The organism is Vibrio sp. Vb1755, from assembly GCF_033338635.1.
Taxonomy (GTDB): domain Bacteria; phylum Pseudomonadota; class Gammaproteobacteria; order Enterobacterales; family Vibrionaceae; genus Vibrio; species Vibrio alginolyticus.
The window spans coordinates 1-54,873 of sequence record NZ_JAWOTA010000030.1 but is presented as its reverse complement, the minus strand read 5'-3'; the positions used below and the strand labels follow the sequence as shown (position 1 = coordinate 54,873).

The 54,873-nt window shown below is 46.2% G+C and carries 52 protein-coding genes; 36 read left to right on the top strand and 16 right to left on the bottom strand.

Features of this window, described 5'->3' with window-relative positions:
* Nucleotides 1–696: 696 nt before the first annotated feature.
* Complete coding sequence (gene queG / locus R7E00_RS19615; protein WP_065274931.1) at nt 697–1,824, bottom strand: tRNA epoxyqueuosine(34) reductase QueG; 1,128 nt, start codon at nt 1,822–1,824, stop codon at nt 697–699.
* 276 nt (nt 1,825–2,100) lie between these two features.
* On the opposite strand from queG, the gene tsaE reads away from it, so the two are divergent.
* The 8 genes from tsaE to hflC all read left to right on the top strand — a co-directional run bounded on the left by tsaE (nt 2,101) and on the right by hflC (nt 11,248).
* On the top strand, nt 2,101–2,565 hold the full coding sequence (gene tsaE / locus R7E00_RS19610; protein ID WP_005381372.1) for a tRNA (adenosine(37)-N6)-threonylcarbamoyltransferase complex ATPase subunit type 1 TsaE: 465 nt from the start codon (nt 2,101–2,103) through the stop codon (nt 2,563–2,565).
* On the top strand, nt 2,559–4,268 hold the full coding sequence (locus tag R7E00_RS19605) for an N-acetylmuramoyl-L-alanine amidase (RefSeq protein WP_005381374.1): 1,710 nt from the start codon (nt 2,559–2,561) through the stop codon (nt 4,266–4,268). The genes tsaE and R7E00_RS19605 overlap by 7 nt, the downstream gene beginning before the upstream one ends.
* 18 nt (nt 4,269–4,286) lie before the next feature.
* Entirely contained in the window at nt 4,287–6,299 is a 2,013-nt protein-coding gene (mutL, locus tag R7E00_RS19600; RefSeq protein WP_132937298.1) for a DNA mismatch repair endonuclease MutL, read from the top strand.
* Entirely contained in the window at nt 6,296–7,228 is a 933-nt protein-coding gene (gene miaA / locus R7E00_RS19595; protein WP_005381378.1) for a tRNA (adenosine(37)-N6)-dimethylallyltransferase MiaA, read from the top strand. Before mutL ends, miaA begins: the two co-directional genes overlap by 4 nt.
* Before the next feature lie 194 nt (nt 7,229–7,422).
* Nucleotides 7,423–7,686, top strand: coding sequence for an RNA chaperone Hfq (hfq, locus tag R7E00_RS19590; RefSeq protein ID WP_005381379.1), 264 nt, complete (start codon nt 7,423–7,425; stop codon nt 7,684–7,686).
* Nucleotides 7,687–7,724: 38 nt separating this feature from the next.
* Nucleotides 7,725–9,014 (top strand): ribosome rescue GTPase HflX, encoded by a 1,290-nt coding sequence (hflX, locus tag R7E00_RS19585; protein WP_005381380.1) that lies wholly within the window; start codon nt 7,725–7,727, stop codon nt 9,012–9,014.
* A 45-nt stretch (nt 9,015–9,059) separates the two neighbouring features.
* Nucleotides 9,060–10,265: an FtsH protease activity modulator HflK gene (hflK, locus tag R7E00_RS19580; RefSeq protein WP_017633728.1), complete on the top strand. Its 1,206-nt coding sequence runs from the start codon at nt 9,060–9,062 to the stop codon at nt 10,263–10,265.
* Nucleotides 10,266–10,267: 2 nt separating this feature from the next.
* Nucleotides 10,268–11,248, top strand: a complete 981-nt coding sequence (hflC, locus tag R7E00_RS19575; protein WP_005381382.1) for a protease modulator HflC — start codon at nt 10,268–10,270, stop codon at nt 11,246–11,248.
* A gap of 63 nt (nt 11,249–11,311) precedes the next feature.
* Here the strand turns inward: hflC and R7E00_RS19570 are convergent, their stop codons facing one another.
* A complete protein-coding gene (locus R7E00_RS19570) occupies nt 11,312–11,497 on the bottom strand; it encodes a DUF2065 domain-containing protein (RefSeq protein ID WP_005381383.1) in 186 nt (61 codons plus the stop codon).
* Nucleotides 11,498–11,669: 172 nt separating this feature from the next.
* On the opposite strand from R7E00_RS19570, the gene R7E00_RS19565 reads away from it, so the two are divergent.
* Entirely contained in the window at nt 11,670–12,986 is a 1,317-nt protein-coding gene (locus R7E00_RS19565) for an adenylosuccinate synthase (RefSeq protein ID WP_005381385.1), read from the top strand.
* 216 nt (nt 12,987–13,202) lie between these two features.
* Nucleotides 13,203–13,838 (top strand): flagellar protein MotX, encoded by a 636-nt coding sequence (gene motX / locus R7E00_RS19560; RefSeq protein ID WP_005381388.1) that lies wholly within the window; start codon nt 13,203–13,205, stop codon nt 13,836–13,838.
* A gap of 80 nt (nt 13,839–13,918) precedes the next feature.
* Here motX and hmpA read toward each other — a convergent pair whose 3' ends face one another.
* On the bottom strand, nt 13,919–15,103 hold the full coding sequence (gene hmpA / locus R7E00_RS19555; protein WP_047103962.1) for an NO-inducible flavohemoprotein: 1,185 nt from the start codon (nt 15,101–15,103) through the stop codon (nt 13,919–13,921).
* 157 nt (nt 15,104–15,260) lie between these two features.
* Here hmpA and nsrR point away from each other — a divergent pair, with 157 nt between their 5' ends.
* The 5 genes from nsrR to trpS all read left to right on the top strand — a co-directional run bounded on the left by nsrR (nt 15,261) and on the right by trpS (nt 21,065).
* Complete coding sequence (gene nsrR, locus R7E00_RS19550; RefSeq protein WP_017633731.1) at nt 15,261–15,686, top strand: nitric oxide-sensing transcriptional repressor NsrR; 426 nt, start codon at nt 15,261–15,263, stop codon at nt 15,684–15,686.
* Nucleotides 15,687–15,801: 115 nt separating this feature from the next.
* Nucleotides 15,802–18,309 (top strand): ribonuclease R, encoded by a 2,508-nt coding sequence (rnr, locus tag R7E00_RS19545; protein ID WP_017821742.1) that lies wholly within the window; start codon nt 15,802–15,804, stop codon nt 18,307–18,309.
* Between the two features lie 70 nt (nt 18,310–18,379).
* Nucleotides 18,380–19,123: a 23S rRNA (guanosine(2251)-2'-O)-methyltransferase RlmB gene (rlmB, locus tag R7E00_RS19540; RefSeq protein WP_005381395.1), complete on the top strand. Its 744-nt coding sequence runs from the start codon at nt 18,380–18,382 to the stop codon at nt 19,121–19,123.
* 122 nt (nt 19,124–19,245) lie between these two features.
* The gene (locus R7E00_RS19535) at nt 19,246–19,932 is read left to right on the top strand and encodes a phosphoglycolate phosphatase (RefSeq protein ID WP_017633734.1); all 687 of its coding nucleotides are present in this window, start codon (nt 19,246–19,248) and stop codon (nt 19,930–19,932) included.
* A 116-nt stretch (nt 19,933–20,048) separates the two neighbouring features.
* Nucleotides 20,049–21,065 carry a tryptophan--tRNA ligase gene (trpS, locus tag R7E00_RS19530; protein ID WP_005381398.1) on the top strand — a complete coding sequence of 339 codons (1,017 nt, stop codon included), beginning with the start codon at nt 20,049–20,051 and terminating at the stop codon, nt 21,063–21,065.
* Nucleotides 21,066–21,122: 57 nt separating this feature from the next.
* On the opposite strand, the gene R7E00_RS19525 is transcribed toward trpS, so the two are convergent.
* Nucleotides 21,123–21,497, bottom strand: a complete 375-nt coding sequence (locus tag R7E00_RS19525) for a hypothetical protein (RefSeq protein WP_005381401.1) — start codon at nt 21,495–21,497, stop codon at nt 21,123–21,125.
* 543 nt (nt 21,498–22,040) lie between these two features.
* Here R7E00_RS19525 and R7E00_RS19520 point away from each other — a divergent pair.
* Both R7E00_RS19520 and R7E00_RS19515 read left to right on the top strand, forming a co-directional pair.
* Nucleotides 22,041–24,995 carry an ExeM/NucH family extracellular endonuclease gene (locus R7E00_RS19520; protein ID WP_262606408.1) on the top strand — a complete coding sequence of 985 codons (2,955 nt, stop codon included), beginning with the start codon at nt 22,041–22,043 and terminating at the stop codon, nt 24,993–24,995.
* Nucleotides 24,996–25,162: 167 nt separating this feature from the next.
* Complete coding sequence (locus R7E00_RS19515; RefSeq protein ID WP_033907171.1) at nt 25,163–26,077, top strand: LysR family transcriptional regulator; 915 nt, start codon at nt 25,163–25,165, stop codon at nt 26,075–26,077.
* Between the two features lie 6 nt (nt 26,078–26,083).
* Here the strand turns inward: R7E00_RS19515 and R7E00_RS19510 are convergent, their stop codons facing one another.
* From R7E00_RS19510 to R7E00_RS19495, 4 genes are all read right to left on the bottom strand, one after another.
* The gene (locus tag R7E00_RS19510; RefSeq protein ID WP_033907170.1) at nt 26,084–27,595 is read right to left on the bottom strand and encodes an AbgT family transporter; all 1,512 of its coding nucleotides are present in this window, start codon (nt 27,593–27,595) and stop codon (nt 26,084–26,086) included.
* Between the two features lie 52 nt (nt 27,596–27,647).
* Entirely contained in the window at nt 27,648–28,820 is a 1,173-nt protein-coding gene (locus R7E00_RS19505; RefSeq protein WP_065274925.1) for a M20 aminoacylase family protein, read from the bottom strand.
* A gap of 147 nt (nt 28,821–28,967) precedes the next feature.
* A complete protein-coding gene (locus R7E00_RS19500; RefSeq protein WP_053350711.1) occupies nt 28,968–29,561 on the bottom strand; it encodes an NADPH-dependent FMN reductase in 594 nt (197 codons plus the stop codon).
* A 39-nt stretch (nt 29,562–29,600) separates the two neighbouring features.
* Complete coding sequence (locus tag R7E00_RS19495; protein WP_005381415.1) at nt 29,601–30,473, bottom strand: EamA family transporter; 873 nt, start codon at nt 30,471–30,473, stop codon at nt 29,601–29,603.
* A 122-nt stretch (nt 30,474–30,595) separates the two neighbouring features.
* Here R7E00_RS19495 and R7E00_RS19490 point away from each other — a divergent pair, with 122 nt between their 5' ends.
* From R7E00_RS19490 to R7E00_RS19465, 6 genes are all read left to right on the top strand, one after another.
* Nucleotides 30,596–31,075: a MarR family winged helix-turn-helix transcriptional regulator gene (locus tag R7E00_RS19490; protein ID WP_005381417.1), complete on the top strand. Its 480-nt coding sequence runs from the start codon at nt 30,596–30,598 to the stop codon at nt 31,073–31,075.
* A gap of 69 nt (nt 31,076–31,144) precedes the next feature.
* The gene (locus R7E00_RS19485; RefSeq protein ID WP_065274924.1) at nt 31,145–31,732 is read left to right on the top strand and encodes an aminodeoxychorismate/anthranilate synthase component II; all 588 of its coding nucleotides are present in this window, start codon (nt 31,145–31,147) and stop codon (nt 31,730–31,732) included.
* Nucleotides 31,733–32,093: 361 nt separating this feature from the next.
* Nucleotides 32,094–33,305, top strand: a complete 1,212-nt coding sequence (locus R7E00_RS19480; RefSeq protein ID WP_005381420.1) for an aspartate aminotransferase family protein — start codon at nt 32,094–32,096, stop codon at nt 33,303–33,305.
* 109 nt (nt 33,306–33,414) lie between these two features.
* Nucleotides 33,415–34,434: an arginine N-succinyltransferase gene (astA, locus tag R7E00_RS19475; RefSeq protein WP_258481814.1), complete on the top strand. Its 1,020-nt coding sequence runs from the start codon at nt 33,415–33,417 to the stop codon at nt 34,432–34,434.
* 28 nt (nt 34,435–34,462) lie between these two features.
* The gene (gene astD / locus R7E00_RS19470) at nt 34,463–35,920 is read left to right on the top strand and encodes a succinylglutamate-semialdehyde dehydrogenase (protein ID WP_005381424.1); all 1,458 of its coding nucleotides are present in this window, start codon (nt 34,463–34,465) and stop codon (nt 35,918–35,920) included.
* A gap of 248 nt (nt 35,921–36,168) precedes the next feature.
* Nucleotides 36,169–36,960: a DUF1338 domain-containing protein gene (locus R7E00_RS19465; RefSeq protein ID WP_053307382.1), complete on the top strand. Its 792-nt coding sequence runs from the start codon at nt 36,169–36,171 to the stop codon at nt 36,958–36,960.
* Between the two features lie 136 nt (nt 36,961–37,096).
* Here the strand turns inward: R7E00_RS19465 and crp are convergent, their stop codons facing one another.
* The 6 genes from crp to R7E00_RS19435 form a co-directional block, all read right to left on the bottom strand.
* The gene (gene crp, locus R7E00_RS19460; RefSeq protein WP_005381432.1) at nt 37,097–37,729 is read right to left on the bottom strand and encodes a cAMP-activated global transcriptional regulator CRP; all 633 of its coding nucleotides are present in this window, start codon (nt 37,727–37,729) and stop codon (nt 37,097–37,099) included.
* A gap of 240 nt (nt 37,730–37,969) precedes the next feature.
* Nucleotides 37,970–38,839 (bottom strand): phosphoribulokinase, encoded by an 870-nt coding sequence (locus R7E00_RS19455; RefSeq protein ID WP_005381434.1) that lies wholly within the window; start codon nt 38,837–38,839, stop codon nt 37,970–37,972.
* A gap of 125 nt (nt 38,840–38,964) precedes the next feature.
* Nucleotides 38,965–39,177 (bottom strand): YheU family protein, encoded by a 213-nt coding sequence (locus tag R7E00_RS19450; RefSeq protein ID WP_005382815.1) that lies wholly within the window; start codon nt 39,175–39,177, stop codon nt 38,965–38,967.
* 33 nt (nt 39,178–39,210) lie between these two features.
* Complete coding sequence (locus R7E00_RS19445; protein ID WP_064377067.1) at nt 39,211–40,218, bottom strand: hydrolase; 1,008 nt, start codon at nt 40,216–40,218, stop codon at nt 39,211–39,213.
* Nucleotides 40,219–40,305: 87 nt separating this feature from the next.
* Nucleotides 40,306–40,794 carry a TIGR02444 family protein gene (locus R7E00_RS19440; RefSeq protein WP_033907158.1) on the bottom strand — a complete coding sequence of 163 codons (489 nt, stop codon included), beginning with the start codon at nt 40,792–40,794 and terminating at the stop codon, nt 40,306–40,308.
* Nucleotides 40,791–42,710: an ABC transporter ATP-binding protein gene (locus R7E00_RS19435; protein WP_053307381.1), complete on the bottom strand. Its 1,920-nt coding sequence runs from the start codon at nt 42,708–42,710 to the stop codon at nt 40,791–40,793. Before R7E00_RS19435 ends, R7E00_RS19440 begins: the two co-directional genes overlap by 4 nt.
* A gap of 209 nt (nt 42,711–42,919) precedes the next feature.
* Between R7E00_RS19435 and kefG the strand changes: the two genes are divergently transcribed.
* The 5 genes from kefG to R7E00_RS19410 all read left to right on the top strand — a co-directional run bounded on the left by kefG (nt 42,920) and on the right by R7E00_RS19410 (nt 47,244).
* On the top strand, nt 42,920–43,513 hold the full coding sequence (gene kefG / locus R7E00_RS19430; protein WP_005381444.1) for a glutathione-regulated potassium-efflux system ancillary protein KefG: 594 nt from the start codon (nt 42,920–42,922) through the stop codon (nt 43,511–43,513).
* Entirely contained in the window at nt 43,497–45,293 is a 1,797-nt protein-coding gene (gene kefB / locus R7E00_RS19425; RefSeq protein WP_182017040.1) for a glutathione-regulated potassium-efflux system protein KefB, read from the top strand. The genes kefG and kefB overlap by 17 nt, the downstream gene beginning before the upstream one ends.
* A 33-nt stretch (nt 45,294–45,326) precedes the next feature.
* Nucleotides 45,327–45,527, top strand: a complete 201-nt coding sequence (locus tag R7E00_RS19420; protein WP_005381449.1) for a YheV family putative zinc ribbon protein — start codon at nt 45,327–45,329, stop codon at nt 45,525–45,527.
* Between the two features lie 92 nt (nt 45,528–45,619).
* Nucleotides 45,620–46,171, top strand: a complete 552-nt coding sequence (gene slyD / locus R7E00_RS19415; protein ID WP_005381451.1) for a peptidylprolyl isomerase — start codon at nt 45,620–45,622, stop codon at nt 46,169–46,171.
* Nucleotides 46,172–46,302: 131 nt separating this feature from the next.
* A complete protein-coding gene (locus R7E00_RS19410; RefSeq protein ID WP_206960044.1) occupies nt 46,303–47,244 on the top strand; it encodes an isoaspartyl peptidase/L-asparaginase family protein in 942 nt (313 codons plus the stop codon).
* A gap of 83 nt (nt 47,245–47,327) precedes the next feature.
* On the opposite strand, the gene R7E00_RS19405 is transcribed toward R7E00_RS19410, so the two are convergent.
* Nucleotides 47,328–47,555, bottom strand: a complete 228-nt coding sequence (locus tag R7E00_RS19405; RefSeq protein WP_005381455.1) for a SlyX family protein — start codon at nt 47,553–47,555, stop codon at nt 47,328–47,330.
* A complete protein-coding gene (locus R7E00_RS19400; RefSeq protein ID WP_085570110.1) occupies nt 47,552–48,538 on the bottom strand; it encodes a WD40 repeat domain-containing protein in 987 nt (328 codons plus the stop codon). Before R7E00_RS19400 ends, R7E00_RS19405 begins: the two co-directional genes overlap by 4 nt.
* Before the next feature lie 128 nt (nt 48,539–48,666).
* Between R7E00_RS19400 and fkpA the strand changes: the two genes are divergently transcribed.
* The 8 genes from fkpA (at nt 48,667) to fusA (ending at nt 54,642) form a co-directional block, all read left to right on the top strand.
* On the top strand, nt 48,667–49,449 hold the full coding sequence (fkpA, locus tag R7E00_RS19395) for an FKBP-type peptidyl-prolyl cis-trans isomerase (RefSeq protein WP_206960042.1): 783 nt from the start codon (nt 48,667–48,669) through the stop codon (nt 49,447–49,449).
* A 143-nt stretch (nt 49,450–49,592) separates the two neighbouring features.
* Nucleotides 49,593–50,315: a transcriptional regulator gene (locus R7E00_RS19390; protein ID WP_005382804.1), complete on the top strand. Its 723-nt coding sequence runs from the start codon at nt 49,593–49,595 to the stop codon at nt 50,313–50,315.
* A complete protein-coding gene (gene tusD / locus R7E00_RS19385) occupies nt 50,312–50,707 on the top strand; it encodes a sulfurtransferase complex subunit TusD (RefSeq protein WP_005382803.1) in 396 nt (131 codons plus the stop codon). Before R7E00_RS19390 ends, tusD begins: the two co-directional genes overlap by 4 nt.
* On the top strand, nt 50,704–51,060 hold the full coding sequence (tusC, locus tag R7E00_RS19380) for a sulfurtransferase complex subunit TusC (RefSeq protein WP_005382801.1): 357 nt from the start codon (nt 50,704–50,706) through the stop codon (nt 51,058–51,060). Before tusD ends, tusC begins: the two co-directional genes overlap by 4 nt.
* A gap of 7 nt (nt 51,061–51,067) precedes the next feature.
* Nucleotides 51,068–51,343 (top strand): sulfurtransferase complex subunit TusB, encoded by a 276-nt coding sequence (tusB, locus tag R7E00_RS19375; protein ID WP_054575286.1) that lies wholly within the window; start codon nt 51,068–51,070, stop codon nt 51,341–51,343.
* Between the two features lie 177 nt (nt 51,344–51,520).
* Nucleotides 51,521–51,895 (top strand): 30S ribosomal protein S12, encoded by a 375-nt coding sequence (gene rpsL, locus R7E00_RS19370; protein ID WP_004399892.1) that lies wholly within the window; start codon nt 51,521–51,523, stop codon nt 51,893–51,895.
* Nucleotides 51,896–51,996: 101 nt separating this feature from the next.
* Nucleotides 51,997–52,467: a 30S ribosomal protein S7 gene (rpsG, locus tag R7E00_RS19365; protein WP_005382796.1), complete on the top strand. Its 471-nt coding sequence runs from the start codon at nt 51,997–51,999 to the stop codon at nt 52,465–52,467.
* 75 nt (nt 52,468–52,542) lie between these two features.
* Nucleotides 52,543–54,642 (top strand): elongation factor G, encoded by a 2,100-nt coding sequence (fusA, locus tag R7E00_RS19360; RefSeq protein ID WP_005382794.1) that lies wholly within the window; start codon nt 52,543–52,545, stop codon nt 54,640–54,642.
* Nucleotides 54,643–54,873 lie beyond the last annotated feature (231 nt).

The following is a 54,873-nucleotide window of genomic DNA, read 5'->3' as shown; positions in this document are numbered from 1 at the left end:
GCGGGGTGGAGCAGCTTGGTAGCTCGTCGGGCTCATAACCCGAAGGTCGTCGGTTCAAATCCGGCCCCCGCAACCAAATACAAGACGATAGATTGAGTACTTATTTAGTATACAATTGTTAAGTCGTCTACGGATGCGCCGCTTGATTCAACGCCTGCTTCTCGCAACCAATCACATCGCTCTTTTCATAATGCTGCGAAGCATGAATCCCCAAAAGCTAAACTTTTATCCGCATCATATGATGTCGGACGATTTCGTTTGTGTTTAAAACACGATATGAATCGGCTGACGTACAAGTATGATGAGGCTTCGCGTGTTTTATCTACTTTAATTAACAGAGTTATCCACATACGTCGTTCTGTGGATAAGTTGGTTGATAAAGTGTTTTTAGCTCGACTTTTTATGATGGGGAAGAAAGATCTTTTCTCTAAAGTGAAGTTGAAATAACAAAGAAATATCAATTAAATCTTTGTTATATAAAGAAAAAATAAGTTTTTTGTCGGATCGAGTACGTTAAAATACGATCATTAACTGGTATTTTTTTGATCCTAGTCATTTCTCCGAGCTGTGTTTAACTTTTTTCTGCTAGCTTGTTTTTCTTGAATCTCAAATTTTTTTCCACATTACAAAATTGAGAACAAGGTCATGAATTGAACATGCAAAAGTACTTTCAATCTCTTGCATATAGACTACGCTCTATGCGTCTCTCGGCAGTCCCTTCTCGACTATCCTTATTAAGCGTTGCTTTTTCGTCTCTATAGATGAATTACTCTCAGTGGGGAGTTGATTCAGTTGCTCTGTCAAAGCCCATTTAATGTGCTCATCAAGTAATTTATTTTCACCTTGCCGACTTTCCAGCGCATCTATGATTCGCTGACTATATTCTGCATTACCAAGTGCGACAGCGATGTTACGTAGCCACTGTATATGACCAATACGACGGATAGCGGAGCCTTCCATATTTTTTAGAAAAGTCGCTTCATCCCAGTTAAACATGTCGACGAGGTCAGGGTTTTTGAAACTGTCACGACGGTGGAAATCATCTTGCTCCGTTATGTCGGCGTAGCGGTTCCATGGGCAAACCAATTGACAGTCGTCACAACCATAAATGCGGTTACCCATTGGCTTTCGAAACTCTTCAGGAATCACGCCACCGAACTCGATGGTGAGATAAGAGATACAACGCCTGGCATCGACAACTTTGTCTTCAACGATGGCTTGTGTTGGGCATGATGTAATGCATGCTTTGCATTTACCGCACTGATCAACGCTTGGCTCATCAACGGGTAGTGGTAAGTCGATAAGTAGTTCACCTAAAAAGAACCACGATCCACAGTCTTGATCTAAAATCAGGGAATGTTTCCCGGTCCAACCTAAGCCCGCTTTTTGGGCGAGAGGTCGCTCTAATATTGGTGCGGAATCAACGAAAGGTCGGTAACCATATTGACCAACCTCTTGTTCAATAAGTTTGCCGAGCTTATTTAGCTGCTTTCTGACGAGCTTGTGATAATCGCGCCCTAGTGCGTAGCGGCTAATATAGGCATGACTTTTATTCGCGAGGTTCGAAGCGAATTGAGCCTCTGGTGGCAGATAGTCCATCCGGACGCTGATAACACGAACGGTTCCCGGGAGTAGCTCATGGGGTCTAGCACGCATCATACCGTGACGAGCCATCCAATCCATTGAGCCGTGATAGCCTGCATCAAGCCATTTTTGTAGTGCTGCTTCATGTTCACTCAGATCAACGTCGCAGATCCCAACTTTTTGGAAGCCGAGTTCTTTTCCCCAAACTTTGATTTGTTGTGCGAGTTGTTCGTAGTTCATGTTAACCACCGGAATAAAGGGGGGCGGATCTTAACGGATCTCTGGCTTTGGTGCTACCCAGTTAGGTACGTTTTTGATGTTGTGAATACTGCTTATTGACGTCATTTGCATATATTCTAAATCTAGGTCGATACTAAGATGATTAAGATACCGTTTATTGGATACTTTTTTCGCACATATGACATTTGAAAGCTTGTCTCTCAAAACCAACACGGTTTACTATTCCTGTTCTTTTGATTTTTATATAGTCAACGATCATTAGTTAGAGAAGCATCAATGAGCACGAAACAATTCAATTTAAAAGATGAGCATGAAACGGTTGCACTAGGCACCGCTTTGGCTCAGCTTTGTTCCCAGCAAACCACAATTTATCTGCATGGTGATTTGGGTGCAGGTAAAACAACCTTTAGTCGTGGTTTTGTCCGTGCTCTTGGTCATCAAGGTAACGTGAAAAGTCCAACTTATACTCTAGTCGAACCGTACCAGTTGGATCAGTGGCAAGTATATCACTTCGACCTTTATCGTCTTGCGGATCCTGAAGAGCTTGAGTTTATGGGTATTCGAGACTATTTCACAGACGATGCGATTTGCTTGGTTGAATGGCCTGAAAAAGGGCATGGCTTACTGCCACAACCGGATCTTGATGTAAACATTCGCTACCAAGGTGAGCAACGTGTAGCCGAACTAACAGCTAATAATGATTATGGTGTGCAGTTACTCAGTCGATTGGAGCTATGTTGAGTTTTTCAAATTTTAGAGTAGTGGCGACGTTTGTCGCCACTTTTCTCCTTCTCATCCCCAATTTAGCATTTGCTAACGTCGTTAAGAGTTTTCGAGTTTGGCCTTCACCTGATGAAACACGTGTTGTCATCGATTTAGGCTCGGAAGCTGACTATTCCTATTTCTCTTTATCAGGGCCGGATCGCCTTGTCGTGGATTTAAAAAGCACGACGATGCAGGCCAAACTGCCTGTTACTGTTACGGATAGCCCTGTTTTAAAACTGGTACGAAAAAGCTCGCCTCCAGAGAAGGGCACTTATCGTTTGGTGTTTGAACTAAAAAAGAGCGTTCAAGCGGAATTATTTAAATTAAGCCCAACACCAGGTGGGCAGTATGGTCACCGCTTGGTGATTGATTTACCGCACGGTAAGAAGGCATCGACCTCTAAACCGAGTAAGCCAGCGGCGGCCAGCAAAGACATGAGTTCAGTTCAACGAGCTCAAGAAGTGTTAATTGTTATCGACCCTGGTCACGGTGGGGAAGACCCTGGCTCTATTGGCCCTTCACGTCGTAAGTACGAGAAAGATGCGGTATTGAGTATCTCAAGAAAAATTGCTGCTCAGCTCGATGCGACTCCTGGTATTAAAACGCGCATGACTCGTACGGGAGATTATTTTGTAAACTTAAACCGTCGTGTCGCGATTGCTCGTGAAAATGATGCGCACTTGCTGATTTCCATTCACGCAGATGCGTTTACTTCACCGAAGCCTCGCGGTGGATCGGTCTTCGTACTAAATACTCGTCGTGCAAATACCGAAATTGCTCGTTGGGTCGAGAACCATGAGAAACAGTCTGAGTTATTGGGCGGCTCGGGTAATGCGTTCTTCACGAAGACAAAAGATCGTAACGTGAACCAAACTTTGTTGGACTTGCAGTTTAGTCATTCACAAAAAGAAGGCTATAAACTGGCAACAGAAATCCTAGGTGAGATGGGACGTGTTGCGCACCTGCATAACACCAAACCGATCAACACCAGCCTTGCGGTTTTACGCTCTCCACAGATTCCGTCTGTGCTAGTGGAAACGGGCTTTATTTCTAACCCAACAGAAGAGCGTTTACTGTTTCAACGAGCGCACCAAGATAAGTTAGCTCAGGCTATCACTAAGGCGGTCGTCAAGTACTTAAAAGATAACCCACCAGAGGGTACGGTGTTCTCGCCTTCAGCGAAGCCAATGGTACATATTGTAAAGCGTGGCGAGTCATTATCGGTGATCGCGAACAAATATGGGCTTAGCTCTAAAGCGCTGATGTCGGCAAACAACTTGAAGTCGACAGGCTTGGCAATTGGTCAGAAGCTCAACATTCCTTCTGCTGGTACGATTAAAGTGCCAAGTAAACCGATTACTGTTGAGACAGAAACCATTACGCACAAGGTTAAGTCTGGTGAGTTCTTAGGTAAGATTGCGAATCACTATAAAGTGAAGGTTTCAGATATCCGCCGAGAGAATAACTTGAAGTCAGATACCTTGTGGGTAGGGCAAAAGTTGAAGATAACGGTCGCGGTAAAAGATAAACCGATTCGTAAGCACAAGGTTTCTCGGGGTGAGTTCCTTGGCAAAATAGCGTCCAAATACGGCGTTAGCGTATCGAGCATTCGTAAAGCGAATAACTTACGCTCTGATCAGCTAGCGGTTGGGCAAGTCCTGATCATTCCAAACAAGTAGGTGAGCTCCTAACTCATTATGACGATTAAAATTTTGCCAGCCAGACTTGCAAACCAAATCGCCGCAGGGGAAGTGGTCGAAAGACCTGCTTCTGTGATTAAAGAGCTGGTTGAAAATAGTCTTGATTCTGGCGCAACTCGAATCGATATCGATATCGAGAAAGGAGGCGCAAAGCTGATTCGTGTTCGTGATAACGGAAAAGGTATCGCGAAAGATGAACTCGGCTTAGCGCTCAGTCGTCATGCGACATCTAAGATACATACCTTAGATGATCTCGAAGCCATTATGAGTCTAGGTTTTCGCGGTGAAGCGTTAGCCAGTATTAGCTCAGTCTCGCGTTTGACGCTCACGTCGCGTCCTGCGGCACAAGAAGAAGCCTGGAGTGCCTACTCCGAAGGGCGTGATATGCAGGTGAAGCTTAAGCCAGCAGCGCACCCGATTGGCACTACCGTTGAGGTGTTGGACTTATTTTTTAATACTCCAGCGCGTCGCAAGTTTCTTCGTACGGAGAAAACCGAATTTGCTCATATTGATGAGTTATTGAAACGCATTGCGTTAAGCCGCTTTGATGTCACCATCAATGTGCGTCATAACGGCAAGATCATCCGTCAATATCGCGCGGCGAAAAATCAGCTTCAAACCGAAAAGCGTATTGCTGCTGTCTGCGGTAATGCGTTTGTGCGGCATATGCTCAGAATCGAGCTTGAGCATCAAGGGTTAAAGTTACATGGGTGGATTACCACACCAGAGGGAGCAAGGCAGCAAAGCGATTTACAATATTGCTATGTGAATGGCCGAATGATGCGTGACAAATTAATCAATCACGCGATTCGTCAAAGCTATGAAATGAGCTTAAAGCCAGATCAGTTTGCTGCGTATGTGCTCTTTATTGAGCTAGATCCGCACCAAGTAGATGTGAATGTTCACCCTGCTAAGCATGAAGTGCGTTTCCACCAAGCTCGTTTGGTGCATGATTTCATCTATCAAGCTTTGACGGATGCACTTTCACAAAGCGCTGTGATTGATAAACCACAGGTGAATGAATCGGCATTTCATCGCGTGGAACCGACTGAATCCGAAGAGATTGAGCATTCGCCAGAGCCTGAAAAAGTACAAGAGCCAGCATCTTCACCGGTGCCAGAGCGGGTTTATCAAGCGATAGAGAGTACACCGGCTTATCCTGGACGCAGTGATTATGAAGTGAAGCCTCGTAATAGCGGTCCTAGTGAGACCTCCGTGCGAGAGGCGCGCGTAGTGGAGTCATTCAAACGTAATGATTGGGTGGAATCCAAACCTGCACCAAAGCCAAGTCACAGTAAAGAGCGCCACGTAGAACCAGCGCCAACTAAACAAGAAGTACGCGCTTATCACGAGCTGCTGAAAACGCCAGAGTTTGAGGCTCAGGCAGTCACTCCAATAGCGCCCCAAACGATAACTTCGCACACATCAATGCCATCGATTACTGCATTAGGCAAAGCGCTGATGGTGGTCGATGAACAATTTGTTTTGATGAGCAGTGACAGTGGGGCGGCGTTAGTCTCGTTACCTAGAGCAGAATTTTATCGTGTAAAAGGCCAGCTCACTCCAAGCGATGGTGCACTCAAGGCACAACCTCTGCTTGTTCCTCTATCTATTAAGTTAGAGCCCAAATTAGTGAGACTGGCCCAAGATTATCAACAAGATTTGGCATTGCTTGGTATTCAATTGAAAGCGAGAAACGAGCACGCCTTAATGGTGATGGGCGTCCCAGCTCCGCTGCGTCAACAAAACTTACAAAATTTAGTACCAGATCTGTTATCTTACGCGCAATCTTGTGTGAACGAAGGTATAGCAGCGGCTCAGATGCTGTCTGAGTTGATAGATTGGCTCGCATTACAGGTCACGACAATGAAGAGTCACTATACTTTTTCTGAAGCCATTCAAATTATTGCGGAACTTGAACAGCTAAGACATGGTCAATTGCCATTAGAAGATACAAAATTCGTATCCGCTGTTGATTTCTCTGCCACGATAGCCAAATTAAAACCATGACAGATAAACTACCTTTGGCGCTATTTTTAATGGGGCCAACTGCATCAGGCAAAACTGAGCTGGCGATTCGTCTTCGTCAAAAATTTCCGATTGAGATCATCAGTGTTGATTCTGCTTTGATCTACAAAGGGATGGATATCGGTACGGCGAAACCGGATGAAAAAGAGTTAAGTTTGGCGCCTCATCGCTTGATAGATATTTTGGATCCAAGTGAATCTTACTCTGTCGCCGACTTTCGTCGAGATGCATTGAAAGCGATGGATGATATTGTTGCAGAAGGAAAAATTCCACTTCTTGTGGGTGGAACAATGCTGTATTACAAGGCGTTACTTGAAGGTTTATCACCACTTCCTGCTGCAAATCCTGAAATTCGTCAGCAAATTGAACAAGAGGCATTGACTAAAGGTTGGTCAGTGTTGCACGATGAACTCAAAGAGGTTGATCCTGTGTCAGCCGCGAGAATCCATCCCAATGATCCCCAACGTTTATCTCGGGCATTGGAAGTTTTTCGCATTTCAGGTAAAACTTTGACTGAATTGACTCAAACGAAAGGTGAAAGCCTACCATACCGAGTCAAGCAGTTTGCAATAGCTCCCAAGGATAGGGCAGAACTTCACCGTCGGATTGAACTCCGTTTCGAGAAGATGATGGAAGCGGGCTTTGAAGAAGAAATGAAAGCGTTACATTCGCGAAAAGATCTTCACCCCGATCTTCCTTCCATACGATGCGTCGGTTACCGACAGATGTGGGAGTATTTAGATGGGGAGTGTACACGTGACGAAGCGGTATTTCGTGGCGTATGCGCGACTCGTCAATTGGCCAAGCGTCAAATCACCTGGTTACGCAGCTGGGATGATTTAACTTGGTTGGATAGCGAGAACATTGAACAGGCATTAGAAACGATGTCGGAAGCAATAGCATCTGATTGACATAGCTGTGTATAATGTGATCGTTTTTGCGTGAACGCACTCTCAAAGGATCTGTTGTTGGCGGTTTTTATACTATGCTGCTAATTACTTAGAGTGCATTTTTGATTCGTTTAGCTCAGATGCAAAAGCCGTATCTTTTGCATTGCACCACTAGCTAAATAATTACAACTACAAATTAAATAAGGAAAATAAAAATGGCTAAGGGGCAATCTCTACAAGACCCATTTCTAAACGCGCTACGTCGTGAGCGTATCCCGGTATCTATCTACCTTGTGAATGGTATTAAACTACAAGGTCAGATCGAATCATTCGATCAATTTGTGATCCTGCTGAAGAATACTGTTAACCAAATGGTGTACAAGCACGCGATCTCAACAGTTGTGCCGGCTCGTCCAGTGAGCCATCACAGCGGTGAACGTCCACAAGGTGAGCGTCCACAAGAGAAATCTGAAGATTAATTCTTCATCGAGTATTTTTAAAATAAGGAGTTGATTGCTTGTTTGACCGTTATGAATCCGGTGAGCGAGCCGTACTTGTTCATATCAACTTCACGCAAGAAGGTGAATGGGAAGATCTGGCTGAGTTCGAAATGCTGGTTTCTTCTGCTGGGGTAGAGGCGCTACAAGTGGTAACTGGTAGTCGTCAATCCCCACACCCGAAATACTATGTCGGAGAGGGTAAGGCCCAAGAGATTGCTACAGCGGTACAATCAACTGGTGCCGAAATTGTGATTTTTAATCACGCCCTCTCTCCTGCCCAAGAACGTAACCTCGAAGCACTGTGCCAATGTCGAGTTCTCGACCGCACTGGTCTTATTCTCGATATCTTTGCTCAACGAGCTCGAACACACGAAGGTAAGCTACAGGTAGAGCTGGCTCAACTTCGTCATATCTCTACTCGTTTGATTCGTGGTTGGACACACCTTGAAAGGCAGAAAGGTGGTATCGGTTTACGTGGCCCGGGTGAAACCCAGCTGGAAACCGACCGTCGCTTATTGCGTGACAGAATCAAAGCCATCCTGCGACGCTTAGACAAAGTAGCGAAGCAGCGTGAACAAGGGCGCCGCGCCCGAAATCGAGCTGAAATCCCAACGGTTTCACTTGTGGGTTACACCAACGCGGGTAAGTCGACACTCTTCAACCGTATTACAGAAGCTGGCGTGTACGCGGCTGATCAATTATTTGCTACTTTGGACCCGACTTTACGTAAGATAGAGTTAGCAGATGTTGGTCCTGCCATCTTGGCAGACACGGTTGGTTTTATTCGACATTTGCCACACGACTTGGTTGCGGCCTTCAAGGCAACCTTGCAGGAAACGCAAGAAGCTGACATTTTGTTACATGTTGTTGATGCCAGTGATGAGCGTTTTCGTGAGAATATTCAAGCTGTTCATGAAGTACTAGAAGAGATCGACGCGCATGAAGTGCCGACTCTGGTTGTCATGAACAAAATCGACAATCTAGATTCGCAGAAACCACGTATAGAACGAGACGAGGAAGGCGTACCTCGCGCAGTTTGGGTTTCAGCAATGGATGGGTTGGGCATTGATGTCCTGTTTGAGGCTCTGACGGAACGTCTGGCGTCACAAATGGTCGAGCATCAGTTGCGAATTCCTCCACAGTATCAAGGACGATTCCGTAGTACCTTCTTCCAAATGAAGTGTATTCAACGTGAGGAATATGACCAGGATGGTAACTTGTTGATCGATATTCGAATGCAGCAAGTAGATTGGTCTAGACTTGAAAAAAGAGAAGGGGCAGTTTTGACTGGCTTTATAGTCACTTAAAGGACTGCTACAGTATAACGTCATATCAAATGATGGAGCTTTCTAATGGCGTGGAATGAGCCTGGAAATAACAACGGCAACAATGGCCGCGATAATGACCCTTGGGGTAATAATAATCGTGGTGGCCAGCGTCCTGGTGGCCGAGATCAAGGTCCGCCAGATTTAGATGAAGTGTTCAACAAACTGAGTCAAAAGCTGGGCGGCAAGTTTGGTAAAAAAGGCGGCGGTGGTTCTCCAATCGGCGGCGGTGGTGGTAGTGCAATTGGCTTTGGCGTGATTGCTCTGATTGCTGTTGCGGTTTGGTTTTTCGCTGGTTTTTACACCATCGGTGAAGCAGAGCGTGGTGTTGTACTGCGTTTAGGTAAATACGATCGTATCGTAGACCCAGGTCTTAACTGGCGTCCTCGCTTTATTGATGAGTACGAAGCGGTAAACGTACAAGCGATTCGTTCACTACGTGCATCTGGTCTAATGCTGACCAAAGATGAAAACGTTGTAACAGTTGCGATGGATGTTCAGTACCGAGTGACTGACCCATACAAATACTTGTACCGTGTAACCAATGCAGACGACAGCTTGCGTCAAGCAACGGATTCTGCACTACGTGCAGTAATTGGTGACTCATTGATGGATAGCATTCTAACCAGTGGTCGTCAGCAAATTCGTCAAACTACGCAAGAAACACTGAACCAAATCATTGATAGCTATGATATGGGTCTGGTACTTGTTGATGTGAACTTCCAGTCTGCTCGTCCACCAGAGCAAGTGAAAGATGCGTTTGATGATGCAATCGCAGCACGTGAGGATGAAGAGCGTTTCATTCGTGAAGCTGAAGCATACAAGAACGAAATCTTGCCTAAGGCAACGGGTCGTGCAGAGCGTTTGAAGAAAGAAGCACAAGGTTACAATGAGCGTGTCACTAACGAGGCTCTTGGTCAGGTAGCACAGTTCGAAAAACTACTACCAGAATACCAAGCAGCGCCTGGTGTAACGCGTGATCGTCTGTACATCGACGCAATGGAAGAGGTGTACTCAAGCACTTCGAAAGTGTTGATTGACTCGGAATCAAGCGGCAATCTTCTTTACCTTCCAATCGATAAGTTGGCGGGACAAGAGGGCAAAGCAGATACCAAACGTAAATCGAAGTCATCTTCAACCTATGATCAAATTCAACTTGAGTCAGATCGTACACAAGAAGACACTTCGAACACGCAGTCTCGTTCAACAGGTTCACGTCAAGGGAGATACTAAGAATGCGTAAGTTAATGATCCCTGTACTGGTAATCGCACTGGCATTAATGTTGATGTCTTTGTTTGTGATTCCTGAAGGTGAGCGCGGTATCGTGGTTCGATTTGGTCGTGTCTTGAAAGACAACAACGACATCACTCGAATTTACGAGCCTGGTCTGCATTTCAAGATGCCTTTGTTTGACCGTGTGAAACAACTTGATGCACGTATCCAAACAATGGATGGCCGTGCAGACCGTTTCGTAACGTCTGAGAAAAAAGACGTTATCATTGATACCTACGTGAAGTGGCGTATTGAAGATTTTGGTCGCTACTACCTCGCGACTGGCGGTGGTAACTCGCTAACGGCAGAGGCACTACTTGAGCGTAAAGTGACGGACGTGCTTCGTTCTGAAATCGGTGCTCGTGAAATCAAACAGATCGTATCTGGTCCACGTAACGATGATGTGCTACCAGAAGACGCAAGTGCCGATGTTGTCGCAACTGAAGCGGCTCGTGAGGCGCTTGAGATTGATGGTGAACGCGACCTAATCATGTCTGAAGTATTGAAAGACACGCGTGAAAGCGCAATGAAAGACTTGGGTGTTCGTGTCGTTGATTTCCGAATGAAGAAAATCAACCTGCCTGATGAAATCAGTGAGTCTATCTACCGTCGTATGCGTGCGGAGCGTGAGTCCGTTGCTCGTAAGCACCGTTCTCAAGGTCGTGAAAAGGCGGAAGTTATTCGTGCTCAAGCAGAACTAGAAGTAGCAACTATTCTAGCTGAAGCTGATAAAACTGCGCGTGTGACACGAGGTGAAGCGGATGCTGAAGCTGCGAAGATTTATGCTGAAGCGTACAACAAAGACCCTGAGTTCTTTAGCTTCCTACGCTCGCTACGTGCGTATGAGAAGTCCTTCAGCTCTAAGAGCGATATTCTGGTGCTTGATCCGAAGAGTGAGTTCTTCCAATACATGAACCAGTCGAAGGGCAGCATGGAGAAATAATCTCCGCGTCTCATTGAAATAAAAGGCTCCTTAGGGAGCCTTTTTTGTATCTGATGCTAAGTGTTAGCTCATCATGATGGCGATGACGGCTCCAGCAACTACTAGGCAGCCACCGATGCGTCGTAGCTGATTGTTGGGTTGTTCACTTAATTGAGCCACCATATTCCGCCAACCGTTAGGAGCAATCAGTGGCCCAATGCCTTCCACGATCAAGACGAGCCCAATCGCCAACCATATGGATTCAGACATAGCGCTTTCCAGTCGAATAGAGAAAGCTAAATACTATCAGTGATATGCTGATTTCAAAATGAACAAAGCGGCAAGATGACATTCTGGTAGCGACTCTGTGAACAAAAAATGACTGCAAGAAGTGAGATTCGGTGCTAGAATCCATTTTTAACTAGCAATCAGACTTGGAAAGATGGGAAATAACGTAGTCGTTCTAGGCACCCAATGGGGTGACGAAGGTAAAGGTAAAATCGTAGACCTTTTAACTGAAGATGCAAAATACGTGGTACGCTACCAAGGCGGTCACAACGCAGGTCACACTCTCGTAATTGACGGTGAAAAAACCGTTCTTCACTTAATTCCATCAGGTATCCTTCGCGATAACGTAAAATGTGTTATCGGTAACGGTGTTGTACTATCACCTGAAGCTCTACTTAAAGAAATGAAGCCTCTTGAAGAGCGCGGTATTCCAGTACGCGAGCGTCTTTTCATTTCTGAAGCATGTCCGCTAATTCTTCCTTACCACGTTGCAATGGACCAAGCTCGCGAAATCGCTCGCGGTAAAAAAGCTATCGGTACTACTGGTCGTGGTATCGGTCCAGCATACGAAGATAAAGTTGCTCGTCGCGGTCTACGCGTTGGCGACCTATTCGATATGGCGACTTTCGCAGAGAAGCTAAAAGAAGTCATGGAGTTCCATAACTTCCAACTAGTTAACTTCTACAAAGCGGAACCAGTAAGCTACGAAGAAGTACTTGAGCAAGCGAAAGGCTACGCTGAACTACTAACGTCAATGGTTATCGACGTAACTGACGAACTAGACGCAGCACGTAAGCGCGGCGACAAGATCATGTTCGAAGGTGCACAAGGTACACTACTTGATATCGACCACGGTACTTACCCGTACGTAACGTCTTCTAACACGACTGCTGGTGGTGTTGCTGCAGGTTCTGGTTTTGGTCCTCGTCACATCGGTTACATCTTGGGTATCGCAAAAGCGTACTGTACTCGCGTTGGTGCTGGTCCATTCCCGACTGAACTATACGACGGTTTAGATAAGCAAGATCCAATTGGTAAGCACTTAGGTGAAGTTGGCCACGAGTTCGGTGCGACAACTGGTCGTCTACGTCGTACAGGTTGGTTCGATGCTGTTGCTATGCGTCGTGCAATCCAAATCAACTCTGTATCTGGTTTCTGTCTAACTAAACTAGACGTACTAGATGGTCTAGAAGAGCTAAAAATCTGTACTGGTTACAAGATGGAAGATGGCTCTGTGCTAGAAGTTTCTCCGATGGCTGCTGAAGCATTCGAAAAAGCAACGCCAATCTACGAAACAATGCCTGGTTGGTCTGAGAATACATTTGGTGCTAAGTCACTAGATGCTCTACCACAAGCAGCTCTTGACTACATCAAGCGTATTGAAGAGCTAACTGGCGTTCCAGTAGACATCATCTCTACAGGTCCTGACCGTAACGAAACTATCATCAAAGTTCACCCATTCGAAGCTTAATTGATAGCCGTTAAAGATTGCAAAAGCCGACCTTATGGTCGGCTTTTTTGTATCTGAACAAAAACAGCGTGACTCTCATATGGCAAGCTTTTGCCTCTTAGCCTAAATCAGAGGCAAAAATTGTCTAAAGCTTAGCTGTTTTTTGCCGATAAGGTTATCAAGCAGAGGAGATCCTTCACCGATCTTTGGTTTCTTAGATACCTTAAGGGTACGTTTATGAAGTTACGAACAGTGGCTGCTTCACTGTTGTTGACCTTGGTTGCTACCACAGTGAAAGCCAATGTTGCTGATGTGGGGGCACCAGTTCCGATCTATACCGAAGCAGAGCTGATAAAGCTTATTGAGCAAAATAAGCACTTACAACGTGTGCGCGCTGATAACTGCCAGCTGGTGGAGGATATCGTAGCTCGTGCGACTCGAATTAACTTACCCGCTTATGAATTTCTGTACGGAGATATGTTGGCTTGGGGGGTGTGTGTCGAGCAAGATGTCGAACTGGGTCTTTACTACATCGAAAATGCAGCGCATCAGGGGTTACCAGCTGCACTAGAGCAGATTGGCCGATACTATTCGCGTGGCACTTTAGTACAGCAAGATAAAGAACGTGCAATTCCATATTTGCGAGAAGCTGCGTCAATGGGAAACCTAAACGCGCGTATTCATCTGGCCGAGTTGCTTTTACGTGATTATGGCAGTCCACTCGATTACGAAGATGCGTATCGTTGGTTATATAACTCTGTCACAGCAGATAAGCGGCAGCATAAGCGCATAACTGTATTGAGAAACGGCCTTGAACAGCGCATGCCACAAAACGTTATTGCTCGAGCTAAACGGCGAGACACCTTTTGGTAACGCTTCAATATTGCAAACAACTTCATACAACAAAGCCCACGTCACGTGGGCTTTGTTGTTTTCCCGATAGCTGATAGCGCTTAAACCACTTTGTGTGGACCGAAGCATTCGTAATGGAATTGCTCTTCTGGTACGCCAAGTTCTAATAGCTGTTTCGCTATGTGCTGCATAAATCCTACAGGGCCACAGAAGTACACCTGCACGTTATCTTGCTTTAATGCAGCTTCAATTTCATACAGATTGACAAAGCCCGTGAAGTGGAAGTCTTCACCTAGTTTGTCTTCTGCCGTTGGTTGGTTATACCAAATGAGCGCGTTCATATTTTCTTTTTCTGCAACGAGTTGGTTTACGTGTTGCTTGAAAGCATGCTGTTGGCCATTTTCGGTTGCATGAACCCAGGTTACAGGTGCTTGATGTGCTGAGAGACTTTCTAGCATTGACAGCGTTGGAGTAAGTCCCACACCAGCAGATATTAGAACAACGGGTGTTTGTGGTTCGGCATCCATAAAGAAGTCACCGGCAGGGGCCGCAAGCTGCACTTTTTCGCCAATGTTCAGGCTATCGTGCAGGTAGTTCGACACTTTTCCGCCTTCTTCACGTTTTACCGAGATACGGTAAGTGTTCTCTTGGACCGCAGAAGACAGACTATATTGGCGAATTTCTTGGTTTTCTAACTGGTCACTGTTGATGTAGATGCCAAGGTATTGTCCCGGTTTATACGGCGCCACTTTTTGACCATCGGTTGGCTTGAATACAAAGCTGCAAATGTGTTCGCTCTCAATCTTTTTATCGACTAATTCAAATTCGCGTAGACCGCGCCAGCCGCCTTCCAAAGCTTCATTTTGTTGGTAAATTTGTTCTTCGCGCTGAATAAATACATTCGCAAGTACGCCGTAAGCCTCAGCCCAAGCATCCAACACCTCTTGACCTGGATTAAAAAGCTCATCGATTGTCGCAAGTAAATGCTTACCAACGATTTGGTACTGATCTTCTGTGATCAAAAAGCTCGTGTGCTTATGCGCAATTTTCTCTACTGCGCCAAGCAGAGCTGGCAAATTTTCAATATTGGCAGCATAGGCACAGATAGCGTTGAATAATGCTTCACGCTGATCGCCGTTACGCTGGTTACTCATGTTAAAAATATCTTTCAACTCAGGGTTATGAGTAAACATACGCTCGTAAAAGTGCGCGGTCAGTTTTGGTCCTGTTTCGGCGATGAGTGGTGCGGTCGCTTTGACGATCTCGATAGTTTGATTGCTGAGCATAAGGGCTTCCTACTTTAAGTTGTATTTATAATGCATGTTTAAAGTTGTATCTCAAATGTATCTTTCGATCAAGAAAAGATTTACACTTTTATCGATAGCTCAAGTTTGGGGTTTTAGCATCACCAGCGGGTTATTGAGTCGCACTTTGGGAGAGAATATGCAGTTAACTAGTTTCACTGATTATGCGTTGAGAACCTTAATTTTCTTGGCTTCGTTGCCGGAAGATGAGTTAACCAGCATTACCGAAGTGACGGATTTATTTGGTGTGTCACGCAACCATATGGTTAAAGTTATCAATCGGTTAGGGCAGTTGGGTTATGTCCATACCGTGCGCGGAAAAAACGGTGGTATCCGGCTGATGAAGCCAGCGTCTGAAATCACAGTTGGTGGTGTTGTGCGCGATTTAGAGCCGTTAGATTTAGTCAACTGTGGTGTGGATTTTTGCCATATTACCCCTGCTTGCCGCCTCAAAGATAAATTGGCGAAAGCAAAAAGTGCCTTTCTGGCGGAGTTGGATAACTGCACGATTGAATCCTTGCTCAGTGACAATTCTGAACTTTTGATCTTGCTGGCTCGTCCTTAACTCATTTGCATGCCTAGAGTCGATCTCGATCATTCTTTTTTCAAAGCAATTCTGTAGCTTATCGAGAGACTCAGATATACTAGCCATATACCTTCCTTGCTAGATAGGCGTGCCTATGTCAGACAATATTCCAAACGATCCTTTTGCAGATCGTGAATCCAAAAATTACGAAAATCCAATTCCAAGCCGAGAGTTTATCATCGAGTTTCTAGAGCAAGCGGGCGTTCCAATGAATCGTAACGACTTGTTTGAGGCACTAAAGCTTGAGGGCGAAGAGCAATACGAAGGGTTGCGTCGTCGGCTACGTGCGATGGAGCGAGATGGCCAACTGGTGTTTACCCGCCGTCAGTGCTATGCATTGCCTGAAAAACTTGAAATGGTGAAAGGTTACGTGATTGGTCATCGTGATGGCCATGGTTGGGTACGTCCAGAAGGCAGCGTCGGCAAGGATGATGATATTCTGTTACCGCACCATCAGATGAAGAACATCATCCACGGTGATTTTGTCTTAGTGCAACCGACAGACAACAGCAAGCGCGGCCGCCGTGAAGGACGTTTGGTGCGTGTGCTAGAGGAGCGCAATGATCAAATCGTTGGTCGTTTCTTCCTTGAATATGGATACTCCTATGTTGTCCCAGATGACTCGCGTATCAGCCAAGATATCCTGATCCCAAATGAGCACAAAGCGGGTGCACGCATGGGTAACGTAGTCGTAATTGAAATTACTGATCGTGGCTCACGCTCACGCGGCATGATGGGTAAAGTGGTTGAAGTCCTTGGTGAAAACATGGCACCAGGTATGGAAACACAAATTGCGATTCGTACACACCAAATCCCTCACGAATGGCCAGAAGCCGTCGATAAACAAATCGAAAACTTAGGCGAAGAAGTACCAGAAGAAGCGAAAGTTGGTCGTGTGGATCTACGTGATTTGCCACTAGTGACCATTGACGGCGAAGACGCACGAGACTTTGATGATGCCGTTTACTGTGAAAAGAACAAAGAAGGTGGTTGGCGTTTATGGGTAGCGATTGCTGACGTCAGTTACTACGTTCGTCCTGACTCTGCGTTGGACAAAGAAGCGATCAATCGTGGTAACTCAGTATATTTCCCTTCGCAAGTTGTGCCAATGTTGCCAGAAGTACTGTCGAACGGTCTATGTTCGCTTAACCCGCAAGTAGATCGCTTGTGTATGGTGTGCGAAATGACCATTTCCGATACAGGTAAGCTGTCTGGTTACAAGCATTACGAGGCGGTGATGAACTCGCACGCTCGTCTCACATATAGCAAAGTGAGCGCGATTCTAGAAGGGGATGAAGAACTACGTGAGCGCTACCAGCCGCTTGTTTCTCATCTAGAAGAGTTGCACAAGATGTACAAAGTGCTGAAAGAAGCACGAGATCAACGCGGTGCAATCGAATTTGAAACCGTTGAAACCAAATTTATTTTCAATGCGGAACGTAAAATCGAAAGCATTGAGCCAGTAATTCGTAATGACGCGCATAAGATCATCGAAGAATGTATGATTTTAGCCAACATTGCTTCGGCATCGCTGGTAGAAAAAGCGAAAGAGCCCGCGCTTTATCGTATCCACGAATCTCCAGGTGAATTACGCCTGCAAGGTTTCCGTGACTTCTTAAGTGAACTTGGTCTTGAGCTAAAAGGTGGTTTAGAGCCTTCACCAACGGACTATGCTGATCTCGCACGTCAAATCTCCGGGCGTCAAGATCAAGAGTTGATTCAGACCATGCTGCTACGCTCAATGAAGCAAGCGGTATACAACGCAGATAACGCGGGGCACTTTGGGTTGGCATTGAAACGCTATGCGCACTTTACGTCGCCAATTCGTCGTTACCCTGACTTGTTACTTCACCGTGCAATCAAGTATCTGATTGCTAAAGAAGAAGGTCGTAATCAAGATCGCTGGACACCAACAGGTGGCTATCATTACTCGTTTGACGACATGGATTTTTACGGCGAACAATGTTCGATGACAGAGCGCCGTGCTGATGATGCAACACGTGATGTTGCGGATTGGCTGAAGTGTGAATATATGCAAGACCACGTCGGTGACGAACTAGACGGTGTTATTGCTAATGTCACTAGCTTTGGCTTCTTTGTACGTTTAACGGATTTGCACATCGATGGTTTGGTACATATTTCTACCCTTGCGAACGACTACTATCAATTTGACCCGATTGGTCAACGACTTATTGGTGAAAGTTTCGGTAACATCTACCGCTTAGGTGATGCAGTAAAAGTAAAAGTACTGGCTGTTAACCTCGATGATAAGCAAATTGACTTTGAATTGGTCGAAACAAGTCGTAAGCTACGCGGCGAAGGTAAGACTGCGAAGAAACGCGCAGCGGAAGCAAAGCGCAAAGCGAAAGATAAAAAACGCGCTGCGACTCGCTCTTCATCGAAGGAAGGTGGCGCGGCTCGTGCAGTTCCTGCGATAGAGCCAACTAAACGCCCAGAAGAAACGGGCGCAACGAGTAAGCGTAATGGCCCAAAACGTGGTGACGCCGAAGGCAACGAGAAGCCTAAAGTGAAAAAAGCACGTAAAAAGAAGCCGCACAGTAAGCCGAAGAAAACCAAGCGCACTAAAAAAGAAGCGCAGTAGTAGGTTGAAGCGCCAACTTAGTTCAAACTTGGTTGGCGCAGGCAATACGACCAGAACAACAGGTTAAACAATGAGTAACGAATTTATCTACGGCATTCACGCAGTGAAGGCGGTATTGGAGCGCGAACCAGAGCGTTTTATCGAGGCGTACGTTTTAAAAGGTCGTCAAGATGATCGCCTAATGCCAATCCTAAATGATCTTCAGGTTTGTGGTGTTTCTATTCAGCAGATGACACGTAAAACTTTGGATGACAAAGCGCGCGGTGCAAATCACCAAGGCATCATCGCTCGTGTGAAACCAGCGAAGCAGCTGAATGAGAACGATATAGATGACATCCTGGCGCAGCACGAATCACCACTGCTATTAGTGTTAGACGGAGTGACCGATCCACACAATCTTGGTGCGTGTTTACGTAACGCAGATGCGGCAGGTGCTGCGGCGATCATCGTACCGAAAGATCGTTCTGCGCCAATGAATGCGACGGTAAGTAAAGTCGCTTGTGGTGCAGCTGAAGTCGTACCATTGATCCGAGTAACGAACTTGGCTCGTACTATGCGTACATTGCAAGAGAAAGGCATCTGGTTTGTTGGTACTGCGGGTGAAGCAACGCACGACATCTACCAAGCCAAACTGACTGGACCCCTTGCTATCGTAATGGGGGCAGAAGGTGACGGTATGCGTCGTCTGACTCGTGAAACCTGCGACGATTTGATTAAGATCCCAATGGCTGGTAGCGTTTCAAGCTTGAACGTATCTGTGGCATCCGGCATCTGTTTGTTTGAGGCAGTTCGTCAGCGTATTGCTGCAAAGTAAGTGCTAAATAAGTTAATAAACAAACAGTTACTGCAAAGTTAGACATAATGATAAAAACAAAGGATGGGGTGCCATCCTTTGTCGTTTTCACCGATTTATAAATAAAAATCCTCAGGGAAGTTATGACTCAACAAGACATTAAATTCATCGCCTTCGATCTAGATGGTACTTTGCTTGATAGCGTGCCAGATCTAGCTGTCGCGGCAGACCAAGCAGTACAGGCGCTTGGCTTTCCATCGGTTTCAGAAGAACAAGTTCGTGATTACGTGGGTAACGGTGCAGACGTGCTTATTGGTCGCTCATTAAGCCAAAGCCTGACCATCAACCCGGAGCTGAGTGAAGAGCTTCGTGCTAAAGCGCGTGTATTGTTTGATGATTACTACGAGCAAAGCGGTCACAAGCTAAGTCATCTTTACCCAACGGTAAAAGAGACACTAGCAGAGCTGCACAAAGCGGGCTTTGTTATGGCGTTGGTGACCAACAAACCTTCAAAGTTTGTGCCTGACGTTTTGGAAAAGCACGACATCGCAAAATACTTCGTTGATGTCCTTGGCGGTGATGCATTCCCAGAGAAAAAACCAAACCCAGTAGCATTGAACTGGTTGATGGAAAAGCACCAAACCCAACCAAGTGAAATGCTGATGGTTGGCGACTCGAAAAACGATATTCTCGCAGCAAAGAATGCAGGCTGTGCCTCATTTGGTCTGACATATGGTTACAACCACGGTGAACCTATTTCAGCATCAAATCCAGATTTCGTCGCTGACAGTTTGGCAGAATTATTGGACGTTGTAGCGGTTTCTGCATAACGGCTACAAAAGAGCTTCCAAAATACTCGTTAATGAGTACACTGAGTAAACTGTGCACCTATTACTGCACGGTTTTTTTCATTTAATTAGATTAAGAAGTCAAAGGAATCATTCTAATGAGCAAACCCATTGTATTGAGTGGTGTTCAACCTTCAGGTGAACTAAGTATCGGTAACTACTTGGGTGCTCTACGTCAATGGCAGCAGATGCAAGACGATTATGATTGCCAATATTGTGTGGTAGACCTTCACGCGATTACGGTTCGTCAGGACCCTAAAGCGCTGCATGAAGCAACTCTAGACGCACTGGCAATTTGTCTGGCAGTTGGTGTTGACCCGAAGAAGAGCACGCTATTTGTTCAGTCACATGTACCAGAGCATGCTCAATTAGGTTGGCTTCTTAACTGCTACACTCAAATGGGTGAGCTGAGCCGTATGACTCAGTTTAAAGACAAATCGGCACGTTACGCGAATGACGTAAACGTCGGCCTATTTGACTACCCGGTGTTGATGGCGGCTGACATTTTGCTTTACGGTGCACACCAAGTACCTGTAGGCAGTGACCAGAAGCAACATCTAGAATTAGCGCGCGATATCGCAACGCGTTTCAACAATATTTACTCGCCAGAGCAGCCAATCTTCCAAGTTCCAGAGCCTTACATTCCGACAGTAAATGCGCGTGTAATGAGCCTTCAAGACGCAACGAAGAAGATGTCTAAATCTGATGACAACCGTAAGAACGTTATCACGCTGCTGGAAGAGCCTAAGTCGATCCTTAAGAAGATCAACAAAGCGCAAACCGATACCGAAACGCCACCAAGTATCCGTCATGATATCGAGAACAAGGCGGGCATTGCTAACCTAATGGGTCTGTACTCTGCGGCGACAGGCATGAGCTTCGAAGAGATTGAAGCGAAGTACCAAGGCGTAGAAATGTATGGCCCATTTAAGAAAGATGTTGGTGAGGCAGTTGTAGCAATGCTTGAGCCAATTCAAGCAGAATATCACCGTATTCGCGCTGATCGTGCTTACATGGACGAGGTAATGCAGCAAGGCGCTGAGAAAGCCTCGGCACGAGCGGCTGAAACGCTTAAGAAAGCATACGAAGCAGTAGGTTTTGTAGCTCGCCCATAGTTGCTAAGAACGAATACGAAAAAGCTCCACTTTGGTGGAGCTTTTTTTATGCCTGTATTACTGAAATGGTGTGTCTTTCATACAGCGTTCCATGTCGTAATATTCAACACGTCCTCGAGCCCCTAGAAAGGCAGACTTCACAACCATGCCTCTATCAATGAAGTAACTAAGCTGTACGCATGATATATCGTAGCTGAGTTCTTTAATTCTCGCTGGAATCCAGTAGGTTCCTGGCGTTCTTAGACGCTGAGTAAAGGTAATAACACCCTCGTCACTGACTTCTAGCTCTTCAATACCATCCAGTTCATTTTTGGCTGATTCGATGATGTCTTGATTCGCCGTAGGTTGAAGTGGCTCACTGGCGGTCAACTGACACCCCGCTATCAAGCCAAGTAGGGAGAGAGCTAGCACACTGCGTTGAATTTTTTTCATTTGTCGTTCCTGGGTTTACAGCTAATGAGATCTTATTGTCTCGCGCAGGTGTTATATCTTTTGTGTATGTTTTTGGCTAGTGAGTAATGAAAAGTTATTGAATAAATCATGAAAACTTTGAAGTATGAGGGGCCTGTATAAGAGAGAACGAAGCGAGTAATAGATTCTTGGGCTTGAACAGTGATACAAGTGAAAATTAAAGCATTCTAAATTAGTGACTAATTATATTTTTTATTTGTAACGGAACGGTTGGGTTAATAAGCAACTCAACAAGTGATGTATTTTCTACTCCTTAACATGAAGTGAAAAAGTAAACTGAGTAATCAATCTAAATTCTGACTTGTTTATCAATAGCGCTCTGTATTTATTACAAAAAATGTTTGAATGGGATGCTCTGGCATATTTTCTTATATTCACATGTGATTCATTTCACGGCTTTAATTACTCATTCTTATTTATTTCATAAATAAACCTGATAGTAGACGCAAATGGCAGGCTCTAACCAGAGCTAAGTTTGCATTTACATAAATATCAGGTATGACAATGGACACGTTAATCAAACCCTCAATACTCGCATTAACCATCGCCAGTGCACTTAGTGCAAACGCGAACGCAGAGATTATTATTTCCCAATACGTAGAAGGCGGCGCTTATAATAAAGCGGTAGAGATCGCTAATACGGGTGATACTGCGGTGACACTCACTGGCTACGAGTTGGCGAAATCATCAAACGGTGGTGGTACTTGGGGCAGCACATTCGACCTTAGCCAAGTGACGATACAAGCTAACCAAGTGTATGTACTGGCGCATGGTGACGCGAGCGATGCCATCAAAGCTGTCGCCGATATCACAGATAAAAGCGTTGCGAACTTTAACGGTGACGACCCGATCGCACTGCTTAAAGATGGTGAAGTGCACGACATCATCGGTATGATGGGTGACGTAGATTTTGGTAAAGACACCACATTAGTTCGTAACAGTGATGCACTAACCCCTTCTGCTACTTATGATGCATCTCAGTGGACGGTATTTGAGAAAGACAACATTGACGGCCTTGGTGAGCTAAATGCGACTGAGCCACCAGCACCATTCGCTTGTGAAGTCGACGGTCAGCAACCTAACTTCACTACCATCCAAGATATTCAAGGTGAAGGCGATACGTCTCCATTCATTGATGGTTACCCATACATTACTGACGAAGATCATTTCGTAACTGGTGTCGTGACTGCTGTTACCACTGGCCTAACCAAAGGTTTCTACCTACAAGCATTAGAAAGCGACAACAACGACAAGACCTCAGAAGGCTTGTTCATTCATACCGACGCGGCGGACACGGCGCTGAAAGCTGGTGATGTTGTTTGTGTGAAAGGTAAAGTTCAAGAGTATTACAGCAATACTCAGCTTGCTTCTGATGCTAACAGCTATGTGAAAACAGGCACCTCTGAAACCCCTCGAGTTACCGATCTTGTTATCAAAGAAGGTGAGACACTACGTGATGCGCTTGAGCGTCATGAAGGGATGCAAGTTGAGTTAACCTCGGCAAGTGACTTGTTTGTAACTCGAAACTTCTCTTACGACTACGATTCACGTCGTAACAATATGATGCTCTCTCATGAAGCGCCATTGTTAAAGCCGACTCAATTACACGCGGCAGAGAGCGATGCAGCCGTTGAGCTAGCAAAAGACAACGCAGCGAACCGCGTATACTTAGAATCAGATGGCAAAGCACCAAACGGACAAATCCCATACTACCCAGATTTTGCTAAAGATGCAGACCAAGATGGCTCTTCAGAGCAGCACATTCGCCTTGGTTCTCGAGTAGAAGGTCTTCAGGGTGTCGTGGCTTACAGCTACAACGAATACCGCCTGATTGCGACCAATGAAGTCGATAACACCAACTTTGTGACTTCAGGTGAAGGCTTCGATGTGGCTCGTAAAGATGCCCCAGCGATTGCGGACTCAGATTTGCGTATTGCAAGCTTCAACGTACTGAACTACTTCAACTCCGTGGCTGACAGTGGTCATGAAAACCCAACCGGACAAAACCGCGGTGCGACTAATCTAGACGAATTCCTGATCCAGCAAGCGAAAATCGTTGCGGCGATGAACAAGATGGACGCAGACGTTATTGGTTTGATGGAAGTGGAAAACAACGGCTTTGGTGACGGCAGTGCTATCCAAAACTTAGTTGATGCCCTAAATGCTGAGATTGATGACGCTGAAGATCATTACACGTATGTCGAAATCGAAGAGCAAGACAAATACCAAGACGAATACTTTGGCAGTGATGCGATCATGGTGGCGATTTTATATCGTGCTAACGCAGTAACGCCAAAAGACGCTGCAAAAGTGATCATCACGCCAGAGCAGCACATTGCAGAAAACACAATTACTCGTAAAGAGGGCACAGAAAGTAACCCTGCTTACGATAAGTACCAACGCCACAGTCTACTTCAGACCTTTACGGTGAAAGAGACGGGTGAAGATTTGTCTATTGTCGTAAACCACTTTAAGTCGAAAGGCTCTGAGTGTATTGAAGAGTGGATTGCCGGTGTAGAAGATTCTGAGCCAACGGATCTGCAAGGCAACTGTAACAACTTCCGCGTTTCTGCTGCGCACGCAGTGGGTGAAGCGTTGAAAGAGGTGAAAGGCGATGTATTGCTCATGGGCGACCTCAATGCTTATGGCATGGAAGACCCACTTCTGACACTGACTGATTACTCGAAAGAGAAATACGGCCGTGACATTTATACTGCTGCTTACACAACCATTGGTGATGGTGAACTTCAAGTAGAGAAGACCAAAATTGAAAAAGGTTACGGTCTGCACAATTTAAACACGTTGCTGCACGGCACTGATACGTTTTCTTACACCTATTCGGGCGAGCTGGGTAATTTGGACCACGCATTGGCAAGCAGTAGCCTAGCGCAAAAAGTGGTAGCAATTGAAGATTGGCACATCAACTCACTAGAGAGTAACTTGTTCGAATACAGCAGCAAGTACACAGGTGATATGCCGAAGTACAAAGATGCGTTCTCTGCCTCTGACCACGATCCAGTGATCATCGCGATTGATTTACCAGATGATGACATCGATTTACCTAAAGCAGGTGACAACTTAGCCGTCGATGTCCGTTTACCACCAACGGCGGTTGTGGGCGATATTGTTACGGTGAACTTAACGCCATCCACACAAGCGGCTGCGGCAAGCAGCGATACGAAAGCTTACTCGGCTAGCCAAACTTTAGTTCAAGCTGATATTGATGCGCGTAGCGTGAATATTGAGTTTGAACAAACGCCAGAGCAAGGTAATTATCAGTTAGAAGAGAAAGTGACTGACTCGACAGGTAATATCGTGAAGTTTAGCTCTGTTCGTGATGTTTCAATGACGCAAACTGAAGCTGGAACAGAAGGGTCGAAGGATTCAGATGGTGGTTCGTTTGGTTTTGGTGCTCTATTTGCGCTGCTAGGTCTCGGCTTATTCCGTCGTCGCCGCTAAGCGAATTTACTTCCTGACAAACAGTTCCTAAATAGCTGTAAAGACCAAAGGCCAGCCTATGCTGGCCTTTATGTTCAGAAAAAATATAGAAATGGATAATCATATTGACGTATTAGTTATCAAGTTTGGGTATACTTTTTCAGCAGAGCAAAGGGTGAGACTACTAAATGGACATTAGCTATCGTCAGCTCAAAGCTTTTATCGCCTTGGCTGAGGAACAAAATTTTACTTATGCCGCTGAAAAGGTGCACATCACCCAGTCTGCGTTGAGCCAGATGATGAAAAAGCTGACCCAGCAACTTGCCAGCGAACTCTATCAGCGCCAAGGCAGGAAAATCATCCTCACCGAAGCGGGCGAGCAGTTGTATCAGGAAGCGCGATTTATCGTTAATCGCTTGGATAAACTAGTTCAGCAAAACAAAGACCGCCAGCACGGCTACAACAAGTCGCTGGTGGTTTCGTCGCTATATACGTTGTGTGCATCCTTAGCGCCGAAAACCCTCAATGACCTGAAAAAGCGCTATCCAGATTTTACTTTTCGCTTAATTGAAGAACGGGTTGATGACATTACCCATTCAGTACTACAAGGGCAGGCAGACATCGGCATCAACACCAATCCGAATCACCCAGAATTGAACTTTGATTTACTGTTTCGCGATTACCTGTGCTTTGTTTGCCGGCAAGACCATCCGCTCGCCGAGCATAAGCAAGTCAGTTGGGAACAAGCGCATCAATACGCGTCGATTGGTGTCAGCCCTGGGAACAGTTTACGCACACTTGCTGACGAAGCGTTTCAACGCATTGGTTTAACCTATGATCCGGAGTTGAGCGCTTCGCATACCTCAACACTATTAGGGATGATTTCCAGCGGACTAGGTTCGACGATTCTGTCTTCCACTATCGGTGAGTTGAGCAACAACGTGGAAGTTCGCTTTATTCCGATTGTTCAACCGGTTCAGTACCGCTCAGTAGGGCTCATTACACGTAAAGAAACTCATCGAGAGTTAGTCGATGAGTTCAGTTTGATTTTGAAAAAGCATGTCAGCGACTGGGGCTTTGCTGAGTTTATCCCCAGTCGTTAAGCGACGTTACATTGGCCCGACGGGTAAACCTGTCAGCATGTAAATCAGGAATAGCCCGCCCCAAACACTAAATAGCACCAGAGCGTATGGCACCATCATCGCGAGGAAAGTACCAAATTTCACTTGCGGATTATATTTGGCGATCAGCGCCAGTACCATCGGAATATATGGATTGGTCGGTGAAATGATGTTGGTAGTGGAGTCGGCAATACGATAGCCCATTTGCGTAATTTGCGGGTCTACGCCAAGTAACATAAAGAGTGGGATAAATACCGGGGCCATGATCGCCCATTGCGCCGAACCACTAAACACAATCATGTTCATCACGCCAGCAAGCATCATAAACAGCGCCATCATCGCCAGCTTTGGCATCTCGACAGACGAAATCCATTCCGCACCATTCACCGCAATAAAGATAGCTAAATTAGACCACTTAAACCAAGCAATGAACTGGGCAATCACAAATACCAAGACAATGTAGCCGCCAACGCCCTTGAGCGCTTTGGACATCAAGTCAGGAATATCACTGGCTTGTTTGATCGTACCCGCTTTGACGCCGTAAACCACCGCATTCATAAAGAAGAATGCCATGATGATCGGGATAATCCCTTTTAGGAAAGGTGAAGGTACCAAACCGCCGTCTGCATTACGTAGAGGTGAATCGGCTGGCAGCAGGGCGGCCAAAAGCAAAGCGATAAACACCAAAGACGCTGCTCCAGCCCATTTCAACGCACTCTTTTGCTTAGTGGTAATTTCAAAAGACGGTTCACTATCGGCGTGGTTGGTTGTCACTTTATGCGCGAATTTAGGCTCGATGTATTTGTCGGTGATGAGCGTCCCTGTGACGACTAAAATCGGAACGGAAAGCAACATAAAGTACCAGTTTGCTGCCGGGCTAACTTCGACGTGTTCAACGATGGCAGACGCTTCGGTTGAAATACCGGAAAGTAATACATCGGTGCCAGCAATAAATAGGTTGGCGGTAAACCCAGCCGCGACCGCGACAAAACCTGCGGCGATGCCGACAATTGGGTTGCGGTTGGTTGCCGCAAAAATCAGACCTGCGAGAGGGGGAACCAAAATGAACGCAGCGTCTGAGGCGAGGTTACCGATGATACCAGTGACGAAAATCGACGCGGTGACAAACTGACGCGGCGCGTTGAGCAATGATTGCTTGATTGCACTGTCGGCCAAGCCTACTTCTTGCAATAGCCCCACCGCTAGCATCATACATAAGACCAATCCGAGTGGTTTAAACGAGACGAAGTTGTTCACCGTCGATTGCAGGATATAAACCAGACCTTCGCCGCTGATCAGGCTCTTAACGTGCACCACTTCACCCGTAGACGGATGGGTCACGCCGCCGCCGATAAACGAGAATAGCCAAGAGAGCAACATGACGCTGAAGCAGAGGAAGATAAATAGATAGAAGGGATGAGGGACTTTATCGCCCAGTCGCTCAATGCGGTCGATCATCGACGCGCCTGAACTCGATTTTTGCGTAATTGCAGTCGACATTGTTAGAACACTCCTTTGTGTAAAGAGGGGAGTCACTTCCCCTCATTTGTTGTTATTGCTGTTCAATCAAATTGATAAAGTAAGCCGCGCCAATCGGCAGCAGCCGATCGTTAAAGTCGTAGGCTTTGTTGTGCAGGCCAACGCTGCATCCTTGCTCCTCAGTGCCGTTGCCGATAAAGCCGTAGCAACCTGGTACTTTGTTGAGGAAAAAGGCGAAGTCTTCACTGGTCAGCATCGCTTCGCAGCTTGGGTTAACGTGCTCAGCACCAACGGTTTGAGTCGCTGCGGTGATCGCCCGTTGAGTTTCGTTTTCGGTGTTAACCGTCGGTGGGTGAGAAATTGGTCCGAGTTTAAATTCTGCTTGCATCCCGTGCGCCTTGGCGCTGTGAGCTACTAGTTGCTCGAGTCGTTCAACCAAGCTATCTCGTGTTTGTTGAGACAAAGTACGGAACGTACCGCTCATATGAGCTTGGTCGGCGATGGCGTTGGTTGTTTCTCCACAATGCAGTTGTGTGACCGAAACCACTAGTGGATCAAACGGGTCGTAGTTGCGGCTGACCATGCCTTGAATACCTTGGTAAATATGGGTCGCGACAAGTAATGGATCTTGGGTTGTGTGTGGTAAGCCAGCATGACCACTTTTTCCGTCGACAGTGACAAACAGACGGTCAGAGCTCGCCATTATTGGCCCCGTCTTAAATGCGAAATGCCCTTCAGGAATGCCCGGCATATTGTGCAGAGCGTAGCATTCGTCGATCGGGAAGCGCTCTAACACGCCGTCGGTGATCATGGTCTCGGCGCCACCGCGACCTTCTTCTGCCGGTTGGAATATCAGCACCGCTTTGCCTGCAAAGTTACGCGACTGGGCCAAGTAGCGCGCAGCGAGTAACAACATAGTGGTGTGACCGTCATGGCCACAAGCGTGCATTTTACCGTCGTGGCACGAACGGTGGGCAAATGTGTTGGCTTCATGGATGGGTAGCGCGTCCATGTCGGCGCGAAGACCGATGCTCTTTCCGTCCCCGAGCGAGCCGTGAATCACACCCACCACGCCCGTTTTGGCGAAATCAGTACAGATTTCATCGACGCCGTACTTTTCGAGCTCGGCAACCACTAACGCTTGAGTGTTATTTTCTTCAAAACCTAATTCTGGTTGTTTATGAATGGCATGACGGAGACTAATCGCGTCGGCTAACCAAGGTTCTAAGACTTCAATAATGTTCATACATCTCCCCTTTAATTGAGAATGATTTAACACTATTGAAACAATTCAAACAAACCGGATTACTACTGAAACTATTAGCGTTGCTAATAGTTGCTTGGAGAGAGGTTAAACTAAACGCCGCCCAATACTGAGCGGCTTAAATGACGATTACATCCCGTAGGTGAATGGTTTACCAAGCGGCAGCATGTCCTGATGCACTGGTGCTAATGCGCTCGCGTAACAGCTGAGCAGTTTCAAGGTGTATTGGGTGCGAGCGACAAAATCACTGTCATCGCTATTCGCATCTTGATCGATGAGTTTATCGCTGTTGCGCACAATGAGGTGGTCAGGCAAAAAGCACACGTGGTTATTTTTGCTGCCGGTCATGCGCAATTCGCTGATCGGGTAAACACCGTTGATACTCACGCTGACACTCACCAATAGTGCTGGTTTATGTGCCAGTTCGTTTGCTGTCGTCAGCAATAGGAAGTTTTTCAGCGCAGGGGTTGCCATCCCGTGCCATTCCGGTGTGATAAAGACAAACGCGTCAGACTCTTGCAGTTTTTGCGCGATTGGTGTCCAAACATCCCACTCTTGGATACCTTGCCAAACGCCTTCATTCCAAAATGGCAGGTTCAGTTCATGCAGGTCGAGGATCTCCACTTGGTCGAATTCTTGCAAACCGTGCTGTTTGAGAAAACGAGCTACGTTGAGACTTTGTGAATTTGCCCTTTGGCTGCCAGAGACAATCGTTAGTTTCATAATCATTTCCTTTTGAATTTTATATCTTGTTTATTGGAGTTATGCATTTGCAGCTTTAGGACTATGGGAGGCCAAAAAGATCGAAACCAGTATTGCTCCTGCACCTAACAATTGCAGTGGTGTGAGTATTTCATCTAAAAATACGTAGCCCAACACGCTCGCCGAGACGCTACTCAGAAATCCTAGAAACGCGACGTTTGTTGCAGGAAGACGCTCGATTCCTTTAAACCACAGTGCGTAAGCGAGTACCGCGCCCACTATGGTTAGGTAGCTGTATCCGGCCAAGTTTTTTAGCGAAATGGTCTCCGGTAGACCTTCAAACCATAGCGCTGCAGGTAATAAAAGGATGCCTCCGACGAGGAGTTGCCAGCCAGTGAACGCCAATGTCGACATATTCTCCGGACGTCCCCAGTATTTGGTGAGCACCACGCCACTTGCCATGCTTAATGTACCTAGTACCGCCAGAACAATTCCTTGCGCGCTGATCTGCACCGTTTCGTTGATGACGATAAGCGCTACACCAAGCACCCCGAAGATTGCTGCGATGCAGTGGCTCAAGGCGATCTTACTTTTTAATACCAGCCCACTGAGTAGCATCACGATGATCGGTTGGCTCGACATGACCAATGCCGCCGTTCCTCCGGGCAGGTAGCTCGCCGCAAAAAATAAACAGTAGAAAAACAGCCCGATGTTGAGCGTTCCAAGGCAAGCGAGTTTTCCCCACCATTGCTGGTTCGGAAAGCAGCGTGTATACGCGATGAGCAGTAATCCTGCAGGCAGTGCGCGTATCGCAGAAGCGAGCAGGGGACTGTCTGCGGGTAGCAACTCAGTAGTGACGATATAGGTGCTGCCCCAAACGGTGGGAGCAATCGCGGTGAGCAGTATTGCTTGAATCCTTTCTGCGCTGGTCATAATAACTCCTGTAAAAGTATCTTTTGTGAAAGATTGTTTTTTAAAAGTAATGGTGTTTTTTCTTTTGGTCAAGTATCTTTTTGAAAAGATTTTTAGTTAGTGATGATCGTGAGGATGATGTAATGGACGGTGTAGATAAGATTCTTCAGCAGTGGCAGCAAGCACGACCTGACTTAGATTGTTCTTCGATGGGCGTGGTTGGGCGAATTCGTCGCGCGGCAAACTTCTGGGAACAGGCCCATGGCCAAGTGTGCGGTGATGCTGGGATCAGCGCGATTGAGTTCGATATTCTGGCGACGTTAAGACGTAGCGTCGAACCCGTCACTCCGACAACGTTGTACAAAACGTTGATGATTTCGTCTGGTGCGGTAAGTACCCGATTAGAAGGCCTAGTACAAAAAGGTTGGGTGCACCGCGTAGCGAGCGAAAGCGACCGCAGAAGTAATCGAGTGACATTGACGGAAGACGGTGTTGCCTTTTTAGATCAGGTGCTTGAAGCGCATGTCGCGAGCATGGAACAGCACTTAACTTGTCTCGACTCTGAAGAAAGAAATGCGTTGGAAAGCCTGCTGAGTAAGTTCCTGCAAGCCGAGGTGGAATAACTGATCGTACTTGCGTTTAGATAAAAAGGCGGCACAATACTCGCTTTCAGGTTTCCACGATGTAGTCCCATGCTGTTAATTATCGATAATTATGATTCGTTTACCTACAACCTTTACCAATACTTCTGCGAGCTTGGTGCAGACGTAAAGGTGGTGCGTAACGATGAAATCGATATCCAAGGCATTGAGGCGCTCAACCCAACTCATTTGGTGATCTCGCCAGGGCCATGTACGCCGAACGAAGCAGGTATTTCACTGAAAGCGATAGAACACTTCGCTGGTAAGCTTCCAATATTGGGTGTTTGTCTTGGCCATCAAGCGATAGCGCAAGTGTTTGGGGGCGAAGTGGTACGTGCACGACAAGTGATGCACGGTAAGACCTCACCAATTCGTCACAACGGTCGTAGTGTGTTTAAAAATCTGAATAACCCACTCACGGTAACCCGTTATCACTCTCTTGTGGTGAAAAACGGTACTTTACCCGACGTGTTTGAACTGACTGCATGGACAGAACTGCCTGACGGAAGCATGGATGAAATAATGGGTTACCAACATAAAACCTTGCCAATTGATGCGGTGCAGTTCCACCCAGAATCAATCAAAACTGAGCAAGGTCACGAGTTGCTTGCGAACTTTTTAGCACGCAAAACGATCTGATCGCGATCACTTTTCTTAACAAATCATTCATCTTTTTGCTGAGGTGAGCGGATTGCAAAACTATGCGATTCTCTCGAGTCTCTTTGTCTATTCATGTCTTTTTAAACCTTCTATCCCCTGTATTACATAACATTTATAAAAAATCACTTCTCTATTTTACTTTCTTGATGCATAAATAGTCATAAGCAGTGATTAATGGAAGTTGCTTTCGAGAACGAAAAGAATAAATCACTATTGAAATGGTTAATTAAATGTAAATACAATGCCGCAATAGCTTAAATGCAAAACATTATTTGCTGGCAAAGAGAGCCGGTTAAATTCGCTTATCTGCTACGCATGCGGTATCAAGAAGGAATGTGCAATGACAACGGAAATTAAAGTAGAGCGCGGTTTATTCGATGAGGTAATGGTACCTTGCTATAACCCGATGGAAATGATCCCTGTTAAAGGTGAAGGTTCACGTGTTTGGGATCAGGAAGGTAATGAATACATCGACTTTGCTGGTGGTATTGCAGTGAGCTGTCTTGGCCATTGTCATCCAGTAATGGTAAACGCGCTAACAGAGCAAGCTAACAAGCTTTGGCACTTAAGTAACGTTATGACGAACGAACCAGCCCTTCGTCTGGCGAAAAAGCTAACAGAAGTGAGTTTTGCTGAGCGAGTGTTCTTTGCTAACTCTGGCGCAGAAGCAAACGAAGCCGCTTTGAAGCTGGCACGTCGTTATGCAGCAGACGTTCATGGCACTGAGAAATCTGAAATCATTGCATTCAAACAAGGTTTCCACGGTCGTACATTCTTTACCGTAACGGTTGGTGGCCAAGCGGCATACTCTGACGGCTTCGGTCCTAAGCCAGGCGACGTGACACACCTTCCTTACAACGATATCGAAGCTTTACAAGCACACATGTCTGATCGTACTTGTGCGGTCATGATGGAGCCACTACAAGGTGAAGGCGGCATCGTGCCACCAACGCCTGAGTTCGCTCAAGCGGTTCGCGAGCTGTGTGACAAACACAACGCCTTACTGATCTTCGATGAAGTGCAAACTGGTAATGGCCGTACAGGTAACTTCTACGCTTACCAAGGTTTAGGTATCACGCCAGATATTCTAAGTACTGCGAAATCACTTGGTGGCGGTTTCCCAATCGGTGCAATGCTAACGACAGCAAAATTGGCAGAGCACATGAAAGTGGGCACTCACGGTTCTACATATGGCGGTAACCCACTAGCGTGTGCGGTTGCAGAAGCGGTTGTAAATGAAGTTACTAAGCCAGAGGTGTTGGCTGGTGTGCTAGAACGCGAAGCAATGTTCCGTGAAGGTCTAGAGAAGATCAACGCGAAGTACAACATCTTCTCAGAAGTGCGCGGTCAAGGCCTATTACTTGGCGCTGCACTAAATGAAGAATGGCAAGGCCGTGCGCGTGACGTGCTGGTTGCTGCAGGTAAACAAGGTCTCATGGTATTGGTTGCGGGTGCCAATGTCGTACGTTTCACACCATCACTCGTTATCACACAACAAGAAATTGAAGAAGGCTTGGCGAAACTGGATAAAGCGATCGCGACTTTAGTTTAAGCGCGATATCAGTTTAAACGTCAACGCAGACACCCCCGTCAAGGATCTCTGATGGGGGAATTGTTCCTACAATATAGTTAGGATCTTCTTGCATCTGGAGGGAGTATTGATGCTAGTAGTTCGCCCTATCGCGATGTCGGATTACGACGCACTGCACACTTGTGCGGTGGAGTCTGGTCACGGATTTACATCTCTACCGGTTAACGAAGAACTGTTAACCAATCGAATCAAACATTCAGAGTACAGCTTTGGTAAGCCAGATGTGGCAGAACCAGGCGATGAAGGCTACCTGATGGTTGGCTTTGACTCTGAAACGGGTGAGGTTGCGGGTACCACCGGAATCGAAGCATCTATCGGCTGGGATGTCCCATTTTACTCATATCACATTAGTAAAGTTGTGCACTCGTCGCCAAAGCTTGGCGTTAACAACGTCGTTAAACTGCTTACTTTTGGTAATAACTACACGGGTAACAGCGAAATTTGTACCTTGTTCTTGCGTGAGAAATTCCGCCAAGGTCTGAATGGTCGTCTAATGTCGAAGTGTCGTTTCCTAATGATGGCAGAGCACCCAGAGCGCTTCTCTGAAACGATCTTTGCGGAGATGCGTGGCGTTTCAGACGACGAGGGTAATTCACCATTCTGGCAATGGCTTCAAGAGCATTTCTTCTCTATCGATTTCACGCTTGCAGATTACCTGACAGGTATCGGCAAGAAAGGCTTTATCGCCGACTTGATGCCGAAACTGCCTATTTACATCAACCTGCTCAGCCCAGAAGCGCAAGCCGTGATTGGTCAAGTACATGACAACACGCGTCCAGCGCTGAAGCTGCTTGAGCGTGAAGGTTTTACCAACCGAGGCTACGTCGACATCTTCGATGGTGGCCCAACGGTTGAGTGTGATCTGCGTAATATTGAGTCGGTACGTCATTCATTCCGCGCGCAAGTCAAAATCTCTGAACATTCCAGCACACAAGACTTCTTGATGTGTAATTCATCTTTCGAGAACTTCCGTGCGACAGTCACTAAAGCGGCGTATGACGCAGAGACACAGAGCGTAATGATCGTACCAGACGTTGCGGATGCACTTTCGGTTGAAGAAGGGGATTTCGTTCGCCTTCTTCCGCAGTAACAGACGACAGAATTTAAGGATAGAAACAATGACACATTGGATTGCAGGTGAATGGGTACAAGGTCAGGGTGAAGCATTTACGTCTCTGTCGCCGTACAACCAAGAAGTGATCTGGCAAGGCAAAGGTGCAACGGCAGAGCAGGTGAACCAGGCGGTATCTGCAGCGCGTGAAGCGTTTATTGACTGGAAAAAGCGTCCATTTTCAGAGCGTGAGGCAATCGTGTTGGCTTTTGCGGAGAAAGTAAAAGAGAACAGCGAAAAAATCGCCGAAGTAATTGCCAAAGAAACCGGTAAGCCGATTTGGGAAACGCGCACTGAAGCAGCAGCCATGGCAGGTAAAATTGCCATTTCGATTCGCGCTTATCATGACCGCACTGGTGAGGCGAGCCGTGAAGCAGCAGGCAACCAAATCGTATTGCGCCACCGCCCATTGGGCGTGATGGCGGTGTTTGGTCCTTACAACTTCCCAGGCCACCTACCAAATGGTCACATTGTGCCTGCGCTACTGGCTGGTAACACGGTAGTCTTCAAACCGTCTGAGCAAACGCCATGGACGGGTGAATTGGCAATGAAGCTATGGGAAGAAGCCGGTCTGCCGAAAGGCGTGATTAACCTTGTTCAAGGCGCGAAAGAAACTGGTATCGCCCTAGCTGACGCAAAAGGCATTGATGGCGTACTGTTTACGGGTAGCGCGAATACGGGGCATGTATTACACCGTCAATTTGCGGGTCAACCGGGCAAGATGCTCGCACTAGAAATGGGTGGTAATAACCCGATGGTGATCTCTGATAAATATGGTGATTTGGATGCCACGGTTTACACCATCATCCAGTCAGCGTTTATCAGTGCTGGGCAGCGTTGTACGTGTGCTCGTCGTTTGTATGTGCCATTGGGTGAAAAAGGCGATGCGCTTATCACCAAACTCGTTGAAGCGACACGCAATATTCGCGTAGACCAACCATTTGCAGAACCTGCGCCATTTATGGGACCGCAAATTTCGGTCGCGGCAGCCAAGTTTATTCTTGATGCACAAGCTAATCTACAGTCTCTTGGCGGTGAAAGCTTGATTGAAGCGAAAGCAGGAGAGGCGGCGTTTGTTTCTCCTGGCATCATTGATGTAACGAACATTGCTGAGTTACCAGATGAAGAATACTTCGGCCCACTTCTGCAAGTGGTGCGTTACGAAGGGTTAGACAAAGCCGTGGCGCTAGCAAACGATACGCGCTTTGGCTTATCTGCTGGTTTGGTCTCAACCGACGACCAAGAATGGGAATACTTCGTTGACCACATTCGTGCAGGTATCGTGAACCGTAACCGCCAGCTCACTGGTGCAAGCGGTGATGCGCCATTTGGTGGTCCGGGGGCATCGGGTAACTTGCGCCCAAGCGCTTACTACGCAGCAGATTACTGTGCGTACCCAATGGCATCAATGGAAGGTCAAGAGACTGTCTTGCCTGCAACATTGAGTCCAGGTGTAGCGCTATAAGTTTTAATAATAGAGTCGCAACTATGCATTGCGGCTCACCTTGCCGGCGCATCATTTAGGTATGGGTTGTAGTGATCGTTGGCAGAACACGAAAAGTGAGCAAAGACTCGGAAAAGCGTGTTGACTGACTGGCATTTACCGTCACAGGTTGATGGTTGCTCGTTCATTATTCTGGACAACTTTTGTTGTGAACGAGCAGCCAACTTCCGCTTACCTTTAAACTCTACATCTCGTAACAAGGAGTCGTTATGACGCCCGATGTGTTATTTGAATCGCTATGGCAAGATTACATTCAACGTCTTTGCCCTTCGGCTGCTAAAGTGCATCAGCTGCTTCAAGAAGATGAGCCTCTGATTAATGATCATATAGCTTTACGTACCTTCAATATCGCGCCTCTTGGTATTGAAACTCTAGCTAAGCCATTTGTAGCTATTGGTTACAAGGCTTGTGGTGATTACGTTTTCGAAAGCAAAAAGCTGGTTGCTAAGCACTATGAGCACCCAGATCCGAAGCAACCTAAAGTATTTATTAGTGAGCTAAAAGTTGAAGAGTGCTCGTCTGAGCTACAAGAGATTGTGAAAAATTTGGTGGCACAAGTCGATGCTGACAAGCTGAACGATAGCGCATTCTTACATGGTGGACGCTTGTGGGATTTAAGCTTTGCTGATTACCAAACGTTGGCTAAAGAAAGTGAGTACGCATCTTGGCTTGCGGCGCATGGTTACGGAGCAAACCACTTCACGGTGAGCGTTAACCAGCTCAATGAATATGAAGAAGTGAAGCAGGTAAACGATCATCTGCGTACCGCTGGGTTTACCATTAATGAAAATGGTGGTGAAGTGAAGGGCACTCCTGAGGTGTTGCTAGAGCAGTCATCGACCATGGCAGATAAAGTAGCGGTTTGTTTTAGCGAAGGCACTGAAATTATCCCTGGCGGGTTTTATGAATTTGCTAAGCGCTATCCGATGGAAAATGGTGATTTGTACCCAGGTTTCGTGGCCGCTTCAGCTGACAAAATCTTTGAAAGTACGAATGGCTAAGTTTTAGGGTTAACCTGTTAAGCTTACTCATTAGTGTCCGCTGCACCCTATCTCATTTGGTCATGAGCAAATAAAAAGCCACCAATGTTGCCATTGGTGGCTTTTATAATTTTGTTCGTGTCACTCTAGTTCGAGATTAACGAGTACCGTAAACCACGATGGTTTTACCGTGAGCAGAGATTAGGTTCTGCTCTTCTAGCATCTTCAAGATACGACCTACTGTCTCACGAGAACAGCCAACAATTTGACCGATTTCTTGACGAGTGATCTTGATTTGCATGCCGTCTGGGTGAGTCATTGCGTCTGGTTGTTTTGCAAGGTTCAGAAGCGTCTGAGCGATACGACCAGTTACGTCTAGGAACGCCAGGTCACCCACTTTTTGGCTAGTTACTTGAAGACGACGAGCCATCTGCGCAGAAAGACGCATTAGGATGTCTGGGTTTACTTGGATAAGCTGACGGAACTTCTTGAAAGAAATTTCAGCAACTTCACAAGGAGATTTAGCACGAACCCAAGCTGTGCGCTCTTGGTCTTCCTCGAATAGACCAAGTTCACCAATAAAGTCTCCTTGGTTTAGGTAAGAAAGGATCATCTCCTTACCTTCTTCGTCTTTGATAAGAACCGCAACAGAACCTTTAACGATGTAGTACAAAGTTTCTGCCTTTTCGCCCGCGTGAATTAGCGTGCTCTTTGAAGGGTACTTATGAATATGACAGTGTGAAAGAAACCACTCTAATGTTGGGTCGGTTTGAGGTTTACCTAGAACCATAATATCTCACTTCCTCTGCAGGGTACGCTTGCGCTATCCATATTTTAGCTAAGCCTGAATTAGGCCTACTAGAATAAGAGCACTTTTTATATGCTGCAAGCTCTCTTGTGTTTCGGTAAGAAATAGTATCCTTTTTCGAAAACGATTTCTTGATTTTAATCGTGCCATGATTGAGATTTTGTAAGCAAAACTGTGCACATGATCACGGTATGAAAAGTAAACATCTTCGCAGGCAGGTTTTTAGCCAATTTTCCCTGTTTCGATGAGCTGTTGTAGGATAGGCCGAACTATGAGCTCCATTGCAAAGCTCATCTTACCGCCGGGTACGACAATCGTGTTGTGGCGTGACATGAATGAGCCATCAATCATGGCCAGCAGATATGGGAAGTCGACATTCTTGATACCGCGTAGGCGAATCACCACAAAACTCTCATCCAAACTAGGGATGCCTTTTGCATTAAGTGGGTTGGAAGTATCAACGGTCGGTACGCGCTGGAAGTTGATGTGAGTACGAGAAAACTGAGGAGTGATATAGTTGAGGTAATCGTCCATGGATCGCACGATAGAGTCCATTACCGCTTCACGCGAATGGCCGCGATCGCGAGTGTCACGTACGAATTTTTGGATCCACTCTAAGTTCACAATCGGCACCATGCCAATTAAGAAATCCACATGTTGAGCAACATTAACATCGCCATCGACCACGCCACCATGTAACCCTTCATAAAACAGCACGTCGCTGTTTTCGGGTAAGTCTTGCCACGGTGTAAACGTGCCTGGCATTTGATTGTAGGGAACCGCTTCGTCAAACGTGTGCAGATAACGGCGCACGCTGCCAGTACCGTCATGCCCGAACTTACGGAAAAACTCTTCTAATCCCGGGAAGTCATTAGCTTGTGGGCCAAAGTAGCTAATGTGTCGACCTTGCTCGCGGGCCTTGCGAATTTCGATGTCCATTTCTGGGCGAGTAAAGCGATGGAAGCTATCGCCTTCAACCCATGCGGGTTTAACGTTCATCATATTGAACATTTTACGGAAGGCTTCAGATGTAGTGGTCGTGCCGGCACCGGACGAACCAGTAACCGCAATAATTGGGTGTTTAGCTGACATGACAAACCTTGTCGAAAATTACTTACCTGTAATGTGCAGTAGAGTTACTACTGCACGGTCGATATCCCACTATAGCACGTAACAATACCTTGTCATCGAGTGGGATACGGTAAAATGTGAAGGGTCTAAAATTTTGTTTTATGTTGAATATCGACGGTTTCGTGTAGCTCAGAGAACACGATAACCGCTTCACCTTTTTCCAATTGAGCTTTGACTTGATCAATTTTGTCTTGCAAAGAAACCTCGACGGTTCCGTAATCCGTTCCTTCGCGTAAGACGAATTCACGAATTAAGTTTTCCAATGTTTCCGGCGCAATGTCTTGCCATGGAATGATCATAAATACCTCTAACTTTTATGATGAGCGGCTAGTTTACTGAGTTCGTTGCTTGGATACAGCAGAAAGGTAATCTGCGGCGATACTTTCGTAATACGCGGGCAGCGCTTCCTCCAACCAAAACTTAGGTTTTAACGCCGTTCCTGTCAGGAAGCCAACATGGCCACCGTGTTCAAAGAGACGGTAATCAATGTTATCTGGCAGAACAAATTTCGGGATCACATCGTCGGTCATGAATGGATCGTCTTTGGCGTGAATGATCAGTGTCGGTAGCGTGATCTGTTGTAATTTACTTAAGCCAGAACATTGATCGTAATAATCTTGTGCGTCTTTAAAACCGTGCAGTGGTGCCGTGATCAAATCATCGAATTCATACAGCCGTGTGACACGTTTTATTGAGTTGTAGGACAGCGCAAGCTCACCATGCAGTAGATGATGCTTTTGTAACGCGTTACGTTTCAGTGAAGAAAGCAGGTAACGGCGATACACTTTTGAAAAGCCTTGTTCTATACGGTTCGCACACGCCGCTAGGTCTAAAGGCGCTGAGATAATAGTCGCTGCATTCAAAATAGGGTGGTCTTTATATTGGGCTAAATAATTCGCCAACATGTTACCGCCAAGAGAAATACCAACCGCAACTTTGGGATTATCAGGAAAACGTTGTTCAAGGTGCTCTAGGAAGTAACGAGCATCCATCACTTCTCCCGAGTGATAAGCTCGTGCTTTTTTGTTTGGTTTACCGCTGCAGCCACGAAAATGCATCATCACCGACAGCCATCCAGATTGAGCAAATGCATTCATTAGCCCATTGGCATAAGGGCTATAGAAGCACCCCTCTAACCCATGAAATAAAACAAAAATCGGCTTTTTTTGTGCAGGCTCTTGGGTTGGGTCCTCGCTCCACGCGAGATCGAGAAAGTCGCCATCGGATGTATCGAGGGTTTGCCAAATCGGCGTAAATAACGCTTTTTTGCGAATAAAACGCGGCAAAAGCGTTTGGAGATGCGGGTTTTTGATCCCGGCGGCTGCGAAAAATTGTGTCATACCTAACTGCTCTTATGCGGTCCTTCGGTGTCCGTTGAAGAACTTATTAATATAATCCTTTATAAAGATTATAGGTATTCTACAGATTTATGGGCGTTTTGGTGGTTGAATGTTTGGCACCGGAATAGCAAAGGCTTGCTGCAAATGCTCCCCACCGAGTTGACGACAGTATCTCAACGTCAGTGGGTCACCATCATTTTTGAGTAGTGCAAGTGAGTTAATGCAGTCCACCAAATCCGCTTGTTGCTGCTTTTCTAGTTGCAGCTCAAACTGCAAGGTCTCACGATACAAAGCGTCATTGACTTGAGACTTAAGGTGGCGACGAAGGTCGCGAAAGGAGTGAAGTAAAGTTTCGCTTCTACCTAGACAGTCTTGCACCAAGGGCCAGTCTTTTTCTTGGAAAATGAGTTGCTGCTCATCGAGCCATCTGAGCAGCAGGAGTAGGTTCACGTTACCGTGGTAGTTGTTTTGCAATGATAAGCACGCCTCTTTCACTTCTCGCACACCATAAAACTGCAGACTAAACTGCCAAAGGTGTTCTAGGGTGAGTGTGTATTCAGCGTGTTGATTACTCATTGATTAAACTCTAGCTCCATCTGCTCCAACGTTTCTTGAGCAGACATCCATTCCATTTCAATTTCTTCGAGCTCAGCCTTACTAGAAGCTTGAAGTGCCAGCACTTGGTTAAGTTTAGCTTTATTTTCGGCCGCATACAGTGAGTTGTCCGCCAATTGTTCTTCAGCTTCGGCCAGTGCAGCACCTAACTTATCCATTTTATTTTCTAGTTGTGTCAGCGTTTTGCGAATTGGCGCTGTCTGTTTTCGAAACTCTGCATCGCGACGTTTTTGCTCTTTTTTCGCTGCCGCGCTGTTGGCGCTATCTTTGGCTGGCTGTGCGGCTTGTGCTTCTTTGCGTTCCGCTCTTTGTTGTTCGGTTAACCACTTGTAATAGTCATTTAAGTCACCGTCGAACGGAGCAACTTGTCTATCATGCACTAAATACAAGTCATCGGTCGTAGCGCGCAGTAAATAGCGGTCGTGCGAAACAATCACCATCGCACCTTCGAATGTTTGCAGTGCCATCGTCAATGCTTGGCGCATGTCCAAGTCTAAGTGGTTGGTCGGTTCATCAAGTAGCAACAGGTTTGGCTTTTGCCACACAATTAAAGCCAATACCAAACGGGCTTTTTCGCCACCAGAAAACGGCGCAACTTTTTCTAGTGCTTTGTCACCTTGGAAGCCAAAGCTACCTAGGTAATCACGTAGCTGCTGTTCGGTTTGATCGGGTGCGATTTGCATCATGTGTTGCAGCGGCGTTTCTTCAGGATGAAGCGTTTCTAACTGGTGCTGAGCGAAGTAACCAATTTTCACGCCTTGTGAGTAAGTTAGGTCACCACCTTGCGCGTTAAGTTCACCAGAGAGCAGCTTGATTAAGGTCGATTTACCCGCACCATTACGGCCGAGTAGACCAATACGACTGCCAGGAACCAAGTTCAAGCGGATCTTCTCTAAGATGAGGTTGTCACCGTAACCTGCAGATACTTCATCCATCATCATGATTGGGTTTGGCAGCGCAGCTGGCTCACGGAATTGGAAGCTAAATGGGTTATCGAATTGAGCTGGCAGTACTTTTTCCATGCGCTCCAAAGCTTTGATACGGCTTTGGGCTTGGCGTGCTTTTGATGCTTTATAACGGAAGCGGTCGATGTAGCTTTGCATGTGCGACATCTGCTTCTGTTGCTTTTCAAACATCGCTTGTTGTAACACCATCTTTTGTGCGCGTTGGTTTTCGAATGACGAGTAGTTACCCGTGTATTCGTTCAGCTGCTGATTCTCGATGTGAATGATGCGACCAACAATTGGATCAAGGAAGTCTCGGTCGTGCGAGATCAGAATCAGCGTGCCAGGGTAGTTTTGTAGCCAACGCTCTAACCACATTACCGCGTCCAAATCCAAGTGGTTGGTTGGTTCGTCGAGTAGCAGTAGATCAGAACGACACAATAGCGCTTGAGCCAAGTTAAGACGCATACGCCAACCACCCGAGAATTGGGTCAAACTCCAACTCATTTGCTCTTGGCTGAACCCTAAACCGTCGAGCAGTTCTGCCGCGCGAGCGCGAATGCTGTAACCACCAATGGTTTCAATTTTACCGTGTATCTCGGCAACTAGGGTTCCGTTGTCCTGCGTTTCTGCTTCTGCTAACTGCTTTTCGAGAGCGCGGTATTCGCGATCACCATCAATGACGTATTCCAGTGCAGTGCGCTCTAGCGCAGGCGTTTCCTGTGCGACCCAGGCCAACTCCCAGTGTTGAGGTTGGCTAAATGAGCCAGCATCAATTGACAGTTCATCTTTCAGTAGGGCAAACAGCGTTGATTTACCGCAGCCGTTTTTGCCCACAAGACCGACTTTATCGCCAGGGTGAATAGTCGCAGAAGCTTGGTCTAAAAGAGGTTTACCGCCACGCAGTAACTGAATATCAGAGAAGGTAATCATAAAGTTTTCATTCACTTTGCGCAGTGCGCGTTGCTTGGTTACATAGCGAAGTGGTTTCAATCGTTTTTAAAGCCACTTGGGTATATATCTAGCGGTGAATAGTAGGGGTATTGACCGGAAAAGTCGATTGATTCGCTTTAATTGCATTATGCTGTACAAAAAAGTATAACAATTTGATAACGGATAAAAATAACCACAAGGACGACCATTTGGCTGTTGCACCGTCTATTCTCCCAAAAGTTCTGGTCATTTATGCTCATCCAGAGCCACATAACTCGATTGCCAATCAAGTGATGATAAAAAAAGCTCAGTCGCTTGATCACGTCACTGTGCACGATCTTTACGGTGTTTACCCCGACTTCTTTATTGATGTGAATTACGAACATGAGTTGTTGCTCGCTCACGATGTGATCGTATTTCACCACCCACTTTATATGTATTCATGTCCAGCCCTATTAAAAGAGTGGCTAGACCGAGTGTTAGGTAAAGGCTTTGCGTTTGGCGGAGGTGCGGCGCTAGAAGGAAAATACTGGCGCAGTGTCATTACAACAGGTGGTAAAGAAGAAGCCTTCAGCGCGAAGGGGTACAACAAATACCCACTTGAGCAAATCTTGCAACCGTTTGAACTGACGGCAGCCCTATGCCAAATGCACTGGATTGAACCTCTGGTGTTGTATTGGTCAAGAAATGTTTCGGATATTGAACGCTACGAACATGCCGAGTTATACCGTGGATGGCTGAGTAACCCACTTGAAAACTGGCAAGCGGCAGATCGAGGAGGTCAGTATGGCGATCACCAGTGAGTTTCTTCAAAGCAGTGTGGTCTTTCTTTCGGCTGCGGTTATTGCGGTGCCGATTGCTCAGCGCCTTGGGCTTGGCTCGGTTTTAGGTTATTTACTCGCTGGTGTGTTGATTGGCCCATGGGGGCTTGGCTTAATTAGCGACGTTGATGCCATTTTGCATTTTGCCGAGCTTGGGGTTGTGTTGTTACTGTTTTTGATAGGGCTGGAATTAAACCCTAAAAAATTGTGGCAGATGCGAGGGCCGATTTTAGGTTTAGGCGGTGCGCAGGTTGTGGTCACGACCGCCGTGATTGGTAGTGTCGTCAGTATGTTTGGCGTAAGCATGCAAGTGAGTTTAGTTATCGGGATGGGGTTGGCGCTGTCCTCGACGGCGATTGCGCTTAAAGTCATTGAAGAGCAAGGGCTTAATGGTACCGAAACGGGGCAATCTGGTTTTGCGGTGCTGCTCTTTCAAGATATTGCAGTGATCCCGATGCTGGCGATGTTGCCCTTGCTAGCAGGCGGGCATAGTGGTGGAAGTTGGTTGGATGTCTTCACTATTTTAGGCAGTGTGGTAGCACTGTTGATTGGTGGTCACTTTTTACTACGTCCGCTATTTCGTTTTGTCGTGATGAGCGGTGTTCGTGAGCTCTTTACCGTTGCTGCACTTTTAGTCGTGCTTGGCATTTCGGTCGTGATGCAAAAGCTCGGCCTTTCGATGGCATTGGGGACTTTTTTAGCAGGCGTTTTGCTGGCAGAGAGTGAGTATCGCCATGAGCTGGAAATCGCTATCGAGCCATTTAAAGGTCTGTTGTTGGGGTTATTCTTTATTGCGGTGGGCATGGCGGTAAACTTGGGGTTATTGGCATTACACCCGTTAGAGATTCTCGGTGCGGTGGTGGTTTTGGTCGTGGTTAAGGGTTTGGTTTTGTATGCATTGGCGAGAGCTGCCCGTGTCGGAGCCAAAGCGAGAAGCCGTATGGCTGCAATTTTGAGCCAAGGCGGTGAGTTTGCCTTTGTCATATTTACCGCGGCGAGCCAAGAGGGCATTTTGTCCAAAGAGCAAGTGGCGTTTCTGTTGGTGGTGGTCAGTCTATCCATGGTGACGACTCCTCTTTTGCTGATGGGACAAAAGAAGTGGTTTGCTCATACCCTGAATCAAGAAGAAGAGGGCATGACCACGAAAGTCGTGGATCGCCGACCACGCGTTATCATTGCAGGCTTTGGACGTTTCGGTCAGATCGTCGGACGTTTAATGTATGCCAATAAAATCAAAGTGACAGTATTAGAAAGTGATGCCAGCCAAATCCACCTATTACGTAAGTATGGTTACAAAGTGTTTTATGGCGATGCTACACAAATTGACCTATTGAGGGCTGCTGGCGCTGATAAAGCGGAAGCATTGGTTATTTGTACTGATTCACCTGATGAGGTGATGGCCATCGTGGACATTTGTCGCGTGCACTTCCCGAAACTTAAGTTGTTAGCCCGAGCAAGAAGCCGTGTCGAGGCTTACCAGTTAATGAGTCATGGTGTAGAGAATTACTCTCGTGAAACATTTTTAGGGGCGCTAGATCTCGGTCGCCAAGCGCTCGTAGAACTGGGTATGCACCCTTATCAAGCAAAGCGGGCAGAAGCACATTTTCGCAAGTTGGATAATGCTATGCTTAAGGACTTATTGCCTCAACACAATGAAGATAAGAAATTAGCTCAAAGGGCGAAAGAGGCACGCAAAGAGCTAGAAGAAATATTTGGTCGTGAGATGGAGAGCGACCATCAGTCACCTAATCATTGGAAGTAGTACTTGAGCCAAGACTCAAGCTAAGGAAATAGCGTGAAAATCAAGAAACGTTTTATTGCCGGCGCTAGCTGCCCAAACTGCAGCCAGCAAGATACCCTGCGCTGGTGGATTGAAAATAACATCGAATTAGTTGAGTGTGTCGAGTGTGAGTTTACAGAGCAGCGCAAACCACAATCTGTAGAGAAAAATAAACACTCAGATCAGGAAATGATCGGAATTTTTAAGCCGGAATAATTGAACTTCGATAATTGATCCCCATAATACACCCAGATATCTCAGTACTTAACCCCATTCAGGTTAAGTCAATTAATCTCCCTGGAGTTAGTATGAAAATTGAAAAGAACGTTGTTGCAAGCCTTGCATACAAAGTAATGATGGAAGACGGTGTCGTTGTTGATCAATCAACAGCTGAAGCACCTCTAGATTACCTTCACGGTCACAACAACCTAATCACAGGTCTTGAAAAAGAACTTGAAGGTAAAGTGGCTGGCGACAAGTTCTCAGTAACGGTAGCTCCTGAAGAAGCTTACGGTGAGCACAACGATGCGCTAGTACAGCGCGTTCCTGCGGACGTGTTCCAAGGCGTTGAGCAAATCGAAGTGGGCATGCGCTTCCTAGCTGACACTGACCAAGGTCCAATCCCTGTTGAAGTAACAGAAGTTGACGGCAACGAAGTGGTTGTTGACGGTAACCATATGTTAGCTGGTCAAACACTAACTTTCGAAGTAGAAGTTATGTCTACACGTGAAGCAACAGCAGAAGAGATCGAACACGGTCACATCCATCAAGGTGGTGGCTGTTGTGGTGGTCACGATCATGACCACGATCACGAAGAAGAAGGCGGCTGCTGTGGCGGCGGTAGCTGTGGTTCTCACTAATCATAAGCGCCTTCACTAGATAATCTAATCTAGCAAAGCTTTGAAAAGCGCAAGTTGAGTTTTCAACTTGCGCTTTTTGTTTATCTAAGGTGTAGTGCCAACCATACAAGGAATAACAGTTGGACAAAGTGATGACGAAACCTTTCTCGATTGCCATTCATGGTGGTGCGGGCACCATCTTGCGTGAACAGATGAGCGATGAGCTGCAACAATCCATCTTGGCGGATTTAGAAGCTGCGGTAAAAGCGGGACATCAAATTCTAGACACGGGCGGTGAAGCCTTAGATGCCGTCGTAGCGGCAGTGAAAGTATTGGAAGACTCTCCTAACTTTAATGCGGGTAAAGGCTCAGTGCTGACCAACAACGAAATGGTTGAAATGGACGCTTCTGTGATGGATGGGCGAAACCTTGCAGCAGGCGCGGTCGCTGGGGTTCGTCATATCAGAAACCCAATTGAGCTCGCTCGTGACGTGATGCGAAACAGCAATCATGTGCTGTTGGTGGGTGAGGGCGCAGAGAAGTTTGCTTTTGAGCAAGGCCATGAGTATACCGAGCAAGATTACTTCTTTACTGATCGCCGTTATAAGCAGTTGCTGTCTATGCGTGAGAAAGGACTGTTTGCTTTGTCGGAATCTCGTTACCCAGATGACCGTAAGCACGGTACGGTTGGTGCGGTAGCGTTAGATCAACAAGGCAACTTAGCCGCTGCCACCAGTACGGGTGGCGTGACGAATAAGAAATACAACCGAGTCGGAGATTCGGCTCTTATTGGTTGTGGTACGGTGGCCGAAAATGGCGTCGTGGCAGTTTCCACTACGGGTGTCGGCGAGTTCTTTATTCGTAAACGTGTTGCGGAAGACGTTGCAGCACGTATGCGTTACTTACAAGAAGATATTCATACGGCTTGTGAACACATTATCCAAGGTGATCTCAAACAGATGGGCGGAGAGGGCGGTTTGATTGCCATTGATGCTAAAGGTGAGATGCACTTTGCGATGAACAGTTCTGGCATGTACCGAGCAGGCATTAATACGCAAGGCGAGCTGAGCGTTAAAATCTACGCCGACGAATAGCTTCCTCTTGAGTGCCTTCTTAAGTAATTAATACAACAAAGCCCAGAACATGTTCTGGGCTTTATGCTATTTGAGCCTGCATTTTAATAATGCGGTGGTGGGGTTTCTTCTGACGGATCGGCTAAATTCGACGAGTCCATATTTTTTACTTTACCTACCACATATTTCATCTGATCGAGCATCTTGGTAATTTGCAGTTGTTGCTGCGATAAAGCGCCGTTCAGATCTTCAATAGTCTGTTCTTGGAACGCAAGCTGACATTCTAAGTCATTAATGCGTGCTTCCAATTGCTGAATGATTTTTTCTGTCATGATCCGTTCTCTAACTGCCAAGCTTGGGCAATACCTGCTGAAGTAGCAGTAATTACGCGTTGTTTTGAATCAAAGGCTGCATCATACACGACCGCACGGGGAGGGCGAGTGTCTTTTTTGGGCTCCACTTCAAATCCACTCATTCGTTTTCCGGTTTGAGTATCCCATATTGACACACGGCCAGAAGGGCTTCCTGTGACTAGTTGAGTCCCGTCGTCAGAAAATCGTGCGGTAGAGAAAATTAATTGGCGTGACCAACTGCTCAACTGTGTGACTTCTTGTCCAGTTTTTAAATCCCAAACAATCGCTTGGTTTCCGCCATCAGATGTCATTGCGAATTTTCCATCTCTTTGCAGGGCCACGCGAACAATTCGTTGTTCATGTTCGAAGGTTCGTAGTACTTGTCCGGTTTCGGTATCCCACAGATACGCTTTATAGTCATTACCTCCGGTTAGGGCGAAGCGCCCATTAGGAGAAATGGCCACGGAATTGACTTTTTCACGATGCGCAAGGAACTCCATGCGACGCCCGGTGACTAAGTTGACATAAATTGCTTTACCGTTGGATAACCCAAGCAGAACTTGTTCACCATTACTGGTGATATCAACGTCGCGAATGAGCGCATCAGAGATAGACCAAAGGCCTTCGGATTGCGTCCAGCCTAGGTCCCAAACTGCGAAGTTCATTTGGCTTGCTGTAATTGCGTAGCGACCATTGTCAGATATGCGGATATGGGAAACCACATTGGCATCGGCATCGAGTTCACCCAGGTTGGCTAGTTGTTCATTTTGCTCTAGGTCCCACAACATCAAATGACGTTGTTGAGAATAGAGCAGAGCAAACCGTCCATCTCTGCTAAGTGCGAAGCTCGTCGCACCTTGAGGTTCTATCGGCCAACGCTGCACTTCACGCTCGGCGAAAAAGCAACCATTTAACGTGGTGATGACAATTAAATATAGGAATAAATGAAAAATTCTTTGCATCACATCTAATAATCCGGTTTGTGTCTTAAGACATATAGCTAGTATATTGGTATAACGATTGTCTTCACTAGTCTCATAGAAGATTTGTGCACAACAACCAATGGCAGAGCCATTATTGGGAGAATTTAATGAAATCAGTTTTAAAAGTGTCGCTACTTGCTGCAACAGTTATGCTAGCGGTAGGTTGTCAGAAAGAAGAAACTAAAACAGAAACCGCACCTCAAGCAGAACAAGTTCAAGCAGAAACCGGTAAAGCGGTTCACTTTAAAACCGACGACGACAAAGCGGCATACGCAATCGGTGTTTCATTTGCTAACTACCTAAGCACAAGCATCGACAAGCCAAGCGAAATCGGCATTAATCTTAACAAAGATTTGGTACTAAAAGGTATCGAAGACGTCTTCAAAGGCAATGCTGAATTGAATGAAGAAGAAACACGTGCAGCACTAGAATCTCTAGACAAGCGTGTTGCAGAAAAGATGCAAGCACAAGCGGCTGAGAAAGCAGCTGAAGCGAAAAAAGCTGGCGATGATTTCCGAGCTGAGTTTGAGAAGCAAGAAGGCGTAGTGAAGACAGATACAGGTCTTCTATACCAAGTAATGACACCAGCTGAAGGTGAGAAGCCAAAAGACACTGATACGGTTCAAGTACACTACAAAGGTACTCTGATCGACGGTACTCAGTTCGACAGCTCATACGATCGTGGTGAACCTGCAACGTTCCCACTTAACCGTGTAATCCCAGGTTGGACAGAGGGTGTTCAGTTAATGCCTGTGGGTTCTAAATTCAAATTCGTTATCCCGCCAGAGCTAGCATACGGTGACCAAGACACACCAAGCATTCCTGCTAACTCAACGCTAGTATTTGAAGTTGAGCTGCTAAAAGTTGAGAGCGACAACGCAGAGCAATAACAATAAGCTGCGATAAGTTATTGAAAAAGGTCCGTTTAACGGGCCTTTTTTGTTCTAGGTCACTAGTTGGTGAGTTTGCTAGGTTGCTTTTCAAATTTTCTGATAAACTTACACCAATTTGTTGATTTTTCGCTCGAAGGCTTATGACAACTACAGAAACAATAAACGCGGAGATGTTGCTCGAAATGGAATCCGTTAACGTGATGCCGTTTACCGAGCACGACAAAATCATTTTAAGATCTTATGAGGCGGTCGTGGATGGTATCGCCAGCCTGATAGGTCCATTTTGTGAAATCGTTCTTCACTCTCTAGAAGACTTAAATACCTCTGCAATTAAAATCGCTAACGGTGAAAACACGGGGCGCCAAGTCGGCTCACCAATCACCGATTTAGCGCTTAAGATGCTAAAAGACATCGAAGGCTCGGAGCGCAACTTCTCACGTTCGTACTTTACCCGTGCAAAAGGTGGCGTGTTGATGAAGTCGATTACTGTCGCCATTCGTAATGGCGAAAATCGCGTGATTGGTTTGTTGTGTATCAACGTCAACTTGGATGCGCCTTTCTCGCAAGTCCTTCAGTCTTTCATGCCGACGCAAGAAGCGAAAGAAGCGGCTTCCTCGGTCAACTTTGCTAGTGATGTAGAAGAGCTGGTGGACCAAACTGTTGAACGCACCATCGAAGAGATCAATGCGGATAAGTCCGTGTCTAACAACACCAAAAATCGCCAGATCGTGATGGAGTTGTACGACAAAGGTATCTTCGATATTAAAGATGCCATCAACCGTGTCGCGGATCGCCTTAATATTTCAAAACACACCGTTTACTTGTACATTCGTCAACGTAAAACCGAGGATGATGAAAGGTGAGCAAACTAACTTACACGTTAGTGGTGAATGGTCCCGTTTATGGCAGCCAGTCAGCGCGCAGTGCTTATCAGTTCGCCAAAGCGGTGATAGAGCAAGGCCATCAGCTAGTGAGCGTCTTCTTTTATCAAGATGGTGTGACTAATGGTACTGCTTTGAGTGTGCCAGCCAACGATGAGTTTGATCTCAATAAGGCGTGGCAGTTTTTGGCTAAAGAGCATGGTGTTCGCCTAGAAACTTGTGTCGCGGCCGCTTTGCGTCGCGGGATTGTAAGTGAAGAAGAAGCAAATCAACATGGTTTGGTACAGAACAATCTAGCCGATGGTTTTGAACAAGCAGGCTTAGGTAGCCTAGCTGAAGCGATGTTAACCCAAGACAGAGTGGTACAGTTTTGAGTCAGTTAACTTATCTATTTCGTAGTGCGCCACATGGCAGTGCAGCTGGTCGTGAAGGTGTGGATGCACTGTTAGCCGCGTCGGCTTACTGTGAAGATATCAGCGTCATTTTCATGGGTGACGGGGTATACCAGCTTCTACTCGGGCAAGACCCCAACAATATTTTGAGTAAAGATTACGCGCCGATGTTAAAGCTTTTCGATTTATACGACATCGAACAAGTCTTTGTGTGTTCAGAGTCGTTAACCCAGCGAGGTTTGGCGCAAGCGGATTTAGTCATTGAAGCCCAAGCGTTAAGCTCAGAACAGCTCAAAGATAAGTTACAACACGCTGGCAAGCTACTGTCTTTTTGAGGAAGTTATGTTACACATCATAAAAACAGTCTCTGCTCTAGAAGACGCTATGCCTTTATGCAGTGAACAGGATGACATCTTACTTATAGAAGATGCAGTGTACGCTGCTAACTCGCAACATAAAGCACTTTCCCATCTAAAAAACCGCAGCGTATTTGTGTTAGAGAGCGATGCACAAGCTCGCGGTATTGCAAATCGTATTAGTCCATCGCTGACGATTGTGAATTATTCAGGCTTCGTTGAACTAACAGCAAAACAGGATAAATCCCTAACTTGGGATTGAACAAGATTTGCTGTCGACAAAGCTTTACGGATGAATTGTTCTAATTGAACAAAAAAGATCCGTATATTTCTTGACACACCTCTCACTGCTGCATAGAATTTTGCGTCCCTAACTGCATTGGCAGTTGGGGATAGATTTTTCACAAAGCTTACTTTCAAGTAAATCAGGAGCTAGTTAATGGCAACTATTAACCAGTTGGTACGTAAGCCACGTGCAAAGCAAGTTGTTAAAAGCAACGTGCCTGCACTAGAAGCGTGCCCACAAAAACGTGGTGTATGTACTCGTGTTTACACTACTACACCTAAAAAACCTAACTCAGCACTTCGTAAAGTTTGTCGTGTACGTCTGACAAACGGCTTCGAAGTTACATCGTACATCGGCGGTGAAGGTCACAACCTTCAAGAGCACTCAGTTGTTCTAATCCGTGGTGGTCGTGTTAAAGACCTTCCAGGTGTGCGTTACCACACTGTTCGCGGCGCACTAGACTGTGCTGGCGTAAATGACCGTAAACAAGGTCGTTCTAAGTACGGTGTGAAGCGTCCTAAGTCTTAATGGATTCCGTTAAGTAAGGCCAAACACTAAATTATTTTTAATTTTTTGAAAAAACTGAAAAGTTTTGGATAAAACCTGAAGAAGACAACGGAGATAAATCCATGCCACGTCGTCGCGTCATTGGTCAGCGTAAGATCCTTCCAGATCCAAAATTCAAATCTGAATTGCTGGCAAAATTCGTTAACATCCTAATGGTTGACGGTAAAAAATCTACTGCAGAGAAAATCGTTTACACTGCACTAGATGCTATGGCTGAAAAGTCTGGTAAAGACCACTTAGCTATTTTTGAAGAAGCTCTTGAAAACGTTCGCCCAGCGGTAGAGGTTAAATCTCGCCGTGTTGGTGGTTCAACTTACCAAGTACCTGTAGAAGTACGTCCGGTTCGCCGTAACGCACTTGCTATGCGTTGGTTGGTTGAAGCTGCGCGCAAGCGTGGTGAAAAATCTATGGCTCAACGCCTAGCTGCTGAAATGCTAGACGCGTCTGAGAACAAAGGTACTGCGGTTAAGAAACGTGAAGACGTTCACCGCATGGCTGACGCAAACAAAGCGTTCGCTCATTACCGTTGGTAATACCTTCTGTGCTGCGAGGTTCTCTCGCAGCACTTTTCTATACTCTAAGGTACACCTTAGTAAGAGGATACAATCGTGGCTCGTAAAACTCCTATTGAGCTATACCGTAATATCGGTATCTGTGCTCACGTAGATGCAGGAAAAACAACCACAACTGAGCGTATTCTGTTCTACACTGGCCTTTCTCACAAAATCGGCGAAGTTCACGATGGTGCAGCAACCATGGACTGGATGGAGCAGGAGCAGGAGCGTGGTATCACTATCACATCCGCTGCGACTACTACATTCTGGCGTGGTATGGAAGCACAGTTCCCTGAGCATCGCGTAAACATCATTGATACCCCTGGACACGTTGACTTTACTATCGAAGTAGAGCGTTCTCTTCGTGTACTTGATGGTGCTGTGGTTGTGTTCTGTGGCTCATCTGGTGTTGAACCTCAGTCTGAAACTGTATGGCGTCAAGCAGACAAATACCACGTTCCACGTTTGGTATTTGTAAACAAGATGGACCGTGCGGGCGCAGACTTCCTACGCGTTGTGAACCAAATTAAGAATCGTCTTGGTGCGACTCCTGTTCCAATCCAGCTGAACGTTGGTGCGGAAGATGAGTTCAGAGGTGTCATCGACCTTATCAAGATGAAAATGATCAACTGGAATGATGCCGATCAAGGCACTTCGTTTACTTACGAAGACATCCCAGCTGACATGATTGAACTTGCTGAAGAGTGGCGCAACCACATGGTTGAATCCGCTGCTGAAGCTAGCGAAGAGCTGATGGACAAGTACCTTGAAGAAGGTGAATTGACTGAAGCTGAGCTCAAACAAGCTCTACGTACTCGCACACTAAATAACGAAATCGTACTGGCTACTTGTGGTAGTGCGTTTAAGAACAAAGGTGTTCAAGCGGTACTGGATGCAGTAGTTGAGTTCTTGCCATCGCCTGTTGACGTACCTGCAATTAAAGGTGTCGACGAAAGAGAAAATGAAGTTGAGCGTCATGCTGACGACAACGAACCTTTCTCAGCGCTAGCGTTTAAGATTGCGACTGACCCATTCGTGGGCACGCTAACTTTCATGCGTGTTTACTCCGGTGTTGTAAACTCGGGTGACGCTGTTTACAACTCAGTAAAAGAGAAGAAAGAGCGTTTCGGTCGTATCGTTCAGATGCATGCGAATAAGCGTGAAGAAGTGAAAGAAGTTCGCGCTGGTGATATTGCAGCTGCTATCGGTCTGAAAGACGTAACAACAGGTGACACACTGTGTGATCAGAACCACAAAGTGATTCTAGAGCGCATGGAGTTCCCTGAACCAGTTATTCAGATTGCTGTAGAGCCTCGTTCTAAGGCAGACCAAGAGAAAATGGCTATCGCGCTAGGTAAACTAGCAGCGGAAGATCCATCATTCCGCGTGGAAACGGACGACGAATCAGGTCAGACTCTGATCTCAGGTATGGGTGAACTTCACCTAGACATTATCGTTGATCGTATGAAGCGTGAATTCAGCGTTGATTGTAACGTTGGTAAACCTCAGGTTGCTTACCGTGAAACCATTCGTGGTAAAGCGGAAGTTGAAGGTAAGTTTGTTCGTCAATCAGGTGGTCGTGGTCAATACGGTCATGTTTGGGTCAAACTTGAGCCTTCAGAGCCTGGTGAAGGTTTCGTATTCGTAGACGAAATCGTGGGCGGTGTGATTCCTAAGGAATACATCAGTTCGGTATCGAAAGGTATCGAAGAGCAAATGAATAGTGGTGTTCTAGCGGGTTACCCTGTACTAGATATTAAAGCTACACTATTTGATGGTTCTTACCACGATGTAGACTCAAGCGAGATGGCGTTTAAGATCGCTGGCTCGATGGCATTCAAGAAAGGTGCACTAGAAGCACAACCTGTGATTCTAGAACCTATGATGAATGTCGAAGTAACCACTCCGGAAGACTGGATGGGTGACGTTGTTGGTGACCTAAACCGTCGTCGCGGTATCATTGAAGGCATGGACGAAGGTGTGGCTGGTCTTAAGATCATCCGTGCTCAAGTACCACTATCCGAAATGTTCGGTTACGCAACTGATCTACGTTCTGCAACTCAAGGCCGTGCGTCTTACTCTATGGAGTTTCACGAGTACGCTGAAGTGCCGAAAAACTTCGCAGATAAAATTATTGCAGAGCGTGGTTACTAATTGACGATTGAACTGCAAAAAGTTTACGACTTTTTGCGAGATCAGGGCGTCCAAATATTGCGCTAACGGGCGTTGGCGCATAAAATAACAATTTCTGGCGCGTCGTCGATCAATAATGATCACGACGAATCATAACTAGGAAGGAACACGATCGTGTCTAAAGAAAAATTTGAACGTACGAAACCGCACGTTAACGTTGGTACTATCGGCCACGTTGACCACGGTAAAACA

Coding starts and splice junctions, on each gene's coding strand:
- mutL (WP_132937298.1), top strand. CDS start 4,287: ATGACGATTAAAATTTTGCCAGCCAGACTTGCAAACCAAATCGCCGCA.
- hfq (WP_005381379.1), top strand. CDS start 7,423: ATGGCTAAGGGGCAATCTCTACAAGACCCATTTCTAAACGCGCTACGT.
- R7E00_RS19390 (WP_005382804.1), top strand. CDS start 49,593: ATGACAACTACAGAAACAATAAACGCGGAGATGTTGCTCGAAATGGAA.
- R7E00_RS19435 (WP_053307381.1), bottom strand. CDS start 42,710: ATGATTACCTTCTCTGATATTCAGTTACTGCGTGGCGGTAAACCTCTT.
- astD (WP_005381424.1), top strand. CDS start 34,463: ATGACACATTGGATTGCAGGTGAATGGGTACAAGGTCAGGGTGAAGCA.
- astA (WP_258481814.1), top strand. CDS start 33,415: ATGCTAGTAGTTCGCCCTATCGCGATGTCGGATTACGACGCACTGCAC.
- hflK (WP_017633728.1), top strand. CDS start 9,060: ATGGCGTGGAATGAGCCTGGAAATAACAACGGCAACAATGGCCGCGAT.
- rnr (WP_017821742.1), top strand. CDS start 15,802: ATGTCAGACAATATTCCAAACGATCCTTTTGCAGATCGTGAATCCAAA.
- rpsG (WP_005382796.1), top strand. CDS start 51,997: ATGCCACGTCGTCGCGTCATTGGTCAGCGTAAGATCCTTCCAGATCCA.
- R7E00_RS19480 (WP_005381420.1), top strand. CDS start 32,094: ATGACAACGGAAATTAAAGTAGAGCGCGGTTTATTCGATGAGGTAATG.
- R7E00_RS19495 (WP_005381415.1), bottom strand. CDS start 30,473: ATGACCAGCGCAGAAAGGATTCAAGCAATACTGCTCACCGCGATTGCT.
- R7E00_RS19405 (WP_005381455.1), bottom strand. CDS start 47,555: ATGACAGAAAAAATCATTCAGCAATTGGAAGCACGCATTAATGACTTA.
- R7E00_RS19510 (WP_033907170.1), bottom strand. CDS start 27,595: ATGTCGACTGCAATTACGCAAAAATCGAGTTCAGGCGCGTCGATGATC.
- R7E00_RS19455 (WP_005381434.1), bottom strand. CDS start 38,839: ATGTCAGCTAAACACCCAATTATTGCGGTTACTGGTTCGTCCGGTGCC.
- R7E00_RS19485 (WP_065274924.1), top strand. CDS start 31,145: ATGCTGTTAATTATCGATAATTATGATTCGTTTACCTACAACCTTTAC.
- queG (WP_065274931.1), bottom strand. CDS start 1,824: ATGAACTACGAACAACTCGCACAACAAATCAAAGTTTGGGGAAAAGAA.
- R7E00_RS19500 (WP_053350711.1), bottom strand. CDS start 29,561: ATGAAACTAACGATTGTCTCTGGCAGCCAAAGGGCAAATTCACAAAGT.
- R7E00_RS19450 (WP_005382815.1), bottom strand. CDS start 39,177: ATGATCATTCCATGGCAAGACATTGCGCCGGAAACATTGGAAAACTTA.
- kefB (WP_182017040.1), top strand. CDS start 43,497: ATGGCGATCACCAGTGAGTTTCTTCAAAGCAGTGTGGTCTTTCTTTCG.
- crp (WP_005381432.1), bottom strand. CDS start 37,729: ATGGTTCTAGGTAAACCTCAAACCGACCCAACATTAGAGTGGTTTCTT.
- R7E00_RS19400 (WP_085570110.1), bottom strand. CDS start 48,538: ATGCAAAGAATTTTTCATTTATTCCTATATTTAATTGTCATCACCACG.
- nsrR (WP_017633731.1), top strand. CDS start 15,261: ATGCAGTTAACTAGTTTCACTGATTATGCGTTGAGAACCTTAATTTTC.
- tusB (WP_054575286.1), top strand. CDS start 51,068: ATGTTACACATCATAAAAACAGTCTCTGCTCTAGAAGACGCTATGCCT.
- rlmB (WP_005381395.1), top strand. CDS start 18,380: ATGAGTAACGAATTTATCTACGGCATTCACGCAGTGAAGGCGGTATTG.
- R7E00_RS19515 (WP_033907171.1), top strand. CDS start 25,163: ATGGACATTAGCTATCGTCAGCTCAAAGCTTTTATCGCCTTGGCTGAG.
- R7E00_RS19535 (WP_017633734.1), top strand. CDS start 19,246: ATGACTCAACAAGACATTAAATTCATCGCCTTCGATCTAGATGGTACT.
- R7E00_RS19490 (WP_005381417.1), top strand. CDS start 30,596: ATGGACGGTGTAGATAAGATTCTTCAGCAGTGGCAGCAAGCACGACCT.
- rpsL (WP_004399892.1), top strand. CDS start 51,521: ATGGCAACTATTAACCAGTTGGTACGTAAGCCACGTGCAAAGCAAGTT.
- miaA (WP_005381378.1), top strand. CDS start 6,296: ATGACAGATAAACTACCTTTGGCGCTATTTTTAATGGGGCCAACTGCA.
- hflC (WP_005381382.1), top strand. CDS start 10,268: ATGCGTAAGTTAATGATCCCTGTACTGGTAATCGCACTGGCATTAATG.
- fkpA (WP_206960042.1), top strand. CDS start 48,667: ATGAAATCAGTTTTAAAAGTGTCGCTACTTGCTGCAACAGTTATGCTA.
- slyD (WP_005381451.1), top strand. CDS start 45,620: ATGAAAATTGAAAAGAACGTTGTTGCAAGCCTTGCATACAAAGTAATG.
- R7E00_RS19520 (WP_262606408.1), top strand. CDS start 22,041: ATGGACACGTTAATCAAACCCTCAATACTCGCATTAACCATCGCCAGT.
- R7E00_RS19570 (WP_005381383.1), bottom strand. CDS start 11,497: ATGTCTGAATCCATATGGTTGGCGATTGGGCTCGTCTTGATCGTGGAA.
- R7E00_RS19465 (WP_053307382.1), top strand. CDS start 36,169: ATGACGCCCGATGTGTTATTTGAATCGCTATGGCAAGATTACATTCAA.
- R7E00_RS19605 (WP_005381374.1), top strand. CDS start 2,559: ATGTTGAGTTTTTCAAATTTTAGAGTAGTGGCGACGTTTGTCGCCACT.
- R7E00_RS19445 (WP_064377067.1), bottom strand. CDS start 40,218: ATGACACAATTTTTCGCAGCCGCCGGGATCAAAAACCCGCATCTCCAA.
- motX (WP_005381388.1), top strand. CDS start 13,203: ATGAAGTTACGAACAGTGGCTGCTTCACTGTTGTTGACCTTGGTTGCT.
- R7E00_RS19505 (WP_065274925.1), bottom strand. CDS start 28,820: ATGAACATTATTGAAGTCTTAGAACCTTGGTTAGCCGACGCGATTAGT.
- trpS (WP_005381398.1), top strand. CDS start 20,049: ATGAGCAAACCCATTGTATTGAGTGGTGTTCAACCTTCAGGTGAACTA.
- hmpA (WP_047103962.1), bottom strand. CDS start 15,103: ATGCTCAGCAATCAAACTATCGAGATCGTCAAAGCGACCGCACCACTC.
- R7E00_RS19565 (WP_005381385.1), top strand. CDS start 11,670: ATGGGAAATAACGTAGTCGTTCTAGGCACCCAATGGGGTGACGAAGGT.
- R7E00_RS19525 (WP_005381401.1), bottom strand. CDS start 21,497: ATGAAAAAAATTCAACGCAGTGTGCTAGCTCTCTCCCTACTTGGCTTG.
- R7E00_RS19440 (WP_033907158.1), bottom strand. CDS start 40,794: ATGAGTAATCAACACGCTGAATACACACTCACCCTAGAACACCTTTGG.
- R7E00_RS19410 (WP_206960044.1), top strand. CDS start 46,303: ATGACGAAACCTTTCTCGATTGCCATTCATGGTGGTGCGGGCACCATC.
- tsaE (WP_005381372.1), top strand. CDS start 2,101: ATGAGCACGAAACAATTCAATTTAAAAGATGAGCATGAAACGGTTGCA.